This window comes from Bradyrhizobium sp. WYCCWR15520 (assembly GCF_056174665.1).
This window is the reverse complement of sequence record NZ_JBWBWM010000034.1, coordinates 1-57671: the sequence shown is the minus strand read 5'-3', so window position 1 is coordinate 57671 and position 57671 is coordinate 1. Positions and strand designations below refer to the sequence as shown.

Genomic DNA, 57671 nt, shown 5'->3' with positions numbered 1-57671 from the left:
GATTCGCCACCATCGGTCGCACCGAAGGCGGCATAGGAAGGTGTCGGGCCGAAGTGCTTAGTCGAACAAAGGGTGAATATCGTTGCCCTCGAAGGAGCGTCCCGTGAGCAATTCCTGGAAGTACGACCGCGCCAAAGACGCGATCGACAAGCGTCTGGAAGAAGTGAAGACGGTCGAAATCGTCGACTACAAGCGCGACATGTCGCTGGAGTCGATTCCGACGACCAAGGCCTACCGCGTCGACGGTGTGCACATGTACGCCGACATTTTGAACCTGTCGGACATTCTCGGCACGACCGCCGCCGAGGGCGAGCGCTGCCACAAGCGGGCGCTTCGCTTCCTCAACCTGCATCAGCGGGCGGTTCGCCGGATTCTTGCCCGATGCGATGTCCGGCGCGTCGACTTCCATAACCAGCGCCTTCATTCGCTCGTGACCAAGCCTTACGGCGCGGATGAGGAGAAAAAGCGAGTCTGTCGCGGGGTCGCGATTGGGAAACTGATTATCGACGTGCTCGCCGAGACCGGCGACGACGATGAGGATATTCCGAATGCGAAGGTGCGGATCGGCATCGACACAGGTGTGACGCTCTCCGTCAACAACGGCCGGAGCGGCAACCGCGAGCCGCTGTTTCTGGGGTCTGCCGCGAATCTCGCCGCCAAGCTCGCATCGAACTGGAAAGCCGAGGGAGTCTTCCTGACGAACGTTGCCCGCAAGGCCGCCGGACTGTCGGAAGTCGATGCGGGTACCGAAGGGACGTCTCCCCTCAGCGCCGACGAGATCAAACAGTGCCAGGACGAAGCCAAGCTTGACGTCACTAAGGACGAGATCGTCAAGGAATGGCGGAAAGACAACGAGGAAAACCCCATCGGTTCGTTTGAATTCTCCCGTCCGACGCCACCCTTGCGTAACTTGGATATCTCGGTCCTGACCCCGGCGAACTCGCGACGGATGGAAGCCGTATCGACCTATGCCGACCTCGACGGGTTCACCAAGTACGTCGCCAAGCATATCGACAAGAATGCCGAGGATGTCGTCCGCTGCTTCCATGTAATCCGTTCCGAACTCGATCGCGTCCTTTCGTCCGATTTCGGCGGCCGCCGGATCCGGTTCATTGGGGACTGCATTCACGGGCTTTTGATGGAAGGGACAGCGCACACCACCGATGATGAGGAAACCATCTCAACGGCAACCATTTGCGCCGGGGGGCTGCGAAGCAGCTTCAATCTGGCGCTCGAGCGCCTGGAGGCAAACAAGATCGACATAGACGGGCTGGGTTTGGCCATCGGCTTCGAGTTCGGTGCAATGACGGTCACGAGATTGGGCATGCAGGGCGACCGGGTACGATGTTCCGTCAGCCGCGGCGTGCTGGCGTCCGAGGACGAACAGTGCCGGTGTTCTGGCACGGAAACGGCCATCGGGCAGGAGGCCTACGACGCCGGCAGTGGCGCCGTTCAGAAGCTGTTCGGAAAGAGCCGAAAGATCGCTGGCCTCGATTACGACTCGGCGGTCGATGCCCTTGCAGCCGATGGCGACAAGGTCGCCAAGGCGGCGACTGTTGCAGCCTTCTCGGTATCGGCGCCCGCGATGGCGAAGGCGGTCGAGCAGCCCTTCCGCCCTTACGGCGAACCGGCCTAGATGGCGGACAATCCGCTGAAATTTGTGCGGGACAACGCGAATGCGCACCACGCGGAGCCGATCGACGTCGCCTCCGATTTTGCGACGTTCGACGTCACGCCTCCCATGGTTTCGGGAAGGCCGGCAACTACGTTTCGTGTCCGCGTTGAGCCCGCAGGCGACAGCGTCAGGGTGCGGGAGGAGCGGCCCACACTGCTCCCTTCCGTATGCCCGGAGCGGCACATCAGCCACGATGGCTCGTTCTGCCTGTACTGGCCGGAGATGGAACCGATAACGACGCTCGAAACCGCCGGCGCGGAAGCCTGGTGGAGGAAGCTTTTGGTCTTTCTGAAAAGGCAACAAACAGCCTCCGCGCAGCGCCGATGGCCCGGCAGATCGGATGCCCGTGCTCACGGTCCGGAAGCTGCGCGAAATCAGATGGTGGCCGAAAAGGCCGCTTCGGAACTCGGCCCCCAATTCCGGTGCCTCCTGGATGAAGCACGGCTCTCGTCGGTGCGCAGGAAGGCGGGTGGCGAACCGCGTCTAAGACTGCTCCTCGACGGCCGGCGGCTGATGACGGTGAAGGAGCAAAGCCTTCGACTGATGACCAGGCGCTCGCGGTGCAAATGCGACCATGCCGATGACCTTCGTCTCCCGATTTGTGCGTGTGGTAACCATGAGGAGGCATTGAAGGATCTTACGATCGCGTTGCAACGATGGCGAAAGGCCGAAAGCGACTTCTTCCAGGCGTACAGGGTCCAGGGCGTCAAATGCTGCGGAACGCTCGACGACTGCCCGCTCGCAGCATGAGGACGGCATCGTGATCACGAGATTTCAGGGAGAGCGTGGACGCGCACTGCTGATCGAAGAACTCAGAAAGCACAAGATCGCGATCGGAATCCCCGATCTTCCCGAGGCGTTCGCGGACGCCGGAAAGCTCGAAGCCGTATGCAAGGACCAGTCCCTGATCGAGCAAAACGGTTCGGACAACGATACCTATCTGCTCATCGCCGGGACTTATCGGGTCATAGTCAACGGCAAGGAAGTGGCAAGGCGGTTTGCCGGAGATTCGGTCGGCGAGATGGCTACCATCTCCCCGATCCAGAGGCGTTCGGCGTCGATCGTCTCCGAAGACGACGGCGTCGTTTTGAAGATCACGGAACAGGAATTTTCTGCCCTAGCCGCGCGTTTTCCCGAGGTTTGGCGCCGGCTCGCGCAGGAAGTCGCACGGCGGCTCGAGCAGCGGAATATCTTGATCCGGCCGCCGAACGAAAAGATTCGCGTGTTCGTGATCTCCTCGGTAGAGGCATTGCCCGTCGCAAGGGCCATCGAAAACGCCTTCGCATATGATCCCTTCGCAACTATCGTTTGGGCCAACGGCGTGTTTCGCGTCACGAACTACACTCTGGAGTCGCTCGAGAATGAACTCGACCGGTGCGACTTCGCGATCGCGATTGCCCACCCGGACGACCAGACCAAAGTACGTGACGAGGATTGGCCGACCCCGCGCGACAACGTCGTGTTCGAACTCGGTTTCTTCATGGGACGCCTGGGACGCAGCCGTGCAATCCTGATGGAGCCGCGAGGAACGCGAGTGAAGCTGCCGAGCGACCTGGCGGGCATTAGCACGATACGCTACCGCTTCGATCCGAACGAGGCAGCCGCCAGCATGGGGCCGGCATGCAACGAACTGCGCGATCACATCATGAAATTGGGACGAAATATCTAAATTCAGGATCCGTGGGCGGCCGAAGGGAGGGGAAATGCCGAAGAACATCGTAATCTTCTCCGACGGTACGGGCCAGGACGGTGGCGCGCGCCCGGAGCAACGAATATCGAATATCTACAAGATGTATCGGATTTGCCGGGACCACGCCGACACCGCCATTGACCCGTCGCAGCAGGTGGTCTTTTACGACGCCGGGCTCGGGACCGACATCGGAACGACCGCCCTCACCGCTCCTGTCCGTTTCGTCCAGAAACTTCTTGGATCGGTGACGGGCGCCGGGATCAAGCGAAACATTGCCGACTGCTACGAATTCATCATCAACCACTACCAGCCTGGTGACAGAGTCTATCTGTTCGGCTTTAGTAGAGGCGCGTACACCGTCCGCAGCGTCGCGAACCTGCTGATGCTGTGCGGCATCCCAACGAAGACACCTGCCGGTCCCCTAATGCGGTTTCGAAAGGCCGCGCGCGACATCGCCTTGGAAGCCGTCGACACTGTGCTCGAGCACGGCGCCGGCCACCCTCGCGCAGAATTCGAGGACGAGCGCCTGGAATTGGCACGCCGCTTTCAGGTAAAGTACGGCTCGGGTGATGGATCGGACTCCAATGCCGCCCCCTATTTCATCGGTGTGTTCGACACCGTCGCCGCGCTCGGCGCCAGCGGAATGCGATATGTTATCATCCAGGCAGGGTTGTCAGCCGGCGTGTCGCTTGCGGCGTTCATCGGCGGCTTTATTCCCGCGGTCGGCCTTGCTGCGTTAAGTAGCTGGGCTTTCGGAACGGGATTCATGGTCGCGGGCTTCTTGCTTCAAGTCCTCATCGTGGCCGCTGCAAATGCCCTGTTTTGGTACTGGCAGAACAAGGCCACCACCAAGACCATCATGGATTACCCCGAACCCGGTCAATCGCGATCCCACAAGGCCATATGGAAGGGTGCAAACTTCGATCGTCTGTTGAGCAGGCACGTCTCGTTTGCGCGGGCTGCCAACGCGATCGACGAGACCCGAAAGGATTTCGATCGCGTTAGCTGGGGCGGCAGCGACAAGGGCGCTCCGCACTTTCCTGGGCATGCTCGGCTTGTTCAATGCTGGTTTGCTGGCAACCATTCCGACATCGGTGGATCGTACCCCGAACCGGAATCAAGGCTCTCCGACATCGTACTCCATTGGATGTGTAAGCAAGCAACCTCCGTACCGGACGGCCTGAAAGCCGGCCCGATCTTCGTCAATGGCTCCAAGATGCCGAACACTGGAGATGCGGGCCCTGCCCTCCACATCTTTCCAGCAGCGGACGGTGTGCAGCACTGCGAAGTAGCCGGCATGCGCGACACGCTAGATGCCTTCGCCGAGAAACTCCCCAAATGGGGTTGGCTACAGCGTTATGTCACAACCATGAATTGGGAGATCAAGGTTCGCGATATAACACATGACGCCCCCATTGATCCGACCGTTAAGACCCGAGCAGATTTCGTAGCCGTAACGCAATGCAGCACTGTAGGGCCGTACAGGCCAGAAGCACTCCGCAAGCACGACGATTTCAAGCTACTCTATAATTGACTGCCGCCGCCGCTGTGTGGCGTTGTGCGCAACTTGCATTATGAGAGCAGATTAAGGACGTCGGGCCGCGAGAGTGTACGAATACAGCTTACGAACACGCGCGTTTGGCGCGTGGAAAGGAACAAATGGCGGCAACTTGGTTGGTGAGCCCCCTGATGGCGTTAGTCAGGCCGGCGGTGTCGGCTGTCGCAGGCGATGTTTACCGCCGTTACCGGATTCAGAAGAAGTTCTCTGCAAAGGATCCCAGCGAGCAATCGCCGGTAATGCGGAAGGCGATCTCTGACCTTGATGTGCTGATCGGAAACGAAGGATTGCTGACGCAATCGGTCGCTGGAGTGATCGACGAACTCAAGTCGTCGGGAATACTAGAGCTCATAGCGAGAGACGCATTCTACGAGAGCGACGACCCCGGGGTACGAACATACTTCGAGGCACTGTTTGCCAGGCACTCTCCTGGACTGGATCGGGCAAAGCAGGAAGCCGCGTGCAAGACATTGTATGCGACCATTCGGTTCATGCTGAGGGAAAGCATTCGGCTGCAGGTGAACCCCGACCTGCTCTTCGTCTTCGACACCGAAATGAAGAACACGCGGACGAGACGTGAAGCTACCCCATCCGAACAGATCAAGATCGTAACCTCGGAAATGCGGCCTGACGCGCTCAAGCGGATCGCCTTGGCGGGGCAGACTCTGCTTGATTCCCGATCAGACGCGAGCGGCACGCTCTCCGGCTTGGAAAGAAAGCAATTCCCCGACTGGGTCTATCTTGCTCCAGCAGTTGTTGAACACAAGATCAAGCACGTCTCGGGATGCCTAATGGGGGCGTACGAATATGTCCGCATCGACGGCCCGGCGGAGCGCACCGTCAATTGCGAAATCGACAAGCTATACATTCCCGCACGGCTTTCAGAAGCCGAATTTTCGATCAAGACCCACGACATCAAGGCAATCGGCCTGCCCGAGGTATCGATCGAGGAACTCCTTTCGAACTCCAACCAATGCGCGGTCATCGGCGATCCCGGCGGTGGCAAGTCGACACTGTCGCAGCGGATATGCCTCGACACGCTGCGTAGTGCCCAGCGCGACGGCAAGTCCCCGATGGCCGTCCGCGTCGAGGTGCGCCGTTTCGTACGCCGAGATAATGCCTCATCGAATCAAAGCCTAATCGAATTCATAACGTCGGAAATCTGCAGACAAGCCGAGATCGAAAATGACGACGAGATGGAGATGTTCGTCCGGCATCTGCTCCATTTCGGTCGCATCATTATCGTGTTCGACGGTATCGACGAGATCATTTCGTCACCGAAGCGGCGGCAGTTAATCGACGTCACGCAACAACTCGCCAACCGTTTTCTCCAGGTCCATTTCATATTTACTTGCCGGACCGATTTCTTGGTCACCCCGATACGCGGTGTCCGCCTCTTCGAGCTGCAACCTTTTATCCCTACTGAAATCGATTCTTATTTCCGCTCTGCGAGCAAGCATGTCTTTCAGATGGACGATGTCGAGATCGACCAGCGGGCGCCGGAGTTCTCCAGACAGGCGTACCAATACGCTCCAGAGTTCGTCGTCAATCCGTTGCTGCTGGCACTGATCGTGTGGATCTACAACGTTGCGCAGAGGATACCCGACAACAGGATCGAACTATACCGCGAGTGTTCAGAACTTCTCTTCCGACGCTGGGATAGCTTGAAGGAAATCGACCCGGAACTTCCGGATTCGCACTGGCTATTTCAACTCGTGACAGAGATTGCCCATCGGCTTTACCTTATCGACCGGAAGAGCGAGGGAGATTCCGGCGCGGAGTGGCTTAAGCAGACCGCGCTGAATTTCTTCCGAAAGGTCTACGACGGCGACGTCGAAAACAGAGCGCGTGCCGCGGCGGAACGCTTCGTGGGACATCTCATCGGCCGTTCCTGGGTGTTGCAGGAACGGATCGGTGGAGTCTTCGAATTTACCCATCGGACTTTCATGGAGTACTATTTTGCACGGTGGCTCGACGACGGTTACGACGGCATAAAGACGCTGTTCGACTACGTCGCACGCAGGATCCGGGCCGGCGAGTGGACAGTGCCGATCCATCTGGCCTTCCAACTAAAATGTGCCGGAAAGCTGCGCTCCGCGGAATCTCTGACAGCAGAGTTGCTGCGCCTGATCGAAGAGACCAGGGCGTCTGATGCCGCATGGGAGAATGCGGACGGCGGGGAAAGGCGGCGGCTCAAAGCGGAAGGCAAGGCGCCAACCGTGTTCCCGGAGACGCCGAATGTACTGCAATTCATCGTGGCCAGTATTGGCTACATCCAACCCAGCGAGGCAGCCGTCGTCCGCCTAACGAAAGCTCTCACGAATGCGGTCGCATCCAAGAAGGACGCGAAGGATGAATGGTTTTCGGTCGTCGGCGGAATCGTGGCATCACCGACGCCCTTCCACGACGCGATCGCCGAAGGTGTATATCAGTCGCTGGCGGACGACATCGCCGTCGGGAAAGGTTATACGGTCGGATTCGTCGTCGACTGGCTGTATTCTTGCTACCTCTCGAAGCGAAGCAAGCATGCGGTGCCGTTCAGCGGCCATGTCCTCCGCTTCGAGTGGATCGGCAGGACGTCGACGGGAATATCCGAGACTTTGCGCTCGGTTGGATCGCAGGCAAACATTCGATGTTTCGTCCATCGGTTCGCACCGAGTACGTTAGCCACCGGCAAGCCTTTAGTGGCCTGAACCGATCATGACGAAGTTGCCGATATCGCCTCATCACGTGGCGCACGAGCTTAGTGGCCGAAATCTAAAGTCGGTCCGTCAAAATGATTCCGTATCAACCTGACCAGGGCCGCATGGGCCTTGGTATCGCCAGCGATGAGGCCCAACAATCTCTTGCCGTCGTCAACTTTATCGACACCAAATAGGGGTACCCGTACTCAGCTCAGCTGCTTGAAGGAAATCTTGTATTCTTCCAATTTTGGCGCAGGCATGCCGAGACTCAAGCACCAAATGTTCACGGCGCGCGTCCTTGCTCAGCCGAACCAGCATTAAGGGCACACTCCCCGCCAAGCGCCCTAGATACGCCAATCGCCGCCGCATGCTCCACAACAAAAGCGATAGGTAGCCGAAGCCCCGGCGACCAGAGCGCCGAACAAGATCAATAGGACCGTCCACTTAGCGAAGTGCCCCGCCGTCTAGCCATGAAAATCGCAACTTTGTCTAGCCGCGTCCCGGCCGCGTCTTTTGGCGGTCTTGAGGCTCCGAGATAGGAAAAGGGCGGCCCTCATTACTTTGCTGCCCCTACCCGGAAAGCGCTATCACCCCGGGGCATTGGATCTGCCCAGGCAAAACATCCACCGCGGAGTTAAGGAAGCTCGCACCGACGAACTGCGGGATTACGGCTCAATGTGGAGTTGAACCAAAAGCGGCCAAGTTACCTATTGGGCCTTGACCCAGTGTGACGAGCTGGGTTTGACGAACCTTGGTACCCCCGAAGGTTTCTCCCTTCTCGGAGCGAAACTGCTACGCTAATCGACTTGAAAAAACGAAACGGGGCTGACGTTCAGAGCAACTGACAGCTGTTCGAGAGCGTCGACCGTCGGCGAGTTTTCTTCGCGCTCTATCATCCCAACATAATTTCGATTGAGATTGGCGCGATCCGCGAGTTCCTCCTGTGTGAGGCCGCTCTGCTGCCGAAGCCTTCTGAGATTTCGAGCTACCGTCCGCCGCAATTTCATGCGGCAAGACGGCATCATCAGTTGCGTTTACTCCACCTAGTATACTAGGTATTACGAGGCATCTCTTTTGCACCCAATGCTATGGATTTCGGCAGATGTCTGGTCGAGGAATTCCGCCCATCGAACCCTTTGTCGAGCGAACTGAGCCCGGAGGGAATGGAGCGGGCAAGCGGGTATATCGATTCGGATACAGGCTGGAAGGAACGAAGGAAGTTCTTTCTGCGATCGATATTCCAGCAAAAATGTCGAACTTGCCCTAACCGATGGTTTTTCGGTGGGCACTAAAATGACGCCCACTGGAGATGTCTCGCCGATTCTCAGTGGTCGTGAAGAGATGGAATTTGCGCCGAGTGCCTTTTGGGCTAATGCGTCTGTCGAACAATTGGTGGCTGAGGCTCTTTCCTCGGAAAGCCTCCGTCTAGAAGAAGCCGGTAGCGCCGAGTTAAGCATTCTACAGCAGCGGCTAGAACGCGCGACGAGCCTTGTGAAGGAAGCCATCGAACGTCTAACTAACCCGAGCAAGGCTATTTCCTAACTAGTCTCGACGGCTTTTGCCCTTGGTCGTTCTAATAGCCTTATTGTTGGGGTTTCGAAGACACGCTGCCTGAAGCCTCCTTCGCCGGCCGGCTGGCTCGCCGGAAATCCGCATCGCTATCTAGAAACGCCTCAAGCATAGACGGTACGAGATCGGCCACCTCCTCCCGTGTACCGTAGGTCTCTGCGTAAAAGTCGGCGTAGTCGCGAAGCCGCGCCGCAAGGGTCGGCGTTAGCGTCGTGCTGAGCTTGACCGGGGTTCGGTCGGGCAGCTTCGAAAGCTTCATCAGCATTACCTCGCCTTGGCCGCCGTCTGCATGTCTTGATACGGCTTCAGCACCAGATCCTTTGAAACAATGACGCGCAACGGCCAACCAGGTCGCACTGTGATGGTGGGCTGTACGTCGAGTTGACGTTCGATGAGCCGCTGACCTGCCCTATTGGTCGTCTGCTGAATGCTCTCACGCAGCGCCTTGACGAGATCACTCTCGTCATTACCAAGCGAGAGCTGGGTCCCGATGCCGAGAAGCGTCGCCAGGCCAATTCCCTTGAGCAATTGCCACGTATGGAAATCGACCTCGTCCTCCAGCCCAGCATAGCCCGCCACGTCTGTGGCCGGCAAATTCTCGATCACGATCGAGTTTCCATTCGGCAGGATGAGCCGCGTCCACACAACGAGAGCCCTCTTCTGGCCAAAGGCAACGACGCTGTCGTATTTGCCAACGAGCTTCGTTCCCTGCGGCACCAGGAGATGCTCGCCAGTCACGGTGTCGAAGACGTTTTCCGTTACCTGGGCGATCGTCGATCCCGGCAGATCAGAATTCAAGCCAGTGATTAGGCTCGCCGGAATGATCGATCCCGCCATGATTGCGTAGGGCGACGGCGCGGCTGTGAGGCTGTGAGGGTTGGTCGTTTCCTTGTCGGCTTTGGCGCTAACGAAAGCGAGCTTGCGCGCCTGGGACGACGGAATGATTTCGCTGGAGCGGTCGTTCACTCCGTGGGCCCTTGCAAGGAGATCGGCTGTCGTCGGAGCGTTGTCCGCAGGTGCCGGACGAAATGCCGAAGGCTGCTCAGTGGTTGTGACCGCGGCCGCTGGCTGTTTGCGCCGGTCCTGCTTGTCGGACAAGCGAAACAGGAGGCCCGACTCCTTGGCCTGCTGCGCAATTCGGGCCTGGCGGATCCGCTCTGCCCGTTCAACATCCTGCTCCGGATTAGCCTGGAACGGCGTTTCGGATGGGCTTGCCCCTAGTTTCTTCTCACTCTCGGCGAAGGCGCGACCGACATCGCCGGGCGACGGTGGGCCAAGCTTCGGGGTCAAGTCCTGGTAGGATTTGGGCAGCTTGGTGAGCCCGTCAGCCGTCTGCTTGCGGTCGGTGTTGTACAACTCGGTTCGTTCGGAGGGCTTGAACATCCGAGGCGGACTGAGCGCGATGATCGTAGCACCCGCGATGAACAACGCTGCGACCGCGCAGCCAATCATAAGGGTGCGCTTGTTGAGACGGCGGATCGGCCGCGGCCGTGCCCGCAATTCCAGCCGCTCCGGTGGCACCTTGTCGGAATCCTCGGTCACGATGCGCCTCCAGTGCTGAAGATCTGCGAGACCGGGCGCGCATCGGTGCGGATAATCCGAACTGTGCGCTGAGGATTCTCGCCCAGGCGAAGCTCGGCGGCGCCGAACATCCGGTCGACGATGTAATAAGAGCCTCGCACGCGATAATTGACGAGGTTAGGCCGGCCATCGGCGCCGGCGATGAAGAGCGGGGGCGCTTCGCCTTGGGAGAGACCCGACGGCATCTGAATAAAGACCTTATGGCCATCGTCGAACGCGCGCAGCGGCCGCCACGGCGGATCGTCCCCCTCGATACGGTAGCGGAAGTTCAAACTGTCCAGCCGGACGCCGCGATCAGCGACACGCTGTTCAGTCTCCTGAGCCGCCTGGTTCTGCTTATGCAGCGCGACCAAGCTATCGGTTGGATAGGTCCAGGAGATTGAGGCCATGTAGGTTTGCTTGGTCGAGACGAGCTCGAGGTGGTAGGTGCGCCGGTCGGTCAGGACCACGAGATTGGTCTGAATGTCCGGCAGCGTCGGCTTGACCAGGATATGAACGCGCCGTGTGCTCCCCTGCCCGCTGATCGTATCAGCGATGACCCAGCGCACGGTGTCGCCGGTTGAGACGTCGATCAGCTCTTCGGCCGGCTGCAGCACGATGGTGGAGACCTTTTCCGGGCTGGTGTAAAGCCGATAAAGCGCGCCTTCAGTCCAGGGGTAGACCTGAATGGCATTGATATAGCCTGCCCGGGTCGGCTCGATCCGCGCGGCCTTGTTGGCAGTGGCAACGGCCTGCTCTGGCGGAACCGTTTCGCCTTTCTTGCCTTTGGCCGGCCAAGGCTTGAGCTGGCCAGGCAGGGGCAACACCTTGGGTACCTCCACGACCTGAACTGGCGCAGGCGGATCAGTTTCCGGAAGAGCCTTCTCGAAGCTCAACTCGTCATACGGCGCCTCTAGATTCAGTTTCGTGGCGCAGCCCCCAAGTGTGATGGCCAACGCAAGGATGCTGACCGACGCGCGGCTCTTCATGGCAAAGGACATCATTTTGCGTCTCCGATCAGGTCGCGCGACCAGTTGAGAGAATGAACGTAGAGACCGAGCGGATTTTTCCGCAACGTCTCGGCGGTGGTGGGAGGTTTCAGGATGACCGTTACGACGCCGGTGAAGCGCTCGGTCTTCGTCACCGCGCCGTTCTCAAAGGTGCTCTCCATCCAGCGAATCTCGAAACTGTCGCCGGATGCACGGACGACCGAGATCACGTCGGCGGTAGCGGTTTTCGTGCCGATCTTGGTGAAGGGGTCGGTTTCGCGGGCATACTCGTTGAGCGCCTGTGCGCCGCGATCGGTGACAAAGTCATACGCCCGAAGCCAGTTCATCCGTACAATGACCGGGTCGATCGACAGCGAGCGGACGTTTTCGATGAAGCGCGCCAGGAAGTGCGCGATCTGGGCATCGGACGGCCGGTAGGTCTCGAATGCCGGACCAACCGCGCGCACCTCGCCGAGGCGATCAACCTCGACCACGTACGGCACTACGCTGGACCGGCCGATCAACGCTGTCAGCGTGAGACCCAACACCGTTGAAAGCGCCGTAGCGGCCAGGGCCGCAATCCGCCAGTTGCTGGCCTGGACGCGGGCCGAGCCCATCCGCTCGTCCCAGACCTGCTGCGCCTTCTGGTAGGGCGTAACAGGTTCCGGCGTGTTGCCGTAGCGCACGGACGGACGCTGGAAGGGGTGGAACGCCATGCTTTCAATCCTCTCTCAGCCTTGGACCGGAGGATTGGCTGCCTTTGTCACCTTCTTTCAGGCTCTGGCTGACGACGCGCGCCGCTTCCTTGACGTGCTGCCCCCGGCGGAACTGGCTAGCAAGACCCGACGGCCTGCCACTGGTTGAGGCGGAGCCGTCACCGCCCGGCCCGCCCGAATTCGCTGGCTGGGAACCCTGGCGGGCGGCATCTGCCGCCGAAGTAGCCCCACTTGCCGACGTGCCGGCAAGCGAGGCAGCTGAACGCAGCGCGCCCATTGATCCGCCCGCCGCCATCCGCAAACCGCCGAGCGCCAGCGCACCGCCACCGATCGCGACCGCTGCGGCCCCCGCCACTGTGCCGGCAGCTGCACCCGCCCCAAGTTGAGGCGCGCCCGACACCAGACCTGCGGCAATGCCTGGCCCAAAGATGCCGAGCCCGAACAGTGAGAGCGCGGCGAGCAGCAGGCTCATGGCAGAAACGATATCGACCGGCCGGGTCAGCGTCCTGGAAAGCTCGCCGAAGATGGTCGATCCGATGCCGATGATGATCGCAAGCACCATCACCTTGACGCCGGATGCAATCACATTGCCGAGCGTCTTTTCCGCAAGGAAAGACGTTTTGCCCCAGAGCGCAAACGGCACCAGGATAAAGCTTGCAAGCGTTGTCAGCTTGAACTCGATCAAGGTGACGAAGAGCTGGACCGAGAGTACGAAGAACGCGAGCACGATCACGATCCAGCAGAACAGCAGGATCAGAATCGTCGGCAGGTTGGCAAGCATCTCGAAGCCCGAAAACTGGCCGGTTTCCTCGAGCAGCGGATGCGCCGCGGTGAATCCTGTCGAGGCCACAAAGCCCGGCCGCATCAGATCCGCCGCGCTCAGTGACCCTCCGCTTGCCTTCAGCCCGATGCTTGAGAACGAGCTGAAGACGATGCCGGCAAGCGATTTGAAATTGCCAATGATGAAGGCGAATGCCCCGACATAGAGCACTTTTTTGGCAAGCGTAACCATGATGTGATCGTCGGCCCGCAGGCTCCACGCGAGGCCCGCAAGCGTCAAATCGATCACAACCAGCGTGGAGCTTAGAAACGCAACGTCGCCGCCGAGAATTCCAAAGCCGGAATCGATATAGCGCGAGAATGTATCGGTGAAACGGTCGATGACCGCGAGATCAGCCATGGTCCCCTCCTCTACCGTGAGCCGTTGTAAGCCCGACCGTCTCCGATGAAGCGGGTAAAGCGCTCGCGGCCGGCCTCCGCGGAGGCCTGCTGCTCGACCGCTCGCAAGGCCTCGGCTCGGGCCTGTGTCGCGACCAGCGCTTGGGCCTGCAGCGACTGCTTGACCTGAAGCGCAAGCAGTTCGTTGCCGGACTGCTGGGCCTGCAGGGACCCGACGGCGCCCGAAGAATTGGCCATCAGCGTACGGAGCGTCTGCCCGTCCTGGGCGAGCGCGGAGACAATCGTCGCCTGGGTCACCAGCGTTTGCTTCAGCGCCTGATAGGTGTTGTCCCAGCGAGCTGTCGCGTCCTGCACCATCCGGTCTGAGGACACGGCTGCGGTATATTGGCGAGGATAAAACCGCTGAAGATCACCCTGGGTTTTCTGGACGTCGAAGGAGATGCCTTTGGCTTGGGCGATCAGGCTGTTGATCTCGTTAATCTTCGAAGTGAGTTGGCCAACAACGCTGCTCGGCAGGCTCGTCAGGTTCCTGGCGCCGTTGATCAGCATCTGCGCCTCGTTTTCGAGACTCTTGACCTGATTGTTGATCTGATCCAGTGCCCGAGCGGCAGTCAGAATATTCTGGCTATAGTTCGAGGGATCGAACACGACGATCTGCGCTCCGGGTCGTCGTGACCCACTCACCGTAACCACCAGTGCCAGTCCGATTGCGACGACGCTGGTCGCCAGTTTTCGTGGAACAGTTTTGCCGAGCAGTTTTTCCAGCATCAGATGGACTCCGGACTTGAGGATAAGGATCGCGGGCAACGCGTGTAATCACGCGTCCCTGACTTGTTCGAAGGTGCTGATCAGATTTGCGGCCCACTGTAGATCGCGGGCAGCGAGGTAGCTCTTCGCGAACTGGCCGGGACCGAATTTGGCGAGTAGCGCCTCAATCAGGCGCTGATCCTCGGGCGATGAAGCCGCCGCAAAGGCAAGCGCAACTGGACCGAGCCCAAGCTCGAACAGGCGATTGCCGGCGCGCGATTGCAGGTAGTAGTCCCGCTTCGGAAAGGCTTCCGCGATCAGGCGCACTTGCGTGTCGTTAAGACCGAAACGGCGGTAGGTCTCCGACTGTGAAGGCTCGAGCGCCCGCGGGTTTGGCAGGAATATCCGGGTTGGGCATGACTCAATGATTGCCGGCGCGATCTGGCTGTCGGCAATGTCACTGAGTGACTGGGTTGCGAAGATGACGGCGACGTTTTTCTTACGGAGTGTCTTCAGCCATTCACGTATACGGTCAGCGAACAACGGGTCGTCCAGAAACAACCAGGCCTCATCCAGGACCAGAAGTGTCGGCCGGCCATCAAAACGCGCTTCAAGCGCATGGAACAAATAAGTAAGCACGGGCGTCACCAATCCCGGCAGCGCCATCAGTTCTTCCATCTCGAACGTCAGCACATCGGCGCCGGACAGCCTGTCCGCGTCGGCATCAAGAAAGCGCCCATAAGGCCCTTCCAGCGTATATGGCGTCAGCGCCTGACGCAGTGCGTCGCGTGCCAATAGCGCCACCAGGCCGGTCATGGTGCGCTCAGCAACGGGGGCCGACGCTAGGCTTTTCAAGGCCGACCAGATCGTCTCCTTGACCTCGGGTGTGGTGAGAACCCGTTCATGGGCAAGAACGCCACACAACCAATCAAGCGCCCAGAGCCGCGCTCCCTCGTCGTCGACATCCCGGAGTGGCTGGAACGCAAGCCCACCCTTCACGCCCAGCTCAGACCAGGCGCCGCCGAGCCCAAGCGTCGCCGCGCGGGCCGAGCGACCTTTGTCGAAGATCACAAGCTGGGATCTTTGGTAGCGGCGGAATTGAAGGGCTAGCACCGACAGAAGGACAGATTTGCCGGCACCCGTCGGGCCAACGATCAGACTGTGGCCGACATCGCCGACATGCAGCGTCAGGCGAAATGGCGTTGCACCCTTGGTCTTGGCCAGGAGAAGCGGCGGTCCGTCCAGATGTTCGCAGCGCACCTCGCCTGCCCAAACGGCCGACAAAGGGCACATATGGGCAAGATTGAGGGTATGGACGATCGGCTGACGTAGGTTCGCGTAAGCCTGCCCGGGCAGGCTGCCGAGCCAGGCCTCCACCGCGTTGACGTTCTCCCGGATGGTGGTGAAACCACGGCTATTGATGGCTCGTTCCACCGCGCGAATCTTTTCGTCGGCTGCGTAGGAATCCTCGTCGTGAACCGTAACCGTCGTCGTGATGTAGCCGAATGCTACGAGGTCATCGCCGAGCTCCTGCAGCGCCGCATCCGCGTCCACTGCCTTGTTATCCGCATCGGTGTCGAGCAAGGCCGCCTGCTCGTTGAACATTACTTCCTTGAGAATGGCGCCCAAGGATTTGCGCTTTGCGAACCATTGCCGCCGATAGCGGGACAGTGCTGCTTGGGCTTGCGTCCGGTCGAGCGGCAGAAAGCGTGTGGTCCACCGGTAGGCGACACCAAGCCGGTTCAAGTCGTCGAGCACGCCGGGAAACGTGACGGCGGGAAAGCCCAGAACGGTCACGGTGCGGAGATGGCTGCGGCCGATCGCTGGCGAAAGACCGCCGGTCAGCGGCTCATCGCAAAGGAATGCGTCGAGATAGGCCGGAATTTCAGGAACTTTGACGGGATGCCGCTTTGTCGAGACACAGGAGTGCAGATAGGTCAGCGTGTCCTTGTCGTCGAGCGGGGCAATTTCCGGCAGAATCGACGAGAGCAGATCGATGGCCCTGTGGGTTTCCTGAATGAAGCGCTGGAGATGCTCCTGGTATCCGCCCGACCGCGCGGCGCGTCGCGGCGGTTGACCGTCGCTTGAGCTATCACCTCCCGGAGCATTTTGGTCGGCCACGTGCTGCGAGCGAGCGGCGTGCCCTCGCCGAAATAAGCGAGACAACGGATTCGAGCCAAACGTCTGATTGCCCGGATTTTCCAGAAACAGAGCTTCCAGCCTTGAGACCCGCTCGACCGGCGGCAGATACATCAATGTGAGATGCGCGATGCTCTCAAAATGCTGGCCGGCGCGACGCGAGGGGTCATCCCATGCCGCATCGACTGTTTCCTCAAAGGACGCGCGCCGCTCCTCATCGACCAGCCAGGACACCGCATCGGGAAATTGCGACCGAGGGTAATCCGAGGCCGGGACGCGGGTGGCGTCGAAGAACAGCGCCCAACCTGAGCCAAATCTTTTCAGGACATTGTTGACGCGGGATGCGGCGCTCATCAGTTCCGCTTCGGTGGCGCTGTCGAGATCTGGACCGCGGTAACGTACCGTGCGCTGGAAACTGCCGTCCTTGTTCAGGACAATTCCGGGCGCAATCAGACAGGCCCAGGGCAGCCAGTCAGCCAGCCGATGTGCGTGGGAGCGAAATTCGCGCAGGTTCAGCATGCGAGCCATCCCTTGTGCTTGGTGTGGCGGACAGCGACTTCGACAAAGGCCGGATCGCGCTTGGCAAGCCAGACGGCGATGCCGTGCCCGACGATCCAGAGCACGAGGCCCGCGAGCCAGAGCCTCAAGCCGAGCGCCAGCACCGCCGAAATCGTGCCAAGCAGGATCGCGGCGGCGCGCGGTGCGCCTCCAATCAAAATCGGCTCGGTCAGCGAGCGGTGAAGAACAAGTTCAAAGCCGTCGGGTCGCATCAGATCAGCGCTCCGCCGCCGAACGAAAAGAACGACAGAAAGAACGAGCTGGCCGCAAAGGCGATCGACAGGCCGAACACGACCTGGACCATCTTCCGAAACCCGCCGGACGTATCGCCAAAGGCGAGCGAAATCCCGGTCACCGTGATGATGATGACAGCTACGATCTTTGCGACCGGCCCCTGTACGGATTCCAGAATGCGCTCGAGCGGCGCCTCCCACGGCATGCCAGAACCTGCGGCGCCAGCGGCCGACGCCGTCAGCAACGTGACAATGAAGCCGGCGCCGAAGTCGACGATGACAGGTTGGACGGCATGGCGAAGCCGTCCAAAGCAACCACGCGCGGCTGAGACCTGAAGTCTGAATGTCATGAACTCTCTCCGGATCCTGATCAGAGATGATTGACGAGGTTCGGCAGTCCGGGCGGTATCTCCAGGACGTAGTCGCCTGAAAGATCGAGGCCTTTGACCTCAACGGTTGTCTCGATACGGCGACCGGGGCCTCGGCCCTTGATGAAGACGACGAGGTCGATCGCTTCCGCGACCAGGCGGCGTGGAACGGTCGTTACCGCTTCCTGGACCAGTTGCTCGATTCGATAGAGCGCCGCGCGCGCGGAGTTCGCGTGTACGGTTGCGATCCCACCGGGGTGGCCGGTGTTCCAGGCTTTCAGCATGTCGAGGGCTTCCACTCCCCGGACCTCGCCCACGACGATCCGGTCGGGGCGCAGCCGCAGGGTGGAGCGCACCAGATCGGCGAGCGTTGCGACGCCAGGCTTGGTTCTCAGCGCGACCGCGTCCTTGGCGTCGCATCGAAGTTCGCGGGTGTCCTCGATGATGACAACGCGCTGGTCGAGGCCCGCGACCTCGGCCAGCAGCGCATTGGCAAGCGTGGTCTTGCCCGAGCCGGTCCCGCCAGCGACCAGGATGTTTCGCCCGTCCGCAACCGCCTCGCTGAGGATCCTGGCCATCGCAGGCGAAGCGATCTGCGCCTTGACATAGTCCGACAGATGGAACGTGGTGGTGGCGGGCTTGCGAATGGCAAAACAGGCCGCAAGTGCCACCGGTGGCAACAGCCCCTCGAACCGCTCGCCGGTTTCGGGCAGTTCAGCTGAGACGATCGGAAACGACCCGCTGGCCTCGGCGCGGACGTGACTCGCAACAAGACGGATGATCCGCTCGGCTTCGTGAGGTGTCAGCACTACGCCGGTATCGGCCCGCCCAGAGCCGTGGCGATCGAGCCATAGCCGGCCGTCTGGATTGACCAGAACTTCAACAACATCTGGTTCATCGAGCGCCAAAGCGATTGCCGGCCCCATGGCGGTCCGCAGCATGTTACGGCGACGCTCGCGGGTCTCGGGCGAGAGGAGATCAGACATCGCCGATCCCCCCTCGTCCTTCCGGAGAATGCTCCGGCGGCTCACCCGTTGCCTTAACGGCACGGGAATCGGCTTCGGTTACGGCTGCGGCCTGGCCCAGCGGCGCACCCTCCTCCAGATTCCGCAAAAACAAATCAGGATTGGAGCTGTTGACCCGTTCCATCACGTCGGCCACGAGCCGGCCCCCCGCAGCGACACGTTTGCCGATCTGGGCGACGAACATCTCGAAGCGTTCGCGTCCCAATGCCCGCGCGGCGTCCTGGTCGCCCGACGGCAATGGCGGCGTGATGGTGAGGTAGTAGCGGACAAAGAGCGCAATGGTTTCAGCCGTGATCGAGAGATCGCGCTCGACCTGACCAAACTGCCGGCTCATGCGGTCGAGACGCCGCACCAGGGCTGCATCGCCGTTCTGATCGCGCTCCGGATTAAGAAAACGATCGAGTGCAGCATCGACGATTGCTGACTTGTTGGTTCCTGGTCGGCTCGCCGCCAGCGTGAGGCGTTCGGCAACATGGTCGGAGAGATAGACGGATAGTTTCGGTTTCATGGTTGATCCATCAAAAGGCTGGAAGTAGATCGTCGTCGTCGCGCGTCACCGCATGGGCGCGGCGAACCGTTGCTGACTGGCTGGCGGCCCGCTGCATCTGGCTGCGATCGGAGGCCGCGTCGGAATCGTCTTCAAAGAGGCGTTCCTCTCCTGGAGATGCGTCTCCGACGCCGCGCGCGGGCTCATCGAACGTTGGAAGTTGCGGCTTGAGCCCACCCTCTTCCTCGGAGTCTTGCATCAGATCGCGGAACGGAAGCGCTGCCAGCTTGAGATCGACCTGCCTGAGCTGGTCTTGCCAATCATGGGCTCTCGCGGGTGGGCGATCAGCGTATGGGCCACTATCAAGCCGTGGCGCCGGGAGCAGTCGCCAGGTGAAGTTTGCGTCCTCATAGTGCCGCAGCTTTTTGGCGCGGACAGGTGCGAGGCCGGACACGAGAACGATTGCCTCCTCCTGGGGGAGCTGCATTACCTCGCCCGGTGTCAGTAGCGGGCGCGCCGTCTCCTGCCGATTGACCATAACGTGCCCAAGCCAAGGCGCGAGCCGATGGCCAGCATAGTTGCGTTGCGCACGCAATTCCGTGGCGGTGCCGAGTGCATCTGAGATGCGCTTGGCCGTACGCTCATCATTGGCGGCGAACGCAATCCGCACGTGGCAATTGTCGAGAATGGCGTTGTTCTCACCATAGGCCTTGACGATCTGGTTGAGCGACTGCGCGATAAGGTAGGCACGGATGCCGTAGCCCGCCATGAACGCCAGCGCACTCTCGAAGAAATCCAGCCGTCCCAGCGCTGGAAACTCGTCGAGCATCATCAGGAGCTGTCGCTGCCTCGGCGCCCCGTCATTCGTGTTCAGCGTTTCGGTAAGGCGGCGACCGATCTGATTGAGGATCAGCCTGATCAATGGCTTGGTGCGGCTGATATCCGACGGCGGCACCACGAGATAGAGCGTGACTGGCCTCTCGGCGGCAACGAGGTCGGCGATCCGCCAGTCACAAGCCTCGGTATTGCGGCCAATGGTCGGATCCCGGTAGAGCCCGAGAAAACTCACCGCGGTCGACAGCACGCCGGAGCGTTCATTCTCGGACTTGTTGAGCAGTTCGCGCGCGGTCGCCGCGACTACGGGATGAACTTTCGGTGCGTCCGCCGTGCCAAGATGGTTGGTCGCCATCATGATCCGCAACGTCTTCTCGAACGATTGGGCGGGATCGGCGAGGATTTCGGTGACGCGGGTGAGCGTCTTGCTCTCCTCGGCATAAAGAACGTGAAGGATCACCCCGACGAGCAAGGCGTGGCTGGTCTTTTCCCAATGGGTGCGACGTTCAAGGGCGCCTTCCGGATCGACCAGAATATCGGCGATGTTCTGAACGTCCCGGACTTCGGCAGCACCCTTGCGCACCTCAAGCAACGGATTGTACCGGGCACTGTGTGTGTCGGTCGGGTCGAACAACAAGCAATGCGAGAAACGCGACCGCCAGCCGGCTGTCAGGTTCCAGTTCTCGCCCTTGATGTCATGAACTACGGCCGACGAGGTCCAGGAGAGCAAGGTCGGTAGCACCAGCCCCACGCCCTTGCCCGAGCGCGTCGGCGCAAAGCACATCACATGTTCTGGCCCGTCATGGCGGAGGTAGTCGCCGTCGATGCGGCCGAGGAAAACGCCCTTGGCCTGGAACAGTCCGGCGCCAGCGATTTCCTTGTGTGTCGCCCAACGCGCCGAGCCGTAGGTCGTGACCAGTTGATTTTGCCGGGCGCGCCAGACCGAATTGACGACCGCAAACAGCGCGCCTGCAATTCCTCCACCGGCAGACATAGCGCCGGCGCGCTCGAAGATCTCGGGCGCGTACGCTTCGTAGGCGTACCACCACTCGAACAGCCGCCATGGCAGATAGACCGGATAGCCCGACAGCATGAACCAGGGCGAGCCAAGACCGCCCTGATAGCCGAGCGCGCTGGCCGTCCACTGCGTCGCCCCCCACGTCGAGGCAACAACGAGACCGAAGACAACGGTGATCTGTCCCACGTAGATTTTTGCCGGAAACATTCTCTGCCCCATTCACAGCGCGACGTGAACGGCGTGATGAAAAGGACGAGAACGATGCGCATTCAATCGAAATAAAAATCGTGCCGCGCAACGAAAGCCGCGGTGATCAAATTCGCCGAGAGGAGAACAGCCGGGGTCCGATTTCGGCGTAGATGAGCTAACGCCTCAATAGAATGTGAGCGGTTTGATGATTTTGGATCTCTTGGCGGGGCCGGTACGAAGCAGGACAAATCAGCGCGCGTATCAGTCTCGGGCTCTCCGCGATTCGGCACATGACGAGATCAAGCGGTCGCTTGTCTTGGAGTCTCCACAGGTGCGGATGGTCCTGATCCCTCGCTTCAAGGCGCGAAGTTATACTATTCCCGCGAAACTAGTATAACTCGGCAGGCCTGACGCCTCTCCGCCTCCCCAAGCCTGCGGGATCTGCAAATCTTCATCCAGGACAGTAGTTGACAGGCGGTATTACAATACTAGACAAAGGTTGTCTAGGTTGACAAAGTTGTCTGGTATCCCCACACTGTCGGATGGAGGTCATGATGGCACACAAGGTCCAATCCAGGCCGGCCACCCCTGCGGCCAAAAAGCCAGTCGAGCCAACCGGCACGATGACGATGCTCATGCTGTCAGGCGCTGTGCTGAAGGGCGTTCAGCTTCCTGCCGGAGCTGAGGTCGCAATCGTATCGCAAAAGCCTTCAACGGTAAAAAAAATCCGGGATCGATTTAAGGGCAACTTGCGCACCGTTTGGAAGATCAAAGCAGCTGCAATTTCCGCGACTTCCAGCAAGTGGGACACTGCAATCAATCGGGCAGCGTACGAGCCGGATGCCCGATCGCTCGCAATCCTCGAGGGTGTCCGTATTGCGCAGGAAGATTTGCGCGAAGCCGGCGGCGCCTACGATCTCGATCAGGTCAGAACCCTGATGCATGGCGTATCGCGTCAGGCGATCGACAAGCGCGTGCAGGAAGGCAGCCTGCTCGCGGTCCCTGGCCCGAGCAACCGGCGCAGCTATCCTACCTTGCAATTCAATTCGGATGGGACAGTGGTTGAAGGTCTTAAAGCGGTCAGCGAGGCGCTCCCGACCCGCAATCCCTGGACGATTCTCAACTTCCTTGCGCAACCCGACGATCGATTGTCGGGGCGAAAGCCGATCGATGTCCTCAAGGAAGGCAAGATCAACCTGGTCGTCGAAGCTGCCCAGCGTATCGGCCAGCAGGGAGCGTGAGCGCGCCGCCACCGCCGCCGGATCTGGATTCACGCAAGCCGGAATTGCTCCGGGTGCCGGCCGGCACGATCATCCACCGGTTCTACACGAGCGAATATGAGCCGGTTTTCTTCGATCCCGGTCTGTCCGGCCGGCTGAATGCGCCCGACGGCAGCTACGGCGTGCTCTATTGCGCCAAGGAGCCTTCCGGTGCATTTGCCGAGACGTTTCTGCGTACACCGGGCCGGAGATTGATTGATGCTGACCTTCTCCGTCGCAAGGCTTATGCCCGCTTACAAGTTCGATCAAAGCTCAGCCTGATCAGGCTTGCTGGTCCCGGCCTTGCAATTCTCGGTGCAACAGCCGAGGTCGTTCATGGCGGCCTCCCCTATGCTGTTCCGCAGGTCTGGTCAAAAGCCCTGTTCAACCATCCAATTGCTGCGGATGGTATCGCCTATCATGCGCGACATGACGACGAGGCGCTCTGCTACGCAATATTCGACCGCGCGGGCGCAACCATTACCGAAGTTGGGCGTGAAAATGACCTAGATCAGGACTGGTTCTGGCAGCTTGCGCTAAAATACCGCGTCGGAATGGCGCCCCCCTAACGGATACTTGGCCTCCATTCGGCAACCCTCCCCGGCAAAACCAATTCCGCCAGGAAGCCCCGTTGCCACGGCGCCGATTAGCTCCCCGCCAACACTCCCGGCTGCGCCTTGGGTTCAAATCGCAGTCCCCGAGTTAATCCACAGGACTGGAATCGCGTGCGCTGCAAAATGATATCCAAACAACCTTTAAGTGTGTCATGATACGCCTATTGCATGTTCGGCTCGAGCCGAAGTTTTTTTTCGGGGGCATGTTTTGCAAACGATCATCATTCTATTTGTGCTGACGCTCGCGTTGACGCTGATACTGAAGCTTTTCGTCACACCAAAGTATGGCACTGACGTCGCAAGCCGCTTTCTCGAGCACCTGAAATACATTCCTTCGCAAACAGAGCTCCTGAGTTCGACCACGCTAGGCCGTTGGCTGGCCAACAAGGCAAACAGCGAAGCAATCCGCGGCTATGTTTATCCGGTGCTGTTTCCACTCGACGTTCTCTTCCTGCTCAGTCTCGGCCTCCTGTTAGGCTACGCATCGGGAGCTCTTGGAAGCCGACTGGAATTCCTGTCGAATGTTCCAGCGTGGATCTGGTGGGTGTTTCCGTTTCTCTACATGGCCTCGGACTTGGCCGAAGACACGGCGATCGCGGCCATATTCAAAACCAACATTCCGCTGAAACAGACGGTTCCTACAACGTGTTGCGTGCACTCACCGCGGTCAAGATCGTTGCGATCGCCCAGGCCGGCTTTCTAGCTGCGCTCAACGCACTGCTGTTCTTCTTTCCAGCGCCAAAACCCTTATGACCCACTAAGCGGAGAGTCGCCGCTGCCAGGAATTTGCACTTACTGAACGATTTTTTAGTCGATTGAAGAGGAATTGGCGAGGAGGATCTCATGGGGAAGAGGATTGTTCTGCTTTCCGACGGTACGGGCAATGCGGCCGGCAAGGTTTGGCGTACCAATGTCTGGCGCACTTTTCAATCGCTTGATCTGAAGACATCCGACCAGATCGCGATTTACGACGAGGCGTAGGCACCTCCTCGTTCAAGCCGCGGGCTCTTCTGGGCGGCGTTTTTGGCTGGGGCCTCAAGCGTAACGTGCTGAACCTCTATAAATTCCTCTGCCGGAACTATCGGGACGGCGACAAGATCTACGCCTTCGGCTTCAGCCGCGGTGCCTTCACCATCCGCATTGTGATCGGCCTCGTGTTGAACCAGGGGCTCGTCAAATTCGCCAATGAGGCCGAACTCGACAAGAAGCGTGCCGCCTATCGCGCCTACCGCCACGACAAATATCCGGGCTGGAATCTCCAGTACCCGTTTCGGCTAGCTCAATTCCTGCTCGACAAGCGGTTCTACAAACCCTGCGAGCGCACGGTTGATTCCATCGAATTCGTCGGCGTGTGGGACACGGTTGCCGCATACGGCTTGCCGGTCGACGAAATGACCCGCGGCGTGAACGACTGGCTCTGGCCGCTCGAGCTGCCCAATACGGAATTCAACAAGAAGATCGTCAAGGCGCGACACGCGCTCGCCATCGACGACGAACGCGCCACCTTCCATCCAGTGCTGTGGGATGAGGACCAGACCAACACCGAGCCGAGCGGTGCCGCTCGGGTCACCAGCGGCGAGCAACTGCTGCAGGTCTGGTTCACCGGCGTGCATTCCAATGTCGGAAAGCCCGCGCCAGGGCGAACGCCCGGGCAGCGTTCCCCATTATCGACCCATCCCACGCTTGATCCCGATCGTCCAGGATATCCCCTCGCCGCCCACAGCGCCGGTGACGACCTGGCCCTTGGCACGCTCGAGCACCGGGCGCCATGGCACCAGACTGAAGTCATGCGCACGCTCGATCAGGGCGAAGCGGCCGCTGTTCAGCGTCAGCGTTCGCCGATAAGTTCCAGTCAAGCGATCGCCTGACTTGATCTCGGAGTATCCAAGGCCAGTCTCGCGGGCTATCCGTGCAGCAGTCTCCGCAAGCTCACGACTTTCCAGGGCTTGCAACAGGTTGCGTGCATAGACGACACGACTGCCCTGCTCGCGCGCGAACCCTTGATCAAGCAGCCACTGGCGCCGCGCTTGGAGGGCGACGCCAACCTCTGACCCTAGCCCCGTCGAAGCGAGCGTCTCGGGTACCTTGCCGACCAATTGCCGGTCAAGCCAGGTGGCTCCGACGGCATTGGGCAGCCCCTCAAGTTCCTGCCAGGACAGGACCGTCATCCGCGCCGGCCGCAGCGACCGGTTTGTTTCCTCGAAACGCATCGCGCGATCGAGATGATCGGGCCCGACCTTCCAGCTGCCGTCCGGCAACCGGTCGGCTAGGCCCTGCCGCCGCATCGCCTCAAGTCGGCGAACATGGGTCTGAGCAAATTCAACGGACACCCTCGGGTCGGCGTCGCGATGCCGGTCGATGCTGTAGATGCCACGATGGCGGGATGCGATCTCCGCGATGGTGCGGTCAGCGGGCCGCGGGGCAACATCGCGGGCGCGCAGCTCGACAATCGTGTTGCGGACCAGCGCCTCGTCATCGACATGTCGAACCCCGAGATCGACGTAGTGGGTCCGGCCGTCAATGCCGTCGACGATCGCGTAGCGTCGTTCGCCCAACTCGTCCGAGAACCCTTCCGCGACCAGACGCCCCACGACGCGGACGCCTCGTTGCGGATCGAAGATCGCATGATCGCCAGCGGCGCGATCGAGGCCCGCAGCCTTGAGCTCGCGGTGCATGGTCTTGATGATGTCCCCGCGTTCGCCCATTCGACGCAGGGTCGGTTCGATGTCCCTTGCGACACGCCACCGTCCCGGAGCTGCCTCATCCGCCAGACCCAGGCGTTCCAGCGTCCTGAGCCGCCCGATCCGCAAGGCGTGCTGTCTGGGATCACGTTCCGGTTTGGTGGAGAGGGTAAAGACACCCGCGCTCAAATCCCGCAGGAGAGCGCGATCGAGCCGAGTAAAGTGCTCGGCGCCGACCTCCCGCTCAAGCTTGCGCCACTGATCGAGTTCGCTTTCCGGCCCCAGTTCCCGGGTGATCAGTTCGCTCGCCCGCGTTCGCATGCCGTGTGCGATATAGTCTCGGGCGATCACGAGATCCTGTCCACGGTCGTCCTTGCCACGCACCACAATGTGGCTGTGCGGGTAACCGGTGTTGAAGTGGTCGGCCGCGACCCAGTCGAGCTTCGTGCCGAGGTCCGATTCCATCTGCTGCATCAAGTCGCGCACAAACGGCTTGAGGTCGGCAAGCTCATTGCTGTCTTCCGGAGCGACGATAAACCGGAACTGGTGGCGGTCCTGCGCTCCCCGCTCTGCGAATGCCTTGCCGTCGGCTCGATCGCTGCTGGCGTCATACAACTCGCCAGGATCGCCTTCACGGGTGACGCCGTCTCGTTGGACGTAGCGCAGATGCGCTCTGACGGCGCCGTTGTCGCCCGCCTTGATGCGGACAATGCGCGCCTTGATGACCACGCGTCGCGCACCTGCCCGACGTTGGCTCGCCGACACCGTTCCCTGGGCATGACCGCGGCCGATCCGCGAGCCAGTAAAAGCCGAGCTTTGGTGCTGCCGCCCCGCGCCAGCTTTTGCGACGATCCTGCGCACGCGTTTGACGTAGCCGACGGCCTTCCGGCCGCGGGGGTCACCGATCCGCCCGAGCCGGACCCTGAATTCATCGTCGCCGTCCGACATCGCCGCACTCCGCCCTTCGCGTCGGAGCATGTGCGTGCTCTCCCGCCTTGTCGCAAGACGCAGACGTGTTTCGCCAATCGCGCCAAGGCGCTGTCGCCTCTTTGGCGACAATGCCGTTTCGGCTGGCGACAACTCTTGGATGTGCAGACAATGTACTTAGGCGCGCTTTAGCGCCAGTGCTTTTATCTTGCCCTCCTCGCCCTGCTCAGCCGCTGGTTCCGAGGGCCAACTTCCAGCCAACAGACTCTGGGTACTCGCGGCGATTCGCGACAAAATGCAATACGGGTCATTGTGGTGCATCATCCAATAGCGCCGAACACGTCGGATGGTGGCCGATTCATTGCGAAGAGCCGCCGCGACTTTGGCAGTTGACTTGCGAAGCCCCCCGCTGTTTGCGAGCGAAGCAAGCGCTTGCGATAGCGATCGTTACCCGGAGGGCCGAGACACCCGTAGGGTGGCTCGGTGAGGAGCGAAGCGACGAGTAGAGCGCGGGCCGAAGGCATCGCCAGTATGCCATCAGCACGTCAATATCGCCCTCCTCTGCGAACTCTTGCCTTGTCCAGCAATGATGTGACCACCGCGCGTTGAGCAAAATCGGCAGTCCACAGGCCGCCGATTGAACTCGAAGTATGACGACTTAACCAGGACCCGCATCCCCCAGTATCGGCCCGAACACCTCCCAGCGCTCGCCGTTGAACTTCATCATTTGAAGCTCCTTGCGGACGCGGTAGTCGGTTGGCGAAGTGTTGATGGCGATCCCGTGTAGCGTGAGGTCGCCCGGGACATCCTTGAGCGAGGTCGCCTGTTTCATGACATTTTTCGCGCGTAAGGTCGTCACCGCATCGCTCGAGCACCTGGACCAGAAGCTGCGCGATTTTCCGCTTCTCGAGCGGAGAGTTTTGCGTAAACTACCCCTCGTCGTCGATCACGAAGCCTATTGATCCGGATTCCAGGTCCATATCGGCCGGGCGACGCCCAGAATGTCGCATCTCAATACCGGCCCGAAATACCTGGAATCGAACGAATGAGGGTGCGGCTGCAGCAGGAAGAATTCGCCATCGATCAACCGGATGCAGCCATCCCACGACGGCAGCGGCCGCCCTTCCCGGTCCTTCTCCAGCACTTCGGCGACGACCCTGCCGTTCACAGAGAGAGTGCCTGCACTCTCCCTGGAGCGGCAGACTTCATCGCCCCCGACCGCCGTGACTTGTTTCACCAGCGGCACTTTAGCCGGCAGAATTCCACGCGCGGCCATTAAGGCCTCAAGCAGCGGCGGAGGCCTGATGACCGCGACTTCTTCACGACTGGGCAGGCGGTTCTCCAGGTAATAGAAGCCGAGCGGCGCACTGCCTGAGGCATTGTAGACGATCAGCGGTGCATGAACATATAAGCCAACGAGCATTGCAATATTGGCCGCCGACATCGCCGCCAGCACAGCGATGCGTAAACGCAGATGCCGATCAATCTGCATCGGATGTCGACCTCCGCAGACTGGCCTTCGAATAATCGACGAGATCTTCGATGTGATAGCGGACATAGCGTCCATGCTTGCGGTAGACCGGGCCTCGGCCCTGCACCCGCATTTTCTCGAGCGTGTTCTTGGTGAGCCGCAGCCAGGCTGCGGCCTCCACGGTGTTCAGGAATGGTGGGTCCTGATCTTTCCTTGCCTCTTCTGGCATGTCGATCGTTCCTGTCCGGCATCTCGTCAAAGTGCGAGTGCAAGAGCAAGCGTCGTCCGATTACCGCCTCAGCGGCAGTGGTGAAGAGAGGGAAAAGCGAAATCGCCACCCCTATATGGATCGAGGAGGTCAACGATCAAAGGAGCGACCGGCTAGAGCAATAAATCCCGGTAGCCGCCCTTCATCAACTCGGTCCCCTTGGCGACCAGCCGCCGCGTACGGTCCTTGAGGAACTGGCTCGGTCCTTGCCATTCCTCGGCCACGCGTTTCTCGCCATAGATGGTGATTGCGATCTGCCGGTAGGTCTTGCCGGCCAGGCTTTCATCAAGCGCGATCAGCGCATGATGCAGCCGTTCGTCGACCGCTAATGCCGATCGACCGCCTGGGATCGGCGCCTGCTCGGCAAAGCGGTGGAGACGCTTCAGCAATTCGGTTTGAGCCCCCAAATCGAGCAGGCCGCCGATTTCGAATACCGGCGCAAACGGCAGAGACAACGCCGCGAGGCCACGAATTTCGACGGGCACATGGCTTCCCGGGCCCTTCATCAGGACCAGCGGAACGTTATCGACGCCGATGGCAGCGACCCGGTCGACCCTGAAATCCGACAACGCAAGCAGCGCAGCGCTCTTGTGTTGTTCGGTGCGCTCGGCGGGAAGCTCCGCGCGAAGCCGAATAACCCGCTGCAACGCATCGAGATGCCAGAACGCAGGCGCGCGACGAGCCGGAAACGAGGGATCAGCAAACGCATACAATCCCCACCGCTCGGCACGGGGATAGCGCCGCCGTAACCGCAACAGCCGGGTGCCGTCCTTCAAAGTGACATGCGACAGGCGTCGGGGAACAGAGGCTTGCCAGTCAGCCCGGTAATCCGGATTGCGGCGCAGAAATTCCCAGGCCCAGTCGCTGGGATCGAACGCCGCCGGACCATCGGGGCTGGCGGTGGAACTTGAGGAAGCGGCGGCGGCGTATTTCACGAGAAATGCCCCAACGAATCTCCGACGAGGCGCTATCGTAAAGGCAAAAAATGGCGCGCGACGCCATTTTTGTTTTATTCAGTCCGATTTGTGATCCAAGCGCGCCGCTGTCGCCCTCCTGACCGCCTGATCTCAGCTTTCCAGCTCGGTCCGCAGGGCTTCACGGATCGAGGCGAAAAGGGTTCAGGCCATAGCGGCCTAACGCCGTATTGATCGGCGGCGGCAATCAGCCCGACCACCCGATCGTGCTCAGCAGGAGCGCCGCTAGGCGATAGATTCCCCCGACAGACAGATCCACCCCATCTGGTCGGGAGGCCGCTCGAGATGCGCAATCTTCGGTGACCGAGGAGGCCCGATTTGTCGCCAGCACATCAAGGGCACGAACCGCAATTGCCTGTAACTGCCGGCCTATTATCGGACGGCCCCCAAGCCATGGAGCAACTGTCTCGCGCTTATTTCAAACCGCACGAAATCGAACGCTACGGCGTTCGGCGCCGATGACGAAGCTCCATATCGGCAACAGAGTGGATGACCGCAAGCAACCGCGAAGCCGGCATTCATCTATCGTATCGACGCATCATCAAGCGTCGCGGCCAGCAAATCGCAATGGCCGTTTACCTTCTTCGAAACCTGCAGTATCGAATCTGTAATTGTGGTGTACGCTTCAATCATGCAGGTCGGCGCTCGACTTGCATTGAACCAACCTGAGATCACGGAGGGCAACATGGCCAAGAAAGCGAAGAAGGCAGCCGCAAAGAAGAAGACCGCGAAGAAAAAGACCGCAAAGAAGAAGTAGGTTCTTCCCTACGCACGAGCTGTTCTGAGACACATCAAGGCGCGCGCGGTCCTGTCACCGGGAGACTGAAATTGCCGCGACTTGATGTGGTTCAAAAGCCAGACCACGCGAAGCCGGATCTCGAGGCCCACGCGCTGAAAGTTCCGGCTTTCTTCTTTGATCAGGTCATACGCGGGCTTGAACCAGTCACAACAACGGCCGCGGGCCCAGGAGAGCAACTTTATTCCCGCTCCCTATCCAGCGAGCATTGTCGGCACCAGCTGGGCCAAAAGGATTGCCGTCGAGGCAAGCGTAGAAAGGCTCACAATCAGCAGGCTCAGGCAATTGCGGTCAATTGCCGCCTGCGGATTGGTGAAAAGGCGGAACGAGCTTCGCATTGGCCCTCCGTATCGTTCAGCGCACAGGTGTCCCAATGGGTATAGAACGAGTCGCGCCGCCGCGATCGGCGCAAACTTGACCAGCTGCCCTTGACTCTTGTGCGACTCAGAGACTCGCGGATTCGGCTTCGAATCAAGCCGACGGCGAGCACGTCAACGACGTAAACAATCGTTTAACAAACCCTAGCCTACCGAGATTTTGCACGTGTCGATGCGTGAAACTCGGCACCGAATGCCCTCTCCGCAACGCCGGCGTTGTGCGGCACCGATCTTCCGTTACCAGGCGGCCGCACACGAGACTCCCTTGCCATCTCCAAGGCATGCCATCGACGGCCGGTCGTTACGGCAGTTCACCGAGCGGCGCTGCGTGCGGATCATCGAGATAACGAAAAGCCCCGTCCGGCGGACCGGACGGGGCTCCCCGGGGAAGGCGCCTCAGTCGTTGCTCTTGCGCGCCCGCGACCAGATCAACGTGAAGCCGTCTCCTTCTTCGTCGTTGAAGAGGTTCGCGTAGATCGGCGCGTTGAACGACGGGTCGTCGAGCTTGAGCGAGAGGTAGTCGCGCCCCTCCTCGGAGCGCTTGGACCAGCCGGCTCCGATTTCCGCCCGCCCCACATAGATGCGGTGGCTCGGAGCGTTCTGGTTGGACGAACGGTTGTCTTCAGCGACGATGCGAACGCCCTTCGCCTTCAGGCTGAGGGTGGCAATTTCGCCCTGGAAATCATTGTCGACCTTCTTGAATGAACCGATGGTAGCCATGTCACTTCTCCTGTTGTGGTTCGAGCCCGCGACCACCGCGGCCTCGATGGCGATCTACAGGCCGAAGACGATCGACGACGCACCCGCCAGCGGGCCGAAGCACAGCGGAGGACACCGGGGTTGAGACTTTCTTGTCTCGCGAGGAATGGGCTGCAGCCCAGGGGAAGAACGTCGCAGCGGCGGTGTTGCGGCTCAGGCGATCGAGACGCAGTCGATCTTCGGCCAGATCAAGCCATCAAGAAGGTCCGGTGCGCTCGCGCGCTGAACCGTACCTAACGGAGAAGACGTGGTGGATGGCGTCGTGGCAGAAAAGAAGGTTAGCAGGGTCCGCAAGGGAAGCAACGATGTGCGGCATCGGCGGCGTCGCTGAAACAGAACCAGCCGTTTCAACCAGAGGGTTTTCCGGCTACCGGCTCTTGAGGGGGTCGGCCCGCAAACACGTGCGGACTGGGCGAGTAATTCGAGGAGCGCAGGCCCCCCTTGCGCAAGCTCGACGAGCCTTCGTTCAATGCGCCACCGCGGACGTACCTGTTCGGCGACGAAGACGGGGATGGATTATCCGTTCTGCGCGGATGCCATGACAACGAATTGGGGGCATATCCCGACGGCGATGGTGATAGCCCCGTTGCACAGATATAACGGCCCCGTCTTTCGTCACCACCACGGCGCCAATTTCTTAGAAGTGACGCATCGCGATATGCCGTATACGGTCGATCGAAATTGATCGAGCTCGGCGAGAAGTTTCGCTGCGAGTTGCACGTCGATGAGCAAAGCGGCGCTCAAGCGCCGCCAAACTCCCAGACGGGTATGCCGAGCTTTCTCGCCTTGTCGCGCAAATTGTGCTGGATGCCGTTGCCGGGGAACGCCATCACGCCGATCGGCAGTTCGTCAAGAATGGCGTCATTGCGCTTGAAGGGCGCTGCCTTGCCATGCCTGGTCCAGTCCGGCTTGAATGCGATCTGCGGGACCTTGCGGTTGCCTGCCCATTTGGCGGCGATCAGCTCGGCTCCCTTGGGCGAACCTCCGAGCAGCAGCACCATGTCCGGATGCCTCGCGTGAACCTTGTCGAGACGGTCCCAGATCAGGGAGACGTCGTTGAAATCCAGTCCGCCTGTCAGGGCGATTTTGGGCCCTGGCGGCATCATCGTTTCGGTTTCTCGGCGGCGCCTGGCGGCGAGAAAATCGCGGCTGTCGATGACTGCGGACGTAAGCGTGCGATAATTGACCAGTGACCCGGAACGGGGACGCCAGGGCGAACCGGTGTGCATTTCAAAGTGCTCGGTAGCGAGATCGCGGAACAGCTCCATGGCATTCCGGCGTTCGATCAGGGTGATGCCTTCGGCCGTGAGACGCTCCAGTTCGACCGATCTTACTTCCGAGCCATTCTGCTCGCGCTGGCTCTTCTGCTGCGACTGTTCGTTGTCATCGAGCTCCCGCTCGATGCGGCCGGTCGCGCGGTGGAACAGATTGACGGTCGACCAGAGCAGATCCTCCAGGTCGGGCTCGAGCCTTGTATCCCTCAGCGTTGCGACGAAGGCATCGAAAATATCGGCGACGGCAGCGGTGATGGCCTTGCCTTCGGGGAGCGGCCTCGGGTCGGGTTCATCCTGGAAGGGACGGTGGCCATAGAGCTGAAGCTCGTTGAGGACATGGTCGGTCGGAGATAAGTCGTGCGGCCGTTCGCAGTCGGTATCGTCGTGGTCGGTCGTCATGGTGAGTGGTCCTTTCGCCGGATCGGCCGCGCCCATCGCGGCCTTCGTGGCGATCACCTGACGGCGGGCGGACCGGACCAGAACCCGGAGCGTCTCGTCCCGCCGAAGCCCGAAAAGGGCGTGGCGGAAGCGCAGGGCCGGAGCGGAGCGGAGGATGGCGCAGGTTGCGGCTATTTTGTTTCGCGATGCAAAGGCCCGCAGGGCCGGCGGAAAATAGCCGTGACCGTAGCCATTGCCGGGGCGGACCGCCTGCCGTCCGATCGCCCTCTAGAAGGCCATGGGCGCAACTCTGTCCGGCCAAGGCTGACCGCACCAGGACAGACGATGGTGATACCAGATTCAAGCCGCCTGCCCTATCCCGCGCCTGTGGTCTCAAGGAAGGAAGCGTGCAACGTCATGTGGCGTGAGCTGTGTACATACCGCTGCCCGAAGTTCCTTAAGGCCCAACGCGCGCAAGTCTTCATTGAAGTCGCCAAGACTGGGCGACAGGACAATGCCGTCAATGCCGGCTTCGTCGGCGCGCAACGTCAAGGCCGCCGCCGCGCCCATGCCGGCTGCATCCGCATCGCAGGCAATGTAGAGGCGTCGCAGCGTCGGCGGGAACAGCAGCGCCGCGAGGTGGCTGGCCGAGAGTGCCGCCGCCATCGGCATGGTCCGCAGCACGCAACGAAGCGAGAGCATGGTCTCCAGGCCCTCTCCCGCAACGAGTACGTCATTCGCCACGCCAAAGCGAACGGCATTGCCAAGCAAATCACCCATTGCCCGTCGGGGCGTATCGATCGGCGCCTTGCCAAGGCGGTTCGGACCAAAGCCCTCGGGATCGAGCCAGGTGCGGTGCACCCCGGTGATCATGCCGTCGATATCGGTGACGCAGGCGATCATCGCCGGCCAGATCTCCGGAGGTAGTTCGTCGTCAGAGCTGTGGTAAAAGCAACGCGGCTGATGACGCAGACTGTCGCCATGGTGCACGTCCTCAATTCCACGACGCTGCAGATAGTGCTCCGTGAGAGTTCCCTCGATCGGCCGCGATACCGCAAAAAGCCGCCGTGCCGCTTCCCGCGACCCACGCGGCACCGCTGGACGAACGGGACTTGAGGCATGCTCTGAGGTCAAGCGAGGCAAATTCAGAAACCGCCTCGCTTCGTTGGCAACGTCGCGGAAATCGCGCAGCGCCAGGCGTTCCCGGATGATATCGAGCAAGTCACCGTGTTCGCCGGTCGCGGCATCGGTCCATTTGCCCGCCGGTCCCTTCGGCGACTCGTACAGCCGTACAAACAAGGAGCGGCCCGGCGTATTCCGGACATCGCCGACCAGCCAGTAGCGCCCCTGGCGCCTGCCATTGGAAAGATACTGACGACACACCGCCTCGGCCTCGCGCGCGAGACGGCGTGCCAGTTCGGAAGCCTCGCGCGGCATCACACGGCCTCCCGTTCGCCAATACGCTCGACCGGATACCGTTCGAGCACCCGGGCGAGGACGCAGACGCCACCGGCGTCGGTCGGCACGAACATACGCAGCTTCCAGGAGATGATCTCCGTGAACAGTCCATAGGCCCGCAAACGGTCCCGCATGGTCTCGGTGAAGCCAGATAGCTCGATACGGTGGGCGCCCATAATGCGGACCCGCCGGAGTTTCAGTCCTTCGGCAAGATCGAGAACCGTGCGGCCTTCGAGCAGCGCGGCAAATGCGTCCTCAGGCCCCATTGTCGGTCTTTCCCCGAGAAGCGTGCCGGCGCCCCAGGCCGATGAAACCTTTCGTCCAATAATCCGCTCGCCGGCATCGGTCTGAAGACGGTAGACACGCGTCGACTCGTTCGGCAGCCGCTTCCAGATCGGGAGAAGAAGTCCGGCAACGACGTGGATCGTGCTTTCCGTGAATTCCGGAACTTCGGCAAGCTCGGCCTGCCAGGCTGCGCTGAATCGATCGCGATCCGTCTCCAGCCAATGACCTTCCGCCATGGCCCGCAATGAAACATGATGGCTTTCCATCGGCCGCATCAACCGCACGCGTTGCTCGATCTCGCCATCATCGAGCATCAGGCTCGGCGCCGGCACCTGCACGGCGGCGCGGCCGGACCGTTCGTTGACCAGCAGGACGGTGCGGCGGTCTGAAAGACGGTCGAGGGCGTCCTTCAGGGTCAGCGGCCGGTTGCGCTCGCGCTGGGCAATCGTAAGCAGCCGGGTCTCCGCGCCGGTGGCGGGATGGCGGTAGATCGCACGGCGGCCCGTGACAACGAAGCTTTCTGCCCGCAGCGTTTCCAGCCCCGCGTCATAGATGCCTGAGGCGATGGCGCCTTCGACCCGCGCGGTCAGCAATTGCTCAAATGCCGTGAACAGAACGTTCTGCAGGCCGATGGTCAGTGCCAGCAGACGGTTGAGGAAAGTGGTGATCGGCGGCAGGTCATCCTTGATGCCGTTCGCGTCGACGAGCTTCAGCCCGGTAGCACCCTCGAAGGCCTCAAGGGAGCAACCCTCGACCTTGCCGCGGACCAGAAGCATGTAGAGCTGACGGAGCGCATCGCGGCCGTAACTGCTCTCAAGATTATCTTCGGGCCGAAACAGCCCCTGCCCGCCGGTCTGGCGCTGGCCGCGGGTTATGGCGCCGAGCGTATCGAGCCGGCGCGCGATGGTGGAGAGAAAGCGCTTTTCAGCTTTCACGTTGGTTGCAATGGGTCGAAACAACGGCGGCTGGGCCTGGTTGGTCCTGTTGGTGCGGCCGAGACCCTGGATCGCGGCATCGGCCTTCCAGCCGGGTTCAAGCAGATAGTGCACGCGCAGACGCCGGTTCCGGGCCGACAGTTCGGCGTGGTAGCTGCGCCCCGTACCACCGGCGTCCGAGAACACCAGAATGCGCTTGACGTCATCCATGAACGCTGCGGTCTCGACGAGGTTCGCCGAGCCGGCGCGGCTCTCGACCATAAGACGGTCACCCTTGCGAATGATCCTTCGCGAGCGTCCGGTGACTTCAGCGACGATATCGCTCCCGAAACGCTGAACGATCTGGTCGAGCGCGCCGGGTACCGGCGGAAGCGAAGCCAGTTTCTCGATCAGACGGTCGCGTCGCGCGACGGCATCCCTGCTCTCGACGGGTTGGCCGTCGCGACAGACCGGGCGGGACGAAAGATTGCCTTCGGAATCGGTAAAGGGCTCGTAGAGCTGGACCGGGAAGGAATGAGCCAGATAGTCGAGCACATATTCCCGAGGCGTGATGTCGACCTGGACGTCGTGCCACTCCTCGGTCGGTATCTCCGCGAGCCGGCGCTCCATCAGCGCTTCGCCAGTCGAGACGATCTGGATGACGGCGGCGTGACCCTGATGGAGATCCCGTTCGATCGAGCAGATCAGCGACGGCGTCTTCATCGAGGTGAGCAGATGCCCGAAGAAGCGCTGCTTGGCGGACTCGAACGCCGACCGGGCCGCGGACTTCGCCTGTGCGTTCAGTGTCCCGGTCTCGCCTGTGATGTTTGCCGCGCGCATCGCGGCGTTGAGATTGTTGTGAATGACGCTGAACGCGCCGGCATAGGCGTCGTAAATCCGGATCTGCTCGGCCGTGAGCTCGTGCTCGACCAGCTCGTACTCGACGCCATCATAGGAAAGCGAGCGCGCCGCATACAGGCCGAGCGCCTTGAGGTCGCGTGCCAGAACCTCCATCGCCGCGACGCCGCCCTGCTCGATCGCCTCGACGAACTCGGCCCGCGTCGCGAACGGGAAGTCTTCGCTTCCCCACAGGCCGAGCCGCTGGGCATAGGCGAGGTTGTGGACGGTGGTGGCGCCGGTGGCAGACACGTAGACCACGCGCGCGTTGGGCAAGGCGTGCTGGAACCGCAGCCCCGCGCGCCCCTGCTGCGAGGCGGCCTGGTCGCCGCGCTCACCCTTTCCGCCCGCGGCGTTCTGCATCGCGTGGCTCTCGTCGAAAATTATCACCCCATCGAAGTCGGGACTCAGCCACTCGACGATCTGCCGGACGCGCGAAAGCTTCTCACCGCGCTCGTCGGTCCGCAGCGTAGCGTAGGTCGTAAACAGGATGCCTTCCGACAGTGCGATCGGCGTGCCCTGGCGGAAGCGCGAAAGCGGCGTAACCAGAAGCCGCTCCATGCCGAGTGCGGACCAGTCCCGCTGCGCATCCTCGATCAGCTTGCTCTTGGAAATCCAGACCGTGCGCCGGCGTCCCTTAAGCCAGTTGTCGAGCAGAATGCCGGCAGCCTGACGGCCCTTGCCGGCGCCGGTGCCATCGCCCAGGAACCACCCGCGGCGAAAGCGGACGGCCTTTGAAGCGTCGTCTCGTGCCGCGGCCACGACGTCAAAAGTTGGATCCACAGTCCAGTAACCTGCGAGGCAGGCCGAGTGCGCTTCACCGGCGTAAATGACACTTTCGAGCTGGGCGTCCGACAACAGGCCCCCTGCGATGACGTTCGCCGGGAGATGCGGCCGATATACCGGCTTTGGTGCGACCGAGGCCATTGCCGCGGACTGGACAAGTTTGGTGGGATGGGACTGCGATCCGGAGATACGGATCGATTGCAGGACATATTCTTCGTAAAGCGCATCCGTGAGCCGGACGTCCCCCGGCGCCGTCCAGTCCACCGCATCGTAAGCAAGCTCTACCGGTTCAGAACGAGCGACCGGTGGAGCCGGAAGGCCCTTGCTGGAAAAGCCGCTGACCAGTCGTGGACGCGATGGAGATGTGCCGACCGGTGAAGCAACAGGTTCGGCGAGAGGAAGGCGTGGTGGGACATGATCGAGCACCCATGCCAACAGCGTGGCAACGTCCGGCGCCGTACCGCGAGATGGCGGAAACACGGTCCTGGCTTCGGCCGGCTGCTTATCAATGACGGTGAGCCGCGTATCGATCGTCGTGCCATGCCTGGCGAAGACGGTCCCGGCGATAGCCGCCGAGAAGACGACGCGGCCACGCTCCTGCAAGCGGCTGAAGGCAGATGTCCAGGAGGGATTGTCGGGCGCGACATTGGCGCCGGTTATCGCCACCAGGCGGCCGCCATCACGAAGCCGGGCCAGGGCCGATTCAATATGGCGGAGCGCCGCGTCCGCCATCCGCCGATCGACATTTGCCAGCGCCGAAAACGGCGGATTCGTCAGAACGACGCTCGGTGCGACGCCTCGATCGAGATAATCGTCGATCTGTGCCGCGTCAAAGCGCGTGACGGCAACGCTCGGAAACAGGACATCCAGCAGCCCCGCCCGGCCTTCGGCGAACTCATTCAAAACCAGCGAGCCGCCCGATATCTCGGCCAGTATGGCCAGCAGCCCGGTGCCGGCACAGGGCTCCAGCACGACGTCAGTATGCGTGACACCGGCGGCCCTGCAAGCGACGAAGCCAAGCGGTATCGGTGTCGAGAACTGCTGAAGCTCGACGCTTTCTTCCGAGCGGCGCGTGTGGGTGGGAAGAAGACTGGCTACCTTGGCCAACATCCGCAGCAAGGAGGCCGACGACTGCGCGCTCGCAAGCATCGAGTGGCCGTGCTTGCGCAGGAACAGAACCGTCGCGGCCTCACAGGCCTCATAGGCAGCTTTCCAATGCCAGGCGCCGGCGGCATCCGAGGCGCCGGCGGCCCGTTCCATGGCAGAGCGCAGGATACCCGTGGCATCTATCCGTCTTCCACGTTCGAGATCGGACAGGAGAAGCTGCGCCGCATGGGCGATGGTGGACGCAGCCGTGGCGGTAGCGGAGCATGAGAGGGTCATCATGGGAGGGAGGCCTCGAAGAGAGCGGGAACGGTTGAGCCGCCGGCGCTCTCTCGACCCGACCGGCTCAAACCGTTCCGGCCGCCCTCTGACTCTCATCAACCGCTGGGCCTACAGGCGATGCACGGCCGCGGCGGCCCAAAAAAGCAGAAGCCCGGCACGATGCCGGGCTTCTGTAGACGAGTGAAAACATGGACGCGGATGTGCCTCGCCGTCCCGCGCCGCCGGCTTATTCGGCGGCCACACTGTGTCGCTGAACCTTTTCAGGGCCATCGTGCTCATCTTCTGCGAGGAATTCGGGTAATGGACTCGCTTCCCCGTCTTGCCCCAACGAAGGCGCAGCGCCGGCAAGCCGCAGCGGTGCGGGCAGCCATCCCGTGCCATCGAGGAGACGCTCGGCTTCCCGCGCCATATCGGACTTTTTCAAGTGGTCGATCAGCTGCGCTGACGCCTCACCCTTTGCTTCCCTGACCGCATCCAGAATATGCGACTTGGTAATGCGACCGAGATAGTTGTCGATCGTCGGCCTCCAACCGGCCTGCACCATGTCAAGCCCGACCGCGCGGGCCAGCACGTCAGCCTGGTCGAGCCGGGAAGCGACACCATGAGCCGACACGCGACCCTGATTGTAGCGGTTCGCGGGCTCATGGAGGGCGTTGATGGCAAATGATGCGCAATGGGCAAACAACGACGATTGCGCATGGCCGTCCAATGCGGCGAGCGTATTCCAAAGGTCCTTCTCGTCGTTCGGGAGCCGCGCCTTCCAGGTTTCGTGTCTGGCATCGATAGCGCCGGCCGAGGCACTGTCCTTCAATCCTGGAGCCTGGGCGGGAAACGCCGGGGTACGAATTGAAATCTCAAGGCAACTGCCGGAAGACGCGAACCGATAGAACGTTGCAAGCGCGAAATTGTGCAGCACCGCCAGGAACGCGATTGACGGATGTTGCGCCAGCGCATCCCGTAATGCGAGCGTCCGGTGGGCCGTCAGTTCGGTAATCAACCGGTCCGGCAGCGGTTTTTCCCTTTCGTCCTCCTCTTCGGCCGGTTCGGATGCCATGCCTGCGACGGTAATGGCCGTGCGGTGCGCCGGCTCAGAACCCTTGTTCTCGTCGAAGGGGTGGCCTCCGTCGGCGACGTCGGACTCGACCACCAGCGTTTCATCTTCCGGGCGGACATAGCCGCGATCCGGGACTAGCCGGCCCTCGGAATCGATGCTGATAATGACGCCGGCACGGGCGATATCGGCCGAATCAAAGATCATCGGTTGGTCTTCAAGGCTGAGCAATAACGTCTCGATCTCGCCAAGCCGTTGGTCGACTTCGTCCGGCAGTTCGTTGGCATCCTGATACTCGGTCTCAAGCCTGTCTTGTTCGGCCTTGAGCGCATCGACCGCCGTCTGCTGATCGACGGTAAGCGCCGCCGGCGTTCCTTCAAGTTTCAGCAGGCCGCTGGCATGGCCAAATGGAAAATCGACCGCAACCGAAATCCACTTCCAGCCCTCAACGGCGATCGCATCCGCGGCAGCCTTCAGTTTTTCCGCAACCAGACGATCGAGCAGAGCAACGTCCTGCAACCAGCCGCCACCATCATCCTCGAACAAATCCCGCAGAACCGGACCTCCCGCCTGTTCATAGGCGGCGAGCCCGACAAACCGCGCGCGGCGATCGGATGCGCGGATCGCGTTCTCGGTCAGCATTCGGCGGATCTGGTACGGCTCGTCATATCCAGAACGGCTGACATTATCCCAGACCTGCTCCTGGCGCGCCTGATCGCCGTTGACCGAGAACGCCATCAGTTGCTCGAGCGTCATGCCATCCTCGGCGTAGACCTCCTGCAGTTTCGTCGAGACCGATGCCAGCCGCAGGCGCTGCTTGACGATGGCCGACGTCACAAAATGCCGCGAAGCGATCTCCTCCTCGCTCATGCCGAGATCGCGCAGTGTCAGGAATGCCCGAAATTGATCCAGCGGATGCAGGCCGATCCTCTCGTCGTTCTCCGCGATCGAATCGTCCTCGGCTATGCCACCTTCGCGAACGACGCAGGGGACCGCCTGTGTTTTCGACATCCGCTTCTGCTTCACCAGAAGCTCAAGAGCACGATAACGCCTTCCGCCCGCCGGAACTTCGAACATTCCGGTCTCGGTACCCTCGGCGTCGACGACGGCCCGGACGTTCAGGCTCTGCAGCAGGGTTCGCTGGGCGATGCTTTCAGCAAGCTGCTCGATCGAGACGCCCGCCTTCACCCGCCGCACATTGGACTGGCTCAGCACCAGCTTGTTGAAAGGAATATCTCGCGAAGGCGATAACGTGATCTTCTGGACGGTCTTTGTCATCTGAACTCTCCACGACGGGCGGCCGAGAGCCTCTCTCGACCTCAAACCCGTCGCGGCGCCCCGTACAGCCTCTCACTCTATCTCCACACCATCCACGGATGCCCGATGTGAGCTTGCCGATCTCGCGCGATAGAAGCGGTCGGCAAGGTTGGCACCGAGCCGAAAGACAGCCGGCAGCACTGGCCGCATGCGACGTGAAGCGCACTCGTGCTTACTTCGCAGGACCTTAATACGCATAGCCAGCGCGCCAGAGGTCGCGTGGCCATTGACCAATGCAGACCTCGATCTGCGTTTCACCGGGCGTGCGCCGCAGGCGCATCGCCCCCAATCGACATAGCGTGTCAGACGGAGCGCAGCGCAGTGAACCTGCGGACGCCGAGACCGGTTAACAGCGGCACCCGGCGACGGGGCAGTGATAGCGACCTGTCAAGCGCCAGCGCTTGACAGGGGCCCCTTCGACGAGTGCCCCCGGCGAGGCGTTCCTGTCTCTTGCGCGAGGGATTGTTACCCGAAGGGCCGAGACGAACCGGCTCGGTGTGCGCAGCAAATAAAGCCCGGTCCGCATCGCGGACGCCGCCAAATCGTCAAAACCGAAAACCCGTCTGTTGTGATCATCCGGACCAACCACATCGAAAAAGCCCGCGACGCCGCCTCACCTGCGGCTCGACCAGCGTCATCCTTTGACCGCGCAATCCGGTCGGGCCGGGCCGAGAAGAAAATGTTTGCGCCGATCTACACTCGCGGCAGCTGAACTTCCCTCCCGGACCTTTGCCTCAGCGTCATAGATTCTTATGCAAAGAAGAGGAAAGCGCTTCTTCAATTCTTCAGCACCTGCCCTGGCGCCATCGCTGGTCGCAAACCTGGTCTTCATGAGGCCATCCACCTCGATGGCGTAACCCGAAGCCGGCAATTCGTGGACAGCAGCAACCATTTTGATTCTTCCATAGAGCAAGGCAGATCGACGCAAATTGCTTAGCGCGAGTCGCCCGGATCGCGCCAGCGCCGCTTCGACCGGCAAGAGCGGCGAGCAGTAACGCGGCGAGCTCGAGGATTCGCTTCGGACCATTCAGCGATGGGCGTTCGCGTCATCCGAACAGTTCGTGGGGCTGCCCTGCGCGCGGAGACACGCGCGGTACAGCCAGGGTGCGACGTAGCTGCCTGCCCATACCCCTCGCCCCGCCCGGTCAGCCTCGCGCTGAACAACCGCGTACCTGCCTTTCGAAAATTGCGGCCAATCGAGCGCAAGGCCACTCCGCACCAGCCATTCGCCGAGATCTATTCCGTTCACGGAACAAGTCGCAACCGTGCGACCATACTGATCCTGGGAGAGCGGCGCGCAGGCCACCGGTCGGCCCGCGATGAAAGCATCGAGTTCGTTGGCGGCCTTCGCACCACAGCGGTACGGTCGACTATCATCAGCACGGCAAAGCTGGGTGCTCTCAGGCGTGTCGATTCCCCAAAGGCGAATCCGCTGTCCGCGAATTTCCAGCGTATCGCCACCGATGACGCTGGCCTGACCCGACAATTCTCCAGATAGCGCGACCCTGGACATGACAAGAAGCAGCAGAAAGGCGAGACCGACGGCCGCGCTTGCTCGAAGGCCGGGTACGTCGTTCGCCGCGATGCGACGGCAGGGCCTGCAGCCCGACAACCCCCAAGATTTGCTTTGAAAAAGTTCACTTACCCTATTGTAATTACAATATAAAAACAATCTTTCAAACAATGCTGCAGCCATAACCGCGCCATCAGGATTTGCCATTTGTTCTTCATATGTTCTATAGTGATCGCAAGCCTTCGTCCAGCCATTTGGCGTCTGTCGAGCTGCCGTGAGTTATTTTTTTGCGGTAAGAAGATCGATGACGATGACATTGCGCAAAACCACTGCCGGCTTTCTGTAAACCGAAGGTCGAGACCTTAGGATGCCGGCTTCGCTCAGCAGGCCCGCTGCGCGCCTGCGCGCGGCCGTTCTGTCACGACAGGAGCTTGATGACCCTTTGCATGGAATCGGGATCGTCCAGACACACCGCCCACTCCAACAAAGCCTGCCGAACGGTCGTCGTGAGCACGCCGTGAAGCGCCAGGCGATCAAGAACCAGCGAGCGGTCCGCCTCGCTGCGCGCCACCGAGAGATCGGCAAGCAAGCGCACATCGTAACCAAGCCTCACGGCCTCCAACGCGGCAATAAAAACTTCTTCTTCCAGGAAGGCTCCACCGAGAAAAATCACGCCCACATTCGAAGTCGCGATAGACGTCTTGAATCGCTCGTTTCGCCACAACGACAGACCATCACTTTCTAGCGACGAAATCGAACGAGCCAACTCGGCAGGCAATAGCGCGGCATCGAATTCTCCAATTGCATTCACGTCGACGCCAAGGATTTCAGAGACCGCCGGCAGCAAGGCCAGACTTTCACGCCACCGGGCGATGAACTCGCCCAAAGCGGCGTGAGATCCAACACGTGCGGGATTGATCAGAACGAGCCGGCTGTGCCGTGGGTCCGCCAGCATCTGGTCGACCTATCGTTTGTGAGGTCTGAAAACATGGCCATTACGCTGCGGTCTGAATGGCTTCCGGCCGGCTGAGAACCGGGCCTTCGATGCCGGCTTGACGGTACATGCTCAAGAGCGTCTCGCGAGATCCGTGCAGGACACCGGCAAGCGCCATGGTCTGACCTATCTTTTGGGGAGGCGCGAGACGCTCCAGCGCCCATCCCGCGCGCCGGAGAATGCGTTCCATTCTGGTATCGGTGACAGTCACGATACTGTCTGCGTCCATCAGGCCGAGGCTCTCGATCATCGCAGCAAACAGCATGAAGGTCGCACGATTAAGTCCGTTCCCCGCGAGCTGATCGGCGAGCCTGGTGTCAACGCAAAACCGCGAACTTTCCAGGATCCGGTTATTTCGAGGCGGGCTAGCCCCCGTCAGCAGCTGAGGGAACGTGTCGGCGAGCATCGTAGGCCCGGTTGTAGGAAGCAGCCTGACACAACCAACGACTTCTCGTCCGGCGGACACCAGCAGGAGATAGGTTGGATTCAAGGCATCGAAGACGTCGAGTTCAAGATCACCGGTGACGGACACGGTCCAGCCCAGACGATCCCTGAAAACGCGGCGGCGAAGGCGAAACATCGCGGCCAGCAGATCGAGGTTCAGCCCGAACTGATGTTGCGACAGCGCGATAACGTTCATGTAAATCTCCCGTTTAACAAAGGTGACACACAACCAGAGATCGCTTTTTGCGAAACCTGTTGTATTTTGCAGGTGGGTTAGACATTCGAAGAGGCGCGCAAGGTCCGCTTCGGGATGCGGAGAAACCAAGGAAGGGCGAACCAGAACCCCGCCACGATCTGGAGGGCCACGTTGAGAGCGAACGCGGCCTGATAGGCTACTTGCGGATACTGCCCGGCGTCGGACGACCAGTGCTGAAGCACAAGCCCGGTTCCGATTTGCACCGCGAACGCCGCGCCGATATGAAAAAAGTTCAGAAGCGCGTTGGCTCGCCCGGCGAGCTCTTTCGGAAACTGCTCGCTGAGGATCGCGTAACCGAGAACGGTTGCTGCGCCGACCGCGGCGATGACCGCCCACGGGAAGTACGACGGCAATGGCCATCGCAGGATGAGCGCGAGCTGCGCTGCGACGGCGACCGTCGCGGCGAACCCGAGGAGGGCTTGCGGAGCGATGCCACGCCTGCGAAGTCGATCGGCAGCTATCCCCCACAGCATCGCACCCAGGCTGACCGCGATGGCCATGACGAAGAGATGCCACACCATAGCGGCCCGGTTGAGACCTTCGACATCGGTGAGCCACTGCGCCGCCCATAAGCCCTGCAATGCCCAGGCAGTTCCGATCGTCGTCGCCGACAGCGGCACGAAGCGCCAGAAGCGGGGATCAGTATAGACCTGGTACAGCACTGCAGGGGCCGGGCCGGTTGCGGCCTTCGCGGTGTCGGGAACGACAAGGTAGATCACGGCCGCGCAGCCGACTGTCATGGCAGCGAACAAAGCGAACAGCCCGCGCCATCCGATCAAGGCAAGCAACAGATCGGCTGGCAAGGTCGCCGTAACGGCCCCCAAAGCGCCGAGCATGAGCATGAAGCCATTGAGAAGCGGCAGCCGATCGCTTGGAAACCACACAACGAGGGCTTTCAATCCAGCGTTCAGGGCACCCGCGACACCGAGCCCCATCAACGCCCGTGCTGCCAGCAGCAGAAAAAAATCGTCCGAAACAGCGAACAGTGCCGCACCTGAGGCGGCCGCTACCAGCAATGCGCTCTGGACCCGGCGCGGACCGTATCGGTCCAGAAGCACTCCGACTGGTATCTGCGCCGCAGCAAAGGTCAGAAAGAAAGCCGACGTCAGCAGACCAAGATCGCCGGCCGCAAATCCCAACTCCAATGTCAGCGGAGCAGCGACAAGGCCGTTGATGGTGCGAAACAGATAGGAAAGGTAGTAACCAGCCACGAACGGCAAAAGCACCCGCATGATCAGGACACGATTTTCCAGCAAAATTCGGCTTCCGTTACGGAACGCCGCCAGCCACGCCAGCGCGGCTCGCCCCGGTGAAGGCCGCAGCTCATCATCACGAATATCGCTGCCGGTAGCTGCGTCTGTGCACGGCCCGTCCAGGGTCGGCCGGAAAGTTGTCGGTGCTGCCGTCCTCCCGGACGGCAGCGGCGTTCTGAATCTCGTGGACCCAAGTCGATGCAGCGGAGCCAGTCCCGCAGGCGACGGACACATCGCCAGCAGGATCCCCCTCTACGTTTGCAGAAACAGCCGGCGCCGTGGCGTCAAGCCGGTCCATTGTCTCCTGCATCAGCGGCGTTCCCAGCTGGACACGCCGTTCCACCTGGGCCGCGAATTCGTCGAAACGCGCGGAGCCGAGCCGGCACGCGGCTGGCTGTGTCGCTGCCGGCAACTCCGGGGCAACCGCAAGGTGGAACCGGGCGTGAAGAGAGACGATCTCGCTTACGATGCCGAGATTCCGATCAAGCTGATCAACCTGGCCGCTCAAGTCGGCGAGCCGACCAGCCAGCATGGCAGCGTCAGTTGTGTCATCGGAAGCAAGAAACCGATCGATAGCGGCTTCGACCAGTGCCGATTTTGTGATTTCGCGGCGCTTTGCGGCCATCGTCAACCGCGCGGCTGTTCGCTTTGAGAGATAGACGCCGACCCTGGGTTTCATTGCGGAGCTCGCTTGAAGTCTGATGGAGGAGTGGCTGGCCTGTCCGCGAGCACAAGGCATTTGTGGTTCTCCACCACGCCGTGCGCGCAGAGCCGGGACTGCCGGGCTATCTCGAGCCAAAGCCATGTGTTAGTGCGACACCGAATCGCTCCGCCTTCTGCTGACCCTTCCGCAGCGGAACGAGCAGACGTCACGCTTATCCTGCGATGGGATGCGCGGCCCGAGGTGCATCTGCTGCCGATTGGAGTGCGGCAGACCAGCATCGATCAGAATGGATTTGACGTGATCGATAAAGCGATCCCAACGGACGTGTCGGAGCAAATCCCGATGGCAATAGCTGGAGGACGTGATTTGAACCCTCGGCTTCGGCATCACGACATCATCGACTTGAAGCATCGCTTCTCTCGCTCCTTTCGAAACATGGCGGTTTGACACCGCGCGCCGAACACTCGTGATCGAGACCAGTCAAATAATCTGCAATCACGATTGCCTTGACACCGATAACTATGTCGGAATGCTTGTCAGTCGGGAGGTGTCGATTGTGATAGCTTCACCTTTCGACACCCTCACCCCTCATCATATGGCGGCCAACGTGGCTGCCCGCTTCGGATGGTTTCGGACCTTCGAACAACACGGCTTGCAGACAGGCAGCCCCGATTGCCCGAAGCTGAATCCGGTCAGAGAAATCAACGATCAGTTTGCGAGAACGTGAACTGCGACCTGGCTGCCCGACAGGACGATGCAACGTCTGTACATCGTCATTTTTCAGGTCGGTGCCGTGTTCCTGCATCGTCGTCCTCGACGACCTATGCTGCAGATCAACGCCCGTCCGGACGGATTATCCAGGTTACGGAACCAATCGAGCCTTCAATTGCTCGAGCGAGAAACAGCCGTACCAGACGAGCACCCGTTTGGATGTGTGTCGTCCACTGAGAGGCAACGGCTGCACCGAAGTCTCAAATGATTCGACGCAATACCCATCGACGCAGTCAATCACTCCAAGGTATTCACCAGCAACAACTCGACGAGCGCGATCACCGCAAGGATCACTCGCCGAACGCGTTAGCGCAGCCAACCGCCTCGACATTCACGAGCCAGGGCGCCCTCACATTCCGTCACATCGACGATGACGGATTGTTGCCAGCCTGAAATGAGCACCATGGCGGATAGTCACCGCAAAACTCGAAAAAGTCGTCAAAATATACCAGCCCCAACTTTGTCAGACGAGACATGATCGTATTCAATGCCTCGCTTCCAAAGTGCGGTCCGAACGAGAGGAGATGGTCGTTAACGTCGAGTCCCTCCTCCACCTCCATGGCGGTGAACAAATCACGCAAATCGATTTGCCGCTCAACCAGAGCGTTTCGGCGTACGATCAAGCCGAATTCACTGGTTACGATGACGCTTGAATTATTTGTCATTAGGAAGCGTGACCCCGTCTGGAACAGTAATGATCACATTGTGAATGGGTGTATTTTGGATCGGTTGTATTATCGCGCGCCATTCGGCTCTACCCGTTTGGATCAGCGCAGCTTGGGGGACTGCAAAGTCGACGCGAACCGGACCCGTTCCGCCGGGCTGCCTTGCTCCCGGCAAGGTCACGTACAGGCGGTCGCCTCCGAGCCCCGACGGGATGGCAGTCCCAAAGTTTCTCAACCAGGCGCGCGCCTCTTCCAATGAGGCCCATCTCGAGACTTTGGCGTAGCCGTAGGGAGCGGATCCGGCGGACGCCCCTCGCCCGCGCGGGTACACAGCGTAAAACCCGCCACGTTGCATACTGCGATTGCTGGATTGCAGCTTCACGGGGTCGGAAAGGGCTTCATCAAACCCGCTTCCAGGGTGGTTGGCAAGATGATGGACCTTCAAATCCCTGACCCCTGATTCGGATCGAAATTCATCAGGGGCAACAATTCGATCTGCGGAGCTTTCACCGTGGTGGTGCAGCTTCACGCCCGAAGCGATGCGAGGCATTCTGGCCCTTCCGGTTTCATATCCCAGCCGTTCGAATATGGAGTAAGGCTACCCATCTGCGGCGTGTCGATAGCCGATTGAATAAAATTCGACACCCCTGGCCCGTTATTCCGAGTGAGCCTCCAGGAGATGCACGAGTTATAACAACTGACCACGACGAAACGCCTCCGCCACACAATGCGCGATCGAGCCAGCGTCAAGCTTTCGCCTTGCGTTCTCGAGATGAAACGCGACCGTCCGCGGCGCGATCTGGACGAGTACCGCGATATCGGAAATTGTCTTGCCACAAGCAACCCACGACAAGCATTGTCGTTCACGCTGCGTCAAAGCCGCTCCGTCGAGCGGTTTGCCGAGCTGCCGGTCGATCCGCGCCGACACATGAGCATGAAAATACAATCCGATCAGGCGAAGAACGTCGGTGGTTTCGGCAAGCAGGCGGTCGGTGCCGGCGAATGATTCGGCAGTCGCGAACGTGAACGCGGCAATCCGTCCAAAACCCATCCTGATCGGGACCGTGATGCCGGATTTGATCCCGAAGGTCGTGGCTTCGTCAAAAAACCTTTGCCGTTCTTTTGCTTCGCCTATGATGGGCGCACCACCCCAGGTAAACAAATCGTATTCCTTTGCGGCGCGCTGGACGACCGGGTCGATCTTTTGATAGCGAAGGTCGAAATACCTTTTGGTCCAGGATTTTGGGTAAGAGGACAACAGAGTTGGCGTGTCATCAGCGATACGTAGATAAGCGAATCGTTCAAACCCAAGTCTTCTGATGACGCGTGAGGCCACCCGCTCGAATCCCTCTTCGTCCGTGGCCGTCTCGAGCGCGTCGACGAATTCCTGAAATGCCTCTTCAGTGAGCTTCATCTGGGCTTTCCGGGCGAACCCGACACTCAATGTCCGGTGCGGGCCGAACGAACGAAAACTGACCTACCGTTGCCGGGTAGGGCTATCGCATATGGCCGAGAGCGGAGAGAAGGAAATCGTTGTTCCACCTGGCTTGGAGCATTTTGTGGCTGATGCGGTAGGGACCCGGTGTTGCCTGCAGAGCATTGAGAGCGAGCTTGCGGATAGCGGCGAGATTCTCGGCAGCATGATCCTTGCGGCTGCGGCAGGCATCTTCTTCGAACAGCACATCGAGAACCCAGTGCAGGTTGTTCTCGATGGCCCAGTGGGCGCGCACGACCTCGAGCAGCTTTTTGGGCGACAGCAGGCGCGAGGCCAAAAAGTATCGGACCGTGTGCTTGGCGGCCTTGCCGGCGTTGGCGCGCCAACTGTCGATGCGACCGACGGCAGCGATAGCGGGAAAGCCGTATTGCTTTGCCAATTGTGGTGCCGGGACGACGATAGCCTGCCGCCGTTCGAGTCGGCCGTGAGCGGCTGTCCGTCGCTGGCTTGCCCGCGCTGGCTTTCGGGCGGTGTCGAGCAACGTCTTGGCCGCCTTGAAGAGCCGGCCACGATTGCTCTTGATGGCCAACACGTAGTGCCCCTTGCGGTCGCGGATGGCCTGCGCCGTGTCGGGCCGGCAATGCAAGGCGTCGGCGGTGACAAGAGCGCCGTCCAGATCGAGCAGGGCGAGGACTTCGAGAACGCCGGCAACCTCGTTGCGATTGGGAGCCTTCCGCTGAGCCAATGCCATCCGCGTGCCATCCGCCCAGACATTGACCATATGCAGCGGCGTGGCCTGCCGGCCCCGCGTGAAGGCTCCGCGCAGCGCCTTGCCGTCGATGCTGACCACTCCCTTGACGCCGAAGCTCTTGCTGAACTTGCGCAAAACCTCTTCGAGCCCCCTCGGGTCCAGCGCACGCAAGACGTTGCTGAACGTATCGTGGCTGGGGATGCCGTATCTGAGCTCCAGGAACCGCCGCAACAGCTCCTCCCGGCCTCTGCCGAAAAACTCGAACTCGGTGCAGGTTTTGGCTCCAGCCAGTGTTGCCGCCAAGGCGATGACGAGGATCTCCACCAGATCGTGTCGCACGTTGCTGGCGCGCGGATCCTTGAGCGGTCGAAACAGCCGCTTGAGTTTGCGCATTCCGGTCTCCTTCGGGAATCGAGAGACACCCAAAGAATCCAGTTCCGACAGTCTGGCAACACCCCGCCAGCGCCATATGCGATTCCCCTACGTTGCCGGGCGAGCATCGATTCCTTCTTTTCCCGCCCTTGCAGCTGTGATCGTTACGCCCTCATTCCGGCCGAGCCGGATATATTCGAATGGGATTCTGCGGAATTTTCCAGCTTCGACCGCCAGAGTTTCCTCATATCTAGGCTGAAGGTGGTGCTTCCATCGCTGAGCTCATGACCCGGCGCATTCAAGTCGGCGGCATAACCGAACTCCACGATCATTCCAACCAACGAGATGTCCCGCTGCAAGCGGGGTATTGAGGAAAGCAACTCCTGTCCGGATGCGCCGTGAGACCGAACAATCCGCGCTGTGGGCCTTCGCGCTCGAATGGAATCACATGTGGGGCCGCTCGGGATCTGATTGGTCCCAAGACGTGCCGCAACGTTATCGCGCAGCATGGTCGGGCCGGTGGTCGGTAACAGTCGTACGGAGCCAACGAGGTCTTCTTCGGGCGACATGACGAGCAAGTAGGTCGGCTTGAGCTGTCGTAGATGTCGAATTCGATGTCGCCGCTAACCGGCGCGTCGTAGTCGCGATTATCGAGGACGCGACGCCGCAACTCGAACATCTTGGTCAGCAGATCAAGATGGTGCCCAGCCAGCGTGTGATCGATAGCGACAGCATACATGGATAATGATTCTCAACTATCCGCCCAGAAGAACAGAAAACTGAGCGAGGCTTTCTGATGGCTCATGAGAGCGGGTCGCGGCGCTGAGCAACGTCGCTTTCGAGAGCAATCGCTGTCGCAGCGAGAGTTCAGAGGGCCTCCTCGTTCGAGGACAACAGGTCGTCTGGACAGATCTTCAGCCTGCCTCACCCGGTCGCCTGCTTGGAGAGGCGGACTTCAGCAGCCCATTCGCCATCTCAAGCGCCTCCGCCTCTGAAGCGGCGACCAGCATCGGGTATCCCCAAAACTTCTCTGACACGATCTGGAAGGCTCTCATGCCGAGCCGCTTCGCCCGTGAGGGCTCAACATAGATCAGGGCCTTCACAAATTCGCGCAATCGCGGTTTGTGCTTCTTTGACCAGAGCGCAAGCTTTCTCTGCTCATCCGGATCGTGCTCGTGTTCGTCGATGTCGGCGTTTGCCCCCTGTCCTATGATAACGAACGGCGTGCCACGATCGAGGAGGGCTTCGAAAGCAGCGAAGGCCTCGTCGGTCGTTCCTGCCAGGCCCTGATCGTAAGACAGCCTTACAATCGGAAAAGTCGCGGCATTCAACAGCATCATCACCCCTATCGGTCAGTTTGCGCAGCGTGGTTCAATTCGCGTGCGCATGATCAGTGACGATAGTTTGGATGATGCCTCAACTCATTCATCTAAGGCGCCAAAGCGTTACCCAAAACAGACAATCACTGCGACCGGCAACCAGATGCTGCGTTGCCAGCGCCTTAGTGGCATTTTGGACGAATTCTTGGCCGCTGGCTGAATTGAACAATGGACTGGCCGAATTGCACGATGCGGCGTCCCACTACCCTGCTGTAGCCATTCCGCTGGATCACGACCTACCTGAAATGGCGAAACACGATGCCGAGCTACCTGTTGCCCACTCGTATTTCCAAGCGACTCTCGGATAGGCTGGCAAATCCCTATGCCTCAATAACCCTCCCCCGACCGGTCCTGCAGATTCGCGCCCAGCGTTTGACCAAGGCGCAGCTGCGGGACTTGCTCATCAGCAATCCCCACGATGCGACGCAATGGATCAAGGCCGCAGCCGAGGCCGATATCATTCCCGCACAGATCGTGTGGGGTCAGTTGCTGCTCGATGGGACGCGGGTAGCGCGTGATCCGGCGGCTGCCTTCGTCTGGTTCGAACGCGCCGCCCGATCCGGGGACCTGGACGGACAAAACATGGTCGGCCGGTGCTACGAACAAGGCTGGGGTGTCGAACCGAATCCGAAGCTCGCGACGATTTTTTTCGAGGCGGCCGCGCGAGCCGGCCACGTCTGGGGCCAAGTCAATCTCGCGCAGATGCTGATGCGCGGCGGAAATCCGGAGGATCGGCCGCGGAGTTTCGAGCTCTTTCGGGCAGCAGCTGAAGGGGGCACCTCCAAGGCGAATCTGAAGGCAATGAATTCTCTCGCTCGATTCCTTGAAGAAGGATGGGCAGTGCCGGCCGATCCGAGAGGCGCCTTCTACTGGTACAGCCGTGCAGCTGGGCTTGGCGACCACTGGGCCCAGTACAATCTTGCCACGATCCTGCACGCTGGCGGTGACCTGGCCGGTGCTGATGTTTGGCTGGAACGTGCGGTCTCCGGCGGCGATGACGGCTTTCGCCGGCGCATTGCACCGCTATTGCTGGCGCGCGGCGAACTTGCGCTACGCCGGCACGGCCTCGAGGCACTCAGGCGAATAGCAGCCTCCGGCAGTCCCGCCGACGTGCACGCGTATGCCTCCGCAGTCCGCGAGACAGCGGCCGCATCTTCGGACATCGACAGGGCCAAGAGGCGATCGAAGCAGCCGGAAGGTCATGGACGTGCGGATTCGCGACGGCGTCTTCCGGCGTCGATCAGCGCATGCCTTGTTGGTTATCTCGCCGGCCGTATCGAAGCGATTTCACGCCGCATCACGAAACCATCCAACGCAACATCATCAAGCTCAGTGGGGGCTCTGTGACCATCATCCAAACCTTGCGACCAGCACTTTCCGGACTTGGGGCAGCAGCGAGCCTGGCAAACGGCTTTCTATTCGTTACCGCCGCCAACGCGGAAGGCCAGAACAATCAGCCAACGCCGGCGCCCGCGGACAAGGCTACAGCGCTTCCACCAGTCGAGGTGGACGCTCCTGTTACCAAGCGGCGACGAGCGTCGAACGCCGGCTCGAAGTCGGCCTCGAGGCCTGTCCCGGCCAGCCATCCGAGCAAACCGGCCGAACCGCGTCCGCAGACTGCGTCCTCGGCTCTTTCGCCTGGGAATTCGCTGCAGCGAACCACAGGTCTCAGCCGTCTTTCCGATTCTCTACAAAGCACGCCGCAAACCGTCACTGTCATACCGCGCCTTGTAATCGAGCAGCAGCAAGCAGCCACCATCAATCAGGTGCTGCAATATGTGCCGGGGATCACCGTCGCCACCGGAGAAGGCAATGGTGGCATCAACGGAGATCAGTTCCGCATCCGGGGTTTTGACGCTTCTGGCGATGTGTATGTCGACGGCTTACGCGATTTTGGTTCCTATGTGCGCGATAGTTTTGCAACCGAAAATGTATTGGTGCTGAAGGGACCCTCGTCACAGAGCTTCGGCAATGGCACGACGGGCGGCGTCATTGAGATTGAGAGCAAGAAAGCCCATCTCGGCAACCAATCATCATTCGAGGCCTCGGCTGGGACAGGACCCTACGGACGCGGCATTCTCGATATCAATCGGCAGATCAACGACACCACGGCCTTGAGGATCATCGCCATGGGGAACGGGCAGGATATTGTCGATCGCGACCATGTCTATTCCAACCGGGGCGGTTTCCTCGGCTCGCTAGGACTTGGCCTCGGCACCGACCAATCCCTGATCTTCAACTATCTGCACCAGGACAGCGTTCAACGCCCCGATTTCGGCGTTCCGATCGTCAGCGTGCCGGGCGTCGTCGGGAAGCCCGTGACGGAGTACGGAGTTCCCCGCTCAAACTATTTCGGCCGGGAAAGTGATCGCGACCGCGCGACGGCCGACGTTGCAACCGCTCTCTACAAGGGCGAATTCGGCGATTGGCTCACGTTAACGAACGACACGCGTGTCGGTTACTACACACGTGATCTGAAGTTTACGCCCGCGCTCTGCGCCTCTCCCGGCTTTCCTTTTCCAAGCAGCTGCGCAACGGACGTTCTCGCCGGCAATCTGGCGACGCCCTACACAATCTGGTCCGTCGGCGGGACGAAGCAGGTAAGTCACGGCGGGGAAAACGTAACGACTGCCACGATGCGTTTTGACACCGGGCCGTTTCGGCACAAGCTCGTCGCCGGCTTTGATGTCTATTCCCAACACGCGACGACGGGTTTTTACCTTCCTTCAGGCCCCGAGCCGGCAGGGACTCTTCTCGATCCCGTGTTTGCGAACTCACCCGGGTTTGCACTGACGGTGTCGCCGGGCAATCAATTGTCGGCCACGAGCTGGGATATCGGCCCCTTTATAAGCGACCGCATGTGGTTGACGCCCATGCTCTCGATCCTTGCGGGTGTTCGATGGGATCACTATCGGGTCGACGGCCAGGTAGGCGCGTCTCCGCTTGCGACGACGACCGAGTTCGCCAGCCCAAAAGCATCCCTGATCTTCGAGCCCACCACGCATCAAAGTTACTACTTCAGCTATGCACGTTCATTCACGCCGCCGGGCAACAACATCACTTCGCTGAGTTCATCGCTCGGCCTATCCCAGGCGCCAAGCGCTGCAAACCTTCAGCCGGAAGCGGATACGACCTTCGAGTTCGGTGCGAAGTGGGGCCTGTTCGAGGACCGCCTCGGCTTGACGGCAGCATTGTTCCGCGTCGAGAAGAACAACGCTTCCTATACCGACCAGGCATCGGGAATACAGACGACCACCGACGACAAGGTGCAAGTCCAGGGGGTTGAGCTCGGCTTGACTGGCAAGCTCACGGCGAACTGGGATGTGCAGGCGTCCTATTCATACATGGACAGCAAGATCATCGCGTCGTCGATTAGTCCTTTCACGCCTGTGTCGGCCGCGGGCAATCGGGTCCCGTACGTGTCGCAACATGGCCTGGCGATCTGGACCACATATGACATCGCTCCCCTGCTGCCGAACCTGCCGGGTCATATGCTTGTTGGAGGCGGGCTCAACTATCGTTCGGATTATTACCTCAACAACCTCAACTCGATGCTGATCCCAGCGGCGACCACGATCGACGCAATGCTCTCCTTCGATCCCAACGAGCGACACCATCTCGCGCTCAAGCTCACGAATCTTACGAACAAGCTGACCTACAGCTCTGCTTTCGGTAACGGCTACGCGACTCCCGTTGCAGGCCGCAGCGTCACCCTCACCGCAGCAATCAGATTCTGAAAACACATGCTCATCGAAATCCCAGACCTGCTATCCGCCGACGAAGTCAAGTCCGTACGCAGTATCATCGAAGCCGCTGACTGGATCGACGGACGGGCAACTGCGGGTGAGCTGGCATCGCTCGCCAAACGCAATGTTCAACTTCATGAAGAGTCGCCTCAGGCTCGCCAAGCCGGCGACATCATCCTGCGAGCTCTCGGCCGGAATGCACTATTCAACAGTGCCGCTCTGCCCTTGCGCGTCCTGCCGCCCCTTTTCAACCGATACGACACCGGGATGTTCTTCGATGCCCATGTCGATGGTGCGGTGCGAGCCGCGCCTGGACTCGGCACTCGCATGCGCGCCGACCTGTCTTCAACCCTCTTCCTCACAGCACCCGATGACTACGACGGTGGCGAGCTGATCATCGAAGACAGTTACGGCGTTCACGCCGTAAAGTTGGCGGCCGGCAGCATGGTCCTGTATCCAGCGGGGAGCCTGCATCGCGTGAGCGAGATTACGCGAGGTGCGCGTTTGTCATCCTTCTTCTGGACCCAATCGATGATCAACGACGAGGGGCTTCGGACAGTGCTCTATGATCTCGACCGGGGTATTATTGAACTGCGCAGATCCGTGGCGGGCGATGCGCGAGGTATCCTTATGCTTACAGGCGTCTATCACAATCTTCTGAGACGGTGGGCGGATCTGTGAGAGCGGCTCTGACGCTCTCACACGAACTTGGTTCTACAGTCCAAAACTGTCCACTTCCAACTGGGTTATCGCAATGACTGATATGACAGCTGAACTCGGCGTTCAACTTGCCCGTCAAAAGGCGGCGTTGCTGTGGACGCTCTGTGGACTCGGAAACACGATCTACGCAGCCATCCAAATCCTCACATTCGTGAACCACCAAATCGACAGCTCCGGTACGGCACCGACGGTATTCGATGCGATGGCCCTTTGGTACTTCGGTGTCGTATGCTCGCTATGGATCGTGCCCCCTCTATTTCCCCTCATCACTTCGGGGCGAGCTGCGAATCTGGCCTCGCCCCTCCTGGGTGGCTTTCTGGTCGTCACCAGCGTCGCAGGCGGTCTCTTTGACGGGGTGCGCGACGGCCTTCATATCGCAGCGACAGCTGTCCTTGCCCTAGCTCTGCCCGGGATTTTCGCAATTCGCGCATCTTGGCGATTACTGCGATTTACAGCTGCGCCTGCCCATCTTGTAAAGGAGTCGGCATCCTAGATGGCCCTGAAGCGAGCCGCCACTGCTGGTTTAGATTAGTTCAAAAATGACGCAGTTCTGGCTGGCCGCTCTCTCGTCGATTTGCGATGGTCGACTTTGAATGACTTGGCGGCCAGCCGCCGACACAAGACGTCTGAAAGGCGGCGAGATGCTCTCCCCCTCCCTTGGGACCGACATCGATAGCGTACCCCGCACAATTGCGCTGCGAAGCGGAATGCTATCGAATGAGTGGACCTATGGTCGGCATCGGCATCGCAAGGCTCAGTTGCTGTACTCGCTACGGGGTATTCTCTGCTGCGAGACGGCCAATACCGTTTGGCTTGTACCGCCCGGATGCGCGTTATGGATCCCAGCTCAACTGGCGCATTCGGCTCGCGGCGATGGCCTCGTAGAATGCCACTGCCTCTATATCGAACCGAACTCCGCCAGGAGCCTCCCGAAGACGTGTTGCACCATCTCGATATCACCCCTGGTCCGGGAGTTGATCCTGAAGCTGGCTCAACTTCCGGAATGCTACCCGCTAGGAGGTCGCGAGGACCGGCTGGTGATGACCTTGATGGACGAGCTGTCCGATGCACCGATTAGCAGCCTGAACCTGCCGATGCCAGGAGAGGCGCGCCTTCGGCGTCTCGCGGAGATGCTGATAGCCGATCCAAGTGCGAAGACCTCGTTCGCGAACTGGGCAAGTTCGCTTGGCATGAGCGAGCGCACCTTAAGCCGCCTGCTTCTCCAAGAAATCGGGATGAGTTTCGGACGCTGGCGACACCAGCTTCATGTAATCCTCGCAGTGCAAAGAATCGCGAGTGGTGAAAGTGTAAAAACCGTCGCCCTAGAGCTCGGATACGAAAACGCCAGCAGTTTCGTCAATATGTTCAGGAAGACCTTGGGCAAACCTCCGGTTCGCTACCTGACCGAACATCGTACAATTCTTGTCAGCGGCTGAACTGTGTAAGTCCAAAAAGCCCTAGGGCCGTTCGGGGCAATCCAGGAGATAGGTCGTCGGCCGTGAAGAACGCCGGATTTCAACTCGGGACGAATTGAAGTCGGACCGTGAGCTGGGCGAGGAACTGGCGCAACAAGAGCTCGAGCCAGCGGATGAGACGCCGGAAGTTGTAGCCCGCTGCG

The 57671-nt window shown here is 60.5% G+C and carries 51 protein-coding genes and 3 pseudogenes; 19 read left to right on the top strand and 35 right to left on the bottom strand.

Annotated features, from left to right (window positions below):
* The first annotated feature begins 103 nt into the window (after window positions 1-103).
* The 5 genes from AC0QUY_RS31875 to AC0QUY_RS31855 all read left to right on the top strand — a co-directional run bounded on the left by AC0QUY_RS31875 (window position 104) and on the right by AC0QUY_RS31855 (window position 7616).
* Entirely contained in the window at window positions 104-1636 is a 1533-nt protein-coding gene (locus AC0QUY_RS31875; protein ID WP_161855378.1) for a nucleotidyl cyclase domain-containing protein, read from the top strand.
* Window positions 1637-2425, top strand: a complete 789-nt coding sequence (locus tag AC0QUY_RS31870; protein ID WP_161855379.1) for an E2 domain-associated cysteine-rich protein — start codon at window positions 1637-1639, stop codon at window positions 2423-2425.
* Window positions 2426-2435: 10 nt separating this feature from the next.
* On the top strand, window positions 2436-3344 hold the full coding sequence (locus AC0QUY_RS31865; protein WP_161855380.1) for a TIR domain-containing protein: 909 nt from the start codon (window positions 2436-2438) through the stop codon (window positions 3342-3344).
* Between the two features lie 34 nt (window positions 3345-3378).
* Entirely contained in the window at window positions 3379-4899 is a 1521-nt protein-coding gene (locus AC0QUY_RS31860) for a DUF2235 domain-containing protein (protein WP_161855381.1), read from the top strand.
* Between the two features lie 125 nt (window positions 4900-5024).
* Window positions 5025-7616, top strand: a complete 2592-nt coding sequence (locus AC0QUY_RS31855; RefSeq protein ID WP_161855382.1) for an NACHT domain-containing protein — start codon at window positions 5025-5027, stop codon at window positions 7614-7616.
* Between the two features lie 788 nt (window positions 7617-8404).
* On the opposite strand, the gene AC0QUY_RS31850 is transcribed toward AC0QUY_RS31855, so the two are convergent.
* On the bottom strand, window positions 8405-8614 hold the full coding sequence (locus AC0QUY_RS31850; RefSeq protein WP_161856762.1) for a helix-turn-helix domain-containing protein: 210 nt from the start codon (window positions 8612-8614) through the stop codon (window positions 8405-8407).
* 286 nt (window positions 8615-8900) lie between these two features.
* Between AC0QUY_RS31850 and AC0QUY_RS31845 the strand changes: the two genes are divergently transcribed.
* On the top strand, window positions 8901-9149 hold the full coding sequence (locus AC0QUY_RS31845) for a hypothetical protein (RefSeq protein WP_161855383.1): 249 nt from the start codon (window positions 8901-8903) through the stop codon (window positions 9147-9149).
* A 40-nt stretch (window positions 9150-9189) separates the two neighbouring features.
* Here the strand turns inward: AC0QUY_RS31845 and AC0QUY_RS31840 are convergent, their stop codons facing one another.
* Genes AC0QUY_RS31840 through AC0QUY_RS31785 form a run of 12 tightly spaced genes read right to left on the bottom strand, consistent with a single transcriptional unit; the run spans window position 9190 to window position 21236 of the window.
* On the bottom strand, window positions 9190-9441 hold the full coding sequence (locus AC0QUY_RS31840) for a DUF2274 domain-containing protein (protein ID WP_246738284.1): 252 nt from the start codon (window positions 9439-9441) through the stop codon (window positions 9190-9192).
* Complete coding sequence (locus tag AC0QUY_RS31835; protein WP_202639111.1) at window positions 9441-10718, bottom strand: TraB/TrbI/VirB10 family type IV secretion system protein; 1278 nt, start codon at window positions 10716-10718, stop codon at window positions 9441-9443. The genes AC0QUY_RS31840 and AC0QUY_RS31835 overlap by 1 nt, the downstream gene beginning before the upstream one ends.
* Window positions 10715-11740, bottom strand: a complete 1026-nt coding sequence (trbG, locus tag AC0QUY_RS31830; RefSeq protein WP_246738285.1) for a P-type conjugative transfer protein TrbG — start codon at window positions 11738-11740, stop codon at window positions 10715-10717. Before trbG ends, AC0QUY_RS31835 begins: the two co-directional genes overlap by 4 nt.
* Window positions 11737-12441, bottom strand: a complete 705-nt coding sequence (gene trbF, locus AC0QUY_RS31825; protein WP_161855384.1) for a conjugal transfer protein TrbF — start codon at window positions 12439-12441, stop codon at window positions 11737-11739. The genes trbG and trbF overlap by 4 nt, the downstream gene beginning before the upstream one ends.
* A 4-nt stretch (window positions 12442-12445) precedes the next feature.
* The gene (gene trbL / locus AC0QUY_RS31820; protein ID WP_161855385.1) at window positions 12446-13621 is read right to left on the bottom strand and encodes a P-type conjugative transfer protein TrbL; all 1176 of its coding nucleotides are present in this window, start codon (window positions 13619-13621) and stop codon (window positions 12446-12448) included.
* Window positions 13622-13632: 11 nt separating this feature from the next.
* Entirely contained in the window at window positions 13633-14388 is a 756-nt protein-coding gene (trbJ, locus tag AC0QUY_RS31815; RefSeq protein ID WP_161855386.1) for a P-type conjugative transfer protein TrbJ, read from the bottom strand.
* Window positions 14389-14436: 48 nt separating this feature from the next.
* Window positions 14437-17025: a conjugal transfer protein TrbE gene (trbE, locus tag AC0QUY_RS31810; RefSeq protein WP_161855387.1), complete on the bottom strand. Its 2589-nt coding sequence runs from the start codon at window positions 17023-17025 to the stop codon at window positions 14437-14439.
* Window positions 17019-17276 carry a VirB3 family type IV secretion system protein gene (locus tag AC0QUY_RS31805; protein WP_161855388.1) on the bottom strand — a complete coding sequence of 86 codons (258 nt, stop codon included), beginning with the start codon at window positions 17274-17276 and terminating at the stop codon, window positions 17019-17021. Before AC0QUY_RS31805 ends, trbE begins: the two co-directional genes overlap by 7 nt.
* Window positions 17276-17647, bottom strand: a complete 372-nt coding sequence (locus AC0QUY_RS31800; protein WP_246738286.1) for a TrbC/VirB2 family type IV secretion system protein — start codon at window positions 17645-17647, stop codon at window positions 17276-17278. Before AC0QUY_RS31800 ends, AC0QUY_RS31805 begins: the two co-directional genes overlap by 1 nt.
* A gap of 20 nt (window positions 17648-17667) precedes the next feature.
* On the bottom strand, window positions 17668-18651 hold the full coding sequence (trbB, locus tag AC0QUY_RS31795) for a P-type conjugative transfer ATPase TrbB (protein WP_161855389.1): 984 nt from the start codon (window positions 18649-18651) through the stop codon (window positions 17668-17670).
* On the bottom strand, window positions 18644-19198 hold the full coding sequence (locus tag AC0QUY_RS31790) for a CopG family transcriptional regulator (protein WP_161855390.1): 555 nt from the start codon (window positions 19196-19198) through the stop codon (window positions 18644-18646). Before AC0QUY_RS31790 ends, trbB begins: the two co-directional genes overlap by 8 nt.
* 10 nt (window positions 19199-19208) lie before the next feature.
* Window positions 19209-21236 (bottom strand): conjugal transfer protein TraG, encoded by a 2028-nt coding sequence (locus AC0QUY_RS31785; RefSeq protein WP_161855391.1) that lies wholly within the window; start codon window positions 21234-21236, stop codon window positions 19209-19211.
* A gap of 524 nt (window positions 21237-21760) precedes the next feature.
* Here AC0QUY_RS31785 and AC0QUY_RS31780 point away from each other — a divergent pair.
* The 5 genes and pseudogenes from AC0QUY_RS31780 to AC0QUY_RS31760 all read left to right on the top strand — a co-directional run.
* On the top strand, window positions 21761-22459 hold the full coding sequence (locus AC0QUY_RS31780; RefSeq protein WP_475390136.1) for a hypothetical protein: 699 nt from the start codon (window positions 21761-21763) through the stop codon (window positions 22457-22459).
* 53 nt (window positions 22460-22512) lie between these two features.
* Window positions 22513-23046 (top strand): RES family NAD+ phosphorylase, encoded by a 534-nt coding sequence (locus AC0QUY_RS31775; RefSeq protein WP_246738288.1) that lies wholly within the window; start codon window positions 22513-22515, stop codon window positions 23044-23046.
* Window positions 23047-23299: 253 nt separating this feature from the next.
* Entirely contained in the window at window positions 23300-23794 is a 495-nt protein-coding gene (locus AC0QUY_RS31770) for a hypothetical protein (protein ID WP_161855393.1), read from the top strand.
* Window positions 23795-23934: 140 nt separating this feature from the next.
* Complete coding sequence (locus AC0QUY_RS31765; protein ID WP_371419320.1) at window positions 23935-24072, top strand: hypothetical protein; 138 nt, start codon at window positions 23935-23937, stop codon at window positions 24070-24072.
* A pseudogene (locus AC0QUY_RS31760) lies at window positions 24039-24659 on the top strand (phospholipase effector Tle1 domain-containing protein); the annotation flags it as partial. The gene AC0QUY_RS31765 and the pseudogene AC0QUY_RS31760, both read left to right, overlap by 34 nt.
* A gap of 96 nt (window positions 24660-24755) precedes the next feature.
* Here AC0QUY_RS31760 and rlxS read toward each other — a convergent pair.
* From rlxS to AC0QUY_RS31725, 7 genes and pseudogenes are all read right to left on the bottom strand, one after another.
* Window positions 24756-26720, bottom strand: a complete 1965-nt coding sequence (gene rlxS / locus AC0QUY_RS31755; protein ID WP_161855394.1) for a relaxase/mobilization nuclease RlxS — start codon at window positions 26718-26720, stop codon at window positions 24756-24758.
* Between the two features lie 637 nt (window positions 26721-27357).
* Window positions 27358-27592 (bottom strand): annotated as a pseudogene (locus AC0QUY_RS31750) (ABC transporter substrate-binding protein); the annotation flags it as partial.
* 62 nt (window positions 27593-27654) lie between these two features.
* On the bottom strand, window positions 27655-28191 hold the full coding sequence (locus AC0QUY_RS31745; protein WP_202639112.1) for a S26 family signal peptidase: 537 nt from the start codon (window positions 28189-28191) through the stop codon (window positions 27655-27657).
* Complete coding sequence (locus AC0QUY_RS31740) at window positions 28181-28399, bottom strand: helix-turn-helix domain-containing protein (RefSeq protein WP_161855395.1); 219 nt, start codon at window positions 28397-28399, stop codon at window positions 28181-28183. The genes AC0QUY_RS31745 and AC0QUY_RS31740 overlap by 11 nt, the downstream gene beginning before the upstream one ends.
* 152 nt (window positions 28400-28551) lie before the next feature.
* Window positions 28552-29373: a DUF2285 domain-containing protein gene (locus tag AC0QUY_RS31735; protein ID WP_161855396.1), complete on the bottom strand. Its 822-nt coding sequence runs from the start codon at window positions 29371-29373 to the stop codon at window positions 28552-28554.
* Between the two features lie 1029 nt (window positions 29374-30402).
* Window positions 30403-30546, bottom strand: coding sequence for a hypothetical protein (locus tag AC0QUY_RS31730; RefSeq protein ID WP_474416955.1), 144 nt, complete (start codon window positions 30544-30546; stop codon window positions 30403-30405).
* Between the two features lie 435 nt (window positions 30547-30981).
* Entirely contained in the window at window positions 30982-31305 is a 324-nt protein-coding gene (locus AC0QUY_RS31725) for a DUF736 domain-containing protein (protein ID WP_161855397.1), read from the bottom strand.
* On the opposite strand from AC0QUY_RS31725, the gene AC0QUY_RS31720 reads away from it, so the two are divergent.
* Together AC0QUY_RS31720 and AC0QUY_RS31715 are read left to right on the top strand one after the other, a co-directional pair.
* Complete coding sequence (locus tag AC0QUY_RS31720) at window positions 31304-31429, top strand: hypothetical protein (protein WP_256380285.1); 126 nt, start codon at window positions 31304-31306, stop codon at window positions 31427-31429. The genes AC0QUY_RS31725 and AC0QUY_RS31720 overlap by 2 nt on opposite strands.
* Window positions 31430-31855: 426 nt before the next feature.
* Window positions 31856-32029 carry a hypothetical protein gene (locus tag AC0QUY_RS31715; RefSeq protein ID WP_161855398.1) on the top strand — a complete coding sequence of 58 codons (174 nt, stop codon included), beginning with the start codon at window positions 31856-31858 and terminating at the stop codon, window positions 32027-32029.
* Between the two features lie 55 nt (window positions 32030-32084).
* On the opposite strand, the gene AC0QUY_RS31710 is transcribed toward AC0QUY_RS31715, so the two are convergent.
* From AC0QUY_RS31710 to AC0QUY_RS31640, 15 genes are all read right to left on the bottom strand, one after another.
* The gene (locus tag AC0QUY_RS31710; protein WP_161856769.1) at window positions 32085-33017 is read right to left on the bottom strand and encodes a DUF2493 domain-containing protein; all 933 of its coding nucleotides are present in this window, start codon (window positions 33015-33017) and stop codon (window positions 32085-32087) included.
* Window positions 33018-33389: 372 nt separating this feature from the next.
* Entirely contained in the window at window positions 33390-34433 is a 1044-nt protein-coding gene (locus AC0QUY_RS31705; RefSeq protein WP_161855399.1) for a DUF7146 domain-containing protein, read from the bottom strand.
* On the bottom strand, window positions 34433-38722 hold the full coding sequence (locus AC0QUY_RS31700) for a strawberry notch-like NTP hydrolase domain-containing protein (RefSeq protein WP_161855400.1): 4290 nt from the start codon (window positions 38720-38722) through the stop codon (window positions 34433-34435). The genes AC0QUY_RS31705 and AC0QUY_RS31700 overlap by 1 nt, the downstream gene beginning before the upstream one ends.
* Window positions 38723-38948: 226 nt before the next feature.
* On the bottom strand, window positions 38949-41051 hold the full coding sequence (locus AC0QUY_RS31695) for a ParB/RepB/Spo0J family partition protein (protein WP_161855401.1): 2103 nt from the start codon (window positions 41049-41051) through the stop codon (window positions 38949-38951).
* A gap of 673 nt (window positions 41052-41724) precedes the next feature.
* Complete coding sequence (locus tag AC0QUY_RS31690) at window positions 41725-41982, bottom strand: hypothetical protein (protein WP_202639379.1); 258 nt, start codon at window positions 41980-41982, stop codon at window positions 41725-41727.
* 135 nt (window positions 41983-42117) lie between these two features.
* The gene (locus AC0QUY_RS31685) at window positions 42118-42810 is read right to left on the bottom strand and encodes a thermonuclease family protein (protein WP_371419322.1); all 693 of its coding nucleotides are present in this window, start codon (window positions 42808-42810) and stop codon (window positions 42118-42120) included.
* A 211-nt stretch (window positions 42811-43021) separates the two neighbouring features.
* Window positions 43022-43558: a cysteine hydrolase family protein gene (locus AC0QUY_RS31680; protein ID WP_161855402.1), complete on the bottom strand. Its 537-nt coding sequence runs from the start codon at window positions 43556-43558 to the stop codon at window positions 43022-43024.
* A 40-nt stretch (window positions 43559-43598) separates the two neighbouring features.
* A complete protein-coding gene (locus AC0QUY_RS31675) occupies window positions 43599-44237 on the bottom strand; it encodes an acyl-homoserine-lactone synthase (protein WP_202639348.1) in 639 nt (212 codons plus the stop codon).
* A 77-nt stretch (window positions 44238-44314) separates the two neighbouring features.
* The gene (locus AC0QUY_RS31670) at window positions 44315-45529 is read right to left on the bottom strand and encodes an MFS transporter (protein ID WP_161856772.1); all 1215 of its coding nucleotides are present in this window, start codon (window positions 45527-45529) and stop codon (window positions 44315-44317) included.
* A 97-nt stretch (window positions 45530-45626) separates the two neighbouring features.
* Window positions 45627-46175 (bottom strand): hypothetical protein, encoded by a 549-nt coding sequence (locus tag AC0QUY_RS31665; RefSeq protein WP_202639380.1) that lies wholly within the window; start codon window positions 46173-46175, stop codon window positions 45627-45629.
* A 1169-nt stretch (window positions 46176-47344) separates the two neighbouring features.
* A complete protein-coding gene (locus AC0QUY_RS31660) occupies window positions 47345-47650 on the bottom strand; it encodes a hypothetical protein (protein WP_161855404.1) in 306 nt (101 codons plus the stop codon).
* A 688-nt stretch (window positions 47651-48338) separates the two neighbouring features.
* The gene (locus tag AC0QUY_RS31655) at window positions 48339-49064 is read right to left on the bottom strand and encodes an autoinducer binding domain-containing protein (protein WP_161855405.1); all 726 of its coding nucleotides are present in this window, start codon (window positions 49062-49064) and stop codon (window positions 48339-48341) included.
* Between the two features lie 82 nt (window positions 49065-49146).
* Window positions 49147-50229, bottom strand: a complete 1083-nt coding sequence (locus AC0QUY_RS31650; RefSeq protein WP_161855406.1) for an ISAs1 family transposase — start codon at window positions 50227-50229, stop codon at window positions 49147-49149.
* Between the two features lie 143 nt (window positions 50230-50372).
* A complete protein-coding gene (locus AC0QUY_RS31645) occupies window positions 50373-50819 on the bottom strand; it encodes an acyl-homoserine-lactone synthase (protein ID WP_474416961.1) in 447 nt (148 codons plus the stop codon).
* A 303-nt stretch (window positions 50820-51122) separates the two neighbouring features.
* Window positions 51123-51548, bottom strand: a complete 426-nt coding sequence (locus AC0QUY_RS31640) for a hypothetical protein (RefSeq protein ID WP_202639113.1) — start codon at window positions 51546-51548, stop codon at window positions 51123-51125.
* Between the two features lie 297 nt (window positions 51549-51845).
* On the opposite strand from AC0QUY_RS31640, the gene AC0QUY_RS31635 reads away from it, so the two are divergent.
* From AC0QUY_RS31635 to AC0QUY_RS31610, 6 genes and pseudogenes are all read left to right on the top strand, one after another.
* The gene (locus AC0QUY_RS31635; RefSeq protein WP_161855408.1) at window positions 51846-52934 is read left to right on the top strand and encodes a tetratricopeptide repeat protein; all 1089 of its coding nucleotides are present in this window, start codon (window positions 51846-51848) and stop codon (window positions 52932-52934) included.
* Window positions 52931-55324 (top strand): TonB-dependent receptor, encoded by a 2394-nt coding sequence (locus tag AC0QUY_RS31630; RefSeq protein WP_246738290.1) that lies wholly within the window; start codon window positions 52931-52933, stop codon window positions 55322-55324. Before AC0QUY_RS31635 ends, AC0QUY_RS31630 begins: the two co-directional genes overlap by 4 nt.
* Before the next feature lie 6 nt (window positions 55325-55330).
* Window positions 55331-56014 (top strand): Fe2+-dependent dioxygenase, encoded by a 684-nt coding sequence (locus AC0QUY_RS31625; protein ID WP_161855410.1) that lies wholly within the window; start codon window positions 55331-55333, stop codon window positions 56012-56014.
* Between the two features lie 73 nt (window positions 56015-56087).
* Window positions 56088-56546: a hypothetical protein gene (locus AC0QUY_RS31620; protein ID WP_161855411.1), complete on the top strand. Its 459-nt coding sequence runs from the start codon at window positions 56088-56090 to the stop codon at window positions 56544-56546.
* A 100-nt stretch (window positions 56547-56646) separates the two neighbouring features.
* Window positions 56647-56976: pseudogene (locus tag AC0QUY_RS31615) on the top strand (AraC family ligand binding domain-containing protein); the annotation flags it as partial.
* Window positions 56977-57093: 117 nt separating this feature from the next.
* Window positions 57094-57489 carry a helix-turn-helix domain-containing protein gene (locus AC0QUY_RS31610; RefSeq protein ID WP_474416960.1) on the top strand — a complete coding sequence of 132 codons (396 nt, stop codon included), beginning with the start codon at window positions 57094-57096 and terminating at the stop codon, window positions 57487-57489.
* Window positions 57490-57671: the final 182 nt, after the last annotated feature.

Coding starts and splice junctions, on each gene's coding strand:
- AC0QUY_RS31870 (WP_161855379.1), top strand. CDS start 1,637: ATGGCGGACAATCCGCTGAAATTTGTGCGGGACAACGCGAATGCGCAC.
- AC0QUY_RS31800 (WP_246738286.1), bottom strand. CDS start 17,647: ATGACATTCAGACTTCAGGTCTCAGCCGCGCGTGGTTGCTTTGGACGG.
- AC0QUY_RS31650 (WP_161855406.1), bottom strand. CDS start 50,229: ATGCGCAAACTCAAGCGGCTGTTTCGACCGCTCAAGGATCCGCGCGCC.
- AC0QUY_RS31705 (WP_161855399.1), bottom strand. CDS start 34,433: ATGCCGCGCGAGGCTTCCGAACTGGCACGCCGTCTCGCGCGCGAGGCC.
- AC0QUY_RS31780 (WP_475390136.1), top strand. CDS start 21,761: ATGGAGGTCATGATGGCACACAAGGTCCAATCCAGGCCGGCCACCCCT.
- trbE (WP_161855387.1), bottom strand. CDS start 17,025: ATGCTGAACCTGCGCGAATTTCGCTCCCACGCACATCGGCTGGCTGAC.
- AC0QUY_RS31850 (WP_161856762.1), bottom strand. CDS start 8,614: ATGAAATTGCGGCGGACGGTAGCTCGAAATCTCAGAAGGCTTCGGCAG.
- AC0QUY_RS31790 (WP_161855390.1), bottom strand. CDS start 19,198: ATGAAACCGAAACTATCCGTCTATCTCTCCGACCATGTTGCCGAACGC.
- trbB (WP_161855389.1), bottom strand. CDS start 18,651: ATGTCTGATCTCCTCTCGCCCGAGACCCGCGAGCGTCGCCGTAACATG.
- AC0QUY_RS31690 (WP_202639379.1), bottom strand. CDS start 41,982: ATGGTTGCTGCTGTCCACGAATTGCCGGCTTCGGGTTACGCCATCGAG.
- AC0QUY_RS31855 (WP_161855382.1), top strand. CDS start 5,025: ATGGCGGCAACTTGGTTGGTGAGCCCCCTGATGGCGTTAGTCAGGCCG.
- AC0QUY_RS31610 (WP_474416960.1), top strand. CDS start 57,094: ATGACCTTGATGGACGAGCTGTCCGATGCACCGATTAGCAGCCTGAAC.
- AC0QUY_RS31675 (WP_202639348.1), bottom strand. CDS start 44,237: ATGAACGTTATCGCGCTGTCGCAACATCAGTTCGGGCTGAACCTCGAT.
- AC0QUY_RS31670 (WP_161856772.1), bottom strand. CDS start 45,529: ATGCGGGTGCTTTTGCCGTTCGTGGCTGGTTACTACCTTTCCTATCTG.
- AC0QUY_RS31845 (WP_161855383.1), top strand. CDS start 8,901: ATGACGCCCACTGGAGATGTCTCGCCGATTCTCAGTGGTCGTGAAGAG.
- AC0QUY_RS31660 (WP_161855404.1), bottom strand. CDS start 47,650: ATGACAAATAATTCAAGCGTCATCGTAACCAGTGAATTCGGCTTGATC.
- AC0QUY_RS31635 (WP_161855408.1), top strand. CDS start 51,846: ATGCCGAGCTACCTGTTGCCCACTCGTATTTCCAAGCGACTCTCGGAT.
- trbJ (WP_161855386.1), bottom strand. CDS start 14,388: ATGCTGGAAAAACTGCTCGGCAAAACTGTTCCACGAAAACTGGCGACC.
- AC0QUY_RS31785 (WP_161855391.1), bottom strand. CDS start 21,236: ATGTTTCCGGCAAAAATCTACGTGGGACAGATCACCGTTGTCTTCGGT.
- AC0QUY_RS31715 (WP_161855398.1), top strand. CDS start 31,856: ATGGATTATCCGTTCTGCGCGGATGCCATGACAACGAATTGGGGGCAT.
- rlxS (WP_161855394.1), bottom strand. CDS start 26,720: ATGTCGGACGGCGACGATGAATTCAGGGTCCGGCTCGGGCGGATCGGT.
- AC0QUY_RS31625 (WP_161855410.1), top strand. CDS start 55,331: ATGCTCATCGAAATCCCAGACCTGCTATCCGCCGACGAAGTCAAGTCC.
- trbG (WP_246738285.1), bottom strand. CDS start 11,740: ATGATGTCCTTTGCCATGAAGAGCCGCGCGTCGGTCAGCATCCTTGCG.
- AC0QUY_RS31730 (WP_474416955.1), bottom strand. CDS start 30,546: ATGCGAAGCTCGTTCCGCCTTTTCACCAATCCGCAGGCGGCAATTGAC.
- AC0QUY_RS31740 (WP_161855395.1), bottom strand. CDS start 28,399: ATGCCAGAAGAGGCAAGGAAAGATCAGGACCCACCATTCCTGAACACC.
- AC0QUY_RS31860 (WP_161855381.1), top strand. CDS start 3,379: ATGCCGAAGAACATCGTAATCTTCTCCGACGGTACGGGCCAGGACGGT.
- trbL (WP_161855385.1), bottom strand. CDS start 13,621: ATGGCTGATCTCGCGGTCATCGACCGTTTCACCGATACATTCTCGCGC.
- AC0QUY_RS31710 (WP_161856769.1), bottom strand. CDS start 33,017: ATGACGACCGACCACGACGATACCGACTGCGAACGGCCGCACGACTTA.
- AC0QUY_RS31655 (WP_161855405.1), bottom strand. CDS start 49,064: ATGAAGCTCACTGAAGAGGCATTTCAGGAATTCGTCGACGCGCTCGAG.
- AC0QUY_RS31765 (WP_371419320.1), top strand. CDS start 23,935: ATGGGGAAGAGGATTGTTCTGCTTTCCGACGGTACGGGCAATGCGGCC.
- AC0QUY_RS31680 (WP_161855402.1), bottom strand. CDS start 43,558: ATGCTGGCGGACCCACGGCACAGCCGGCTCGTTCTGATCAATCCCGCA.
- AC0QUY_RS31665 (WP_202639380.1), bottom strand. CDS start 46,175: ATGGCCGCAAAGCGCCGCGAAATCACAAAATCGGCACTGGTCGAAGCC.
- AC0QUY_RS31725 (WP_161855397.1), bottom strand. CDS start 31,305: ATGGCTACCATCGGTTCATTCAAGAAGGTCGACAATGATTTCCAGGGC.
- AC0QUY_RS31805 (WP_161855388.1), bottom strand. CDS start 17,276: ATGCGACCCGACGGCTTTGAACTTGTTCTTCACCGCTCGCTGACCGAG.
- AC0QUY_RS31700 (WP_161855400.1), bottom strand. CDS start 38,722: ATGATGACCCTCTCATGCTCCGCTACCGCCACGGCTGCGTCCACCATC.
- AC0QUY_RS31745 (WP_202639112.1), bottom strand. CDS start 28,191: ATGCAGATTGATCGGCATCTGCGTTTACGCATCGCTGTGCTGGCGGCG.
- AC0QUY_RS31685 (WP_371419322.1), bottom strand. CDS start 42,810: ATGGCAAATCCTGATGGCGCGGTTATGGCTGCAGCATTGTTTGAAAGA.
- trbF (WP_161855384.1), bottom strand. CDS start 12,441: ATGGCGTTCCACCCCTTCCAGCGTCCGTCCGTGCGCTACGGCAACACG.
- AC0QUY_RS31720 (WP_256380285.1), top strand. CDS start 31,304: ATGTCACTTCTCCTGTTGTGGTTCGAGCCCGCGACCACCGCGGCCTCG.
- AC0QUY_RS31640 (WP_202639113.1), bottom strand. CDS start 51,548: ATGATGCTGTTGAATGCCGCGACTTTTCCGATTGTAAGGCTGTCTTAC.
- AC0QUY_RS31695 (WP_161855401.1), bottom strand. CDS start 41,051: ATGACAAAGACCGTCCAGAAGATCACGTTATCGCCTTCGCGAGATATT.
- AC0QUY_RS31620 (WP_161855411.1), top strand. CDS start 56,088: ATGACTGATATGACAGCTGAACTCGGCGTTCAACTTGCCCGTCAAAAG.
- AC0QUY_RS31840 (WP_246738284.1), bottom strand. CDS start 9,441: ATGCTGATGAAGCTTTCGAAGCTGCCCGACCGAACCCCGGTCAAGCTC.